Source organism: Corynebacterium sp. HMSC059E07, assembly GCF_001814395.1.
Taxonomy (GTDB): domain Bacteria; phylum Actinomycetota; class Actinomycetes; order Mycobacteriales; family Mycobacteriaceae; genus Corynebacterium; species Corynebacterium hesseae.
The window spans coordinates 1-57,671 of record NZ_KV816268.1 but is presented as its reverse complement, the minus strand read 5'-3'; the positions used below and the strand labels follow the sequence as shown (position 1 = coordinate 57,671).

The 57,671-nt window shown below is 60.3% G+C and carries 42 protein-coding genes and 1 tRNA gene; 23 read left to right on the top strand and 20 right to left on the bottom strand.

Annotation, left to right across the window (positions count from 1 at the left end):
• Positions 1-74: 74 nt before the first annotated feature.
• Together HMPREF2967_RS00270 and HMPREF2967_RS00265 are read right to left on the bottom strand one after the other, a co-directional pair.
• Positions 75-150, bottom strand: a tRNA-Thr gene (locus HMPREF2967_RS00270).
• A gap of 102 nt (positions 151-252) precedes the next feature.
• Positions 253-1,500, bottom strand: coding sequence for a DNA polymerase III subunit delta' (locus tag HMPREF2967_RS00265; protein ID WP_083309061.1), 1,248 nt, complete (start codon positions 1,498-1,500; stop codon positions 253-255).
• On the opposite strand from HMPREF2967_RS00265, the gene HMPREF2967_RS00260 reads away from it, so the two are divergent.
• Positions 1,499-3,031, top strand: coding sequence for an adenylate/guanylate cyclase domain-containing protein (locus tag HMPREF2967_RS00260; RefSeq protein WP_070511233.1), 1,533 nt, complete (start codon positions 1,499-1,501; stop codon positions 3,029-3,031). The two genes, HMPREF2967_RS00265 and HMPREF2967_RS00260, sit on opposite strands and share 2 nt — an antisense overlap.
• 32 nt (positions 3,032-3,063) lie before the next feature.
• Positions 3,064-4,437: a DUF418 domain-containing protein gene (locus HMPREF2967_RS00255; protein ID WP_046647867.1), complete on the top strand. Its 1,374-nt coding sequence runs from the start codon at positions 3,064-3,066 to the stop codon at positions 4,435-4,437.
• A gap of 551 nt (positions 4,438-4,988) precedes the next feature.
• Here the strand turns inward: HMPREF2967_RS00255 and topA are convergent.
• The gene (gene topA, locus HMPREF2967_RS00250; protein ID WP_070624608.1) at positions 4,989-7,919 is read right to left on the bottom strand and encodes a type I DNA topoisomerase; all 2,931 of its coding nucleotides are present in this window, start codon (positions 7,917-7,919) and stop codon (positions 4,989-4,991) included.
• A 201-nt stretch (positions 7,920-8,120) separates the two neighbouring features.
• On the opposite strand from topA, the gene HMPREF2967_RS00245 reads away from it, so the two are divergent.
• Positions 8,121-8,714, top strand: coding sequence for a DedA family protein (locus HMPREF2967_RS00245; protein ID WP_154761934.1), 594 nt, complete (start codon positions 8,121-8,123; stop codon positions 8,712-8,714).
• On the opposite strand, the gene HMPREF2967_RS00240 is transcribed toward HMPREF2967_RS00245, so the two are convergent.
• Positions 8,711-8,914 carry a cold-shock protein gene (locus HMPREF2967_RS00240; RefSeq protein ID WP_070516379.1) on the bottom strand — a complete coding sequence of 68 codons (204 nt, stop codon included), beginning with the start codon at positions 8,912-8,914 and terminating at the stop codon, positions 8,711-8,713. The two genes, HMPREF2967_RS00245 and HMPREF2967_RS00240, sit on opposite strands and share 4 nt — an antisense overlap.
• Positions 8,915-9,005: 91 nt before the next feature.
• Here HMPREF2967_RS00240 and HMPREF2967_RS00235 point away from each other — a divergent pair, with 91 nt between their 5' ends.
• Positions 9,006-11,378: a DEAD/DEAH box helicase gene (locus tag HMPREF2967_RS00235; RefSeq protein ID WP_070624609.1), complete on the top strand. Its 2,373-nt coding sequence runs from the start codon at positions 9,006-9,008 to the stop codon at positions 11,376-11,378.
• On the opposite strand, the gene HMPREF2967_RS00230 is transcribed toward HMPREF2967_RS00235, so the two are convergent.
• The 8 genes from HMPREF2967_RS00230 to HMPREF2967_RS12625 form a co-directional block, all read right to left on the bottom strand.
• The gene (locus tag HMPREF2967_RS00230) at positions 11,375-11,719 is read right to left on the bottom strand and encodes an Rv3654c family TadE-like protein (protein WP_070531754.1); all 345 of its coding nucleotides are present in this window, start codon (positions 11,717-11,719) and stop codon (positions 11,375-11,377) included. The genes HMPREF2967_RS00235 and HMPREF2967_RS00230 overlap by 4 nt on opposite strands.
• Positions 11,716-12,039, bottom strand: a complete 324-nt coding sequence (locus HMPREF2967_RS00225) for a hypothetical protein (protein ID WP_070624610.1) — start codon at positions 12,037-12,039, stop codon at positions 11,716-11,718. Before HMPREF2967_RS00225 ends, HMPREF2967_RS00230 begins: the two co-directional genes overlap by 4 nt.
• Positions 12,039-12,227, bottom strand: a complete 189-nt coding sequence (locus tag HMPREF2967_RS00220) for a DUF4244 domain-containing protein (protein ID WP_049157884.1) — start codon at positions 12,225-12,227, stop codon at positions 12,039-12,041. Before HMPREF2967_RS00220 ends, HMPREF2967_RS00225 begins: the two co-directional genes overlap by 1 nt.
• Before the next feature lie 79 nt (positions 12,228-12,306).
• Complete coding sequence (locus HMPREF2967_RS00215; protein WP_070624611.1) at positions 12,307-12,864, bottom strand: type II secretion system F family protein; 558 nt, start codon at positions 12,862-12,864, stop codon at positions 12,307-12,309.
• Entirely contained in the window at positions 12,864-13,613 is a 750-nt protein-coding gene (locus HMPREF2967_RS00210; protein ID WP_070624612.1) for a type II secretion system F family protein, read from the bottom strand. Before HMPREF2967_RS00210 ends, HMPREF2967_RS00215 begins: the two co-directional genes overlap by 1 nt.
• Positions 13,610-14,746, bottom strand: a complete 1,137-nt coding sequence (locus HMPREF2967_RS00205; RefSeq protein WP_070624613.1) for a TadA family conjugal transfer-associated ATPase — start codon at positions 14,744-14,746, stop codon at positions 13,610-13,612. Before HMPREF2967_RS00205 ends, HMPREF2967_RS00210 begins: the two co-directional genes overlap by 4 nt.
• A complete protein-coding gene (ssd, locus tag HMPREF2967_RS00200) occupies positions 14,743-15,759 on the bottom strand; it encodes a septum site-determining protein Ssd (protein ID WP_070524096.1) in 1,017 nt (338 codons plus the stop codon). The genes HMPREF2967_RS00205 and ssd overlap by 4 nt, the downstream gene beginning before the upstream one ends.
• 336 nt (positions 15,760-16,095) lie before the next feature.
• Positions 16,096-16,896 (bottom strand): DUF3800 domain-containing protein, encoded by an 801-nt coding sequence (locus HMPREF2967_RS12625; protein WP_141746438.1) that lies wholly within the window; start codon positions 16,894-16,896, stop codon positions 16,096-16,098.
• A 328-nt stretch (positions 16,897-17,224) separates the two neighbouring features.
• Here HMPREF2967_RS12625 and HMPREF2967_RS00190 point away from each other — a divergent pair, with 328 nt between their 5' ends.
• Complete coding sequence (locus HMPREF2967_RS00190) at positions 17,225-18,040, top strand: HAD family hydrolase (protein ID WP_070564068.1); 816 nt, start codon at positions 17,225-17,227, stop codon at positions 18,038-18,040.
• Here HMPREF2967_RS00190 and HMPREF2967_RS00185 read toward each other — a convergent pair.
• Complete coding sequence (locus tag HMPREF2967_RS00185) at positions 18,037-18,726, bottom strand: oxidoreductase (protein ID WP_070624741.1); 690 nt, start codon at positions 18,724-18,726, stop codon at positions 18,037-18,039. The two genes, HMPREF2967_RS00190 and HMPREF2967_RS00185, sit on opposite strands and share 4 nt — an antisense overlap.
• 104 nt (positions 18,727-18,830) lie before the next feature.
• On the opposite strand from HMPREF2967_RS00185, the gene HMPREF2967_RS00180 reads away from it, so the two are divergent.
• From HMPREF2967_RS00180 to HMPREF2967_RS00155, 6 genes are all read left to right on the top strand, one after another.
• Positions 18,831-19,325, top strand: a complete 495-nt coding sequence (locus HMPREF2967_RS00180; protein ID WP_070531763.1) for a phage holin family protein — start codon at positions 18,831-18,833, stop codon at positions 19,323-19,325.
• Between the two features lie 88 nt (positions 19,326-19,413).
• Positions 19,414-20,316, top strand: coding sequence for an alpha/beta fold hydrolase (locus HMPREF2967_RS00175; protein WP_070684487.1), 903 nt, complete (start codon positions 19,414-19,416; stop codon positions 20,314-20,316).
• A 221-nt stretch (positions 20,317-20,537) separates the two neighbouring features.
• Positions 20,538-22,133, top strand: a complete 1,596-nt coding sequence (locus tag HMPREF2967_RS00170; protein WP_070684486.1) for a peptide ABC transporter substrate-binding protein — start codon at positions 20,538-20,540, stop codon at positions 22,131-22,133.
• A 202-nt stretch (positions 22,134-22,335) separates the two neighbouring features.
• Positions 22,336-23,262: an ABC transporter permease gene (locus tag HMPREF2967_RS00165; RefSeq protein ID WP_070524085.1), complete on the top strand. Its 927-nt coding sequence runs from the start codon at positions 22,336-22,338 to the stop codon at positions 23,260-23,262.
• A complete protein-coding gene (locus tag HMPREF2967_RS00160; RefSeq protein WP_070684485.1) occupies positions 23,255-24,214 on the top strand; it encodes an ABC transporter permease in 960 nt (319 codons plus the stop codon). Before HMPREF2967_RS00165 ends, HMPREF2967_RS00160 begins: the two co-directional genes overlap by 8 nt.
• On the top strand, positions 24,214-25,923 hold the full coding sequence (locus HMPREF2967_RS00155) for a dipeptide ABC transporter ATP-binding protein (protein ID WP_070684484.1): 1,710 nt from the start codon (positions 24,214-24,216) through the stop codon (positions 25,921-25,923). Before HMPREF2967_RS00160 ends, HMPREF2967_RS00155 begins: the two co-directional genes overlap by 1 nt.
• Before the next feature lie 29 nt (positions 25,924-25,952).
• On the opposite strand, the gene HMPREF2967_RS00150 is transcribed toward HMPREF2967_RS00155, so the two are convergent.
• Positions 25,953-26,606 carry a hypothetical protein gene (locus HMPREF2967_RS00150; protein ID WP_369816007.1) on the bottom strand — a complete coding sequence of 218 codons (654 nt, stop codon included), beginning with the start codon at positions 26,604-26,606 and terminating at the stop codon, positions 25,953-25,955.
• A gap of 20 nt (positions 26,607-26,626) precedes the next feature.
• Positions 26,627-26,923: a hypothetical protein gene (locus HMPREF2967_RS13050; protein ID WP_144403092.1), complete on the bottom strand. Its 297-nt coding sequence runs from the start codon at positions 26,921-26,923 to the stop codon at positions 26,627-26,629.
• 838 nt (positions 26,924-27,761) lie between these two features.
• Here HMPREF2967_RS13050 and HMPREF2967_RS13325 point away from each other — a divergent pair.
• The 9 genes from HMPREF2967_RS13325 (at position 27,762) to HMPREF2967_RS00105 (ending at position 47,817) form a co-directional block, all read left to right on the top strand.
• On the top strand, positions 27,762-28,361 hold the full coding sequence (locus HMPREF2967_RS13325; RefSeq protein WP_232218841.1) for a hypothetical protein: 600 nt from the start codon (positions 27,762-27,764) through the stop codon (positions 28,359-28,361).
• A gap of 42 nt (positions 28,362-28,403) precedes the next feature.
• Entirely contained in the window at positions 28,404-29,549 is a 1,146-nt protein-coding gene (locus HMPREF2967_RS00140) for a Gfo/Idh/MocA family oxidoreductase (RefSeq protein ID WP_042528971.1), read from the top strand.
• Positions 29,531-35,065, top strand: coding sequence for a non-ribosomal peptide synthetase (locus HMPREF2967_RS00135; RefSeq protein WP_070684483.1), 5,535 nt, complete (start codon positions 29,531-29,533; stop codon positions 35,063-35,065). Before HMPREF2967_RS00140 ends, HMPREF2967_RS00135 begins: the two co-directional genes overlap by 19 nt.
• Positions 35,058-35,666 (top strand): VOC family protein, encoded by a 609-nt coding sequence (locus tag HMPREF2967_RS00130; RefSeq protein ID WP_014303369.1) that lies wholly within the window; start codon positions 35,058-35,060, stop codon positions 35,664-35,666. Before HMPREF2967_RS00135 ends, HMPREF2967_RS00130 begins: the two co-directional genes overlap by 8 nt.
• Entirely contained in the window at positions 35,663-37,294 is a 1,632-nt protein-coding gene (locus tag HMPREF2967_RS00125; protein WP_014303368.1) for an AMP-binding protein, read from the top strand. Before HMPREF2967_RS00130 ends, HMPREF2967_RS00125 begins: the two co-directional genes overlap by 4 nt.
• Positions 37,295-37,306: 12 nt before the next feature.
• Complete coding sequence (locus tag HMPREF2967_RS00120) at positions 37,307-44,878, top strand: non-ribosomal peptide synthetase (protein WP_070684482.1); 7,572 nt, start codon at positions 37,307-37,309, stop codon at positions 44,876-44,878.
• 91 nt (positions 44,879-44,969) lie between these two features.
• Entirely contained in the window at positions 44,970-45,596 is a 627-nt protein-coding gene (locus HMPREF2967_RS00115; protein ID WP_014307391.1) for an MptD family putative ECF transporter S component, read from the top strand.
• The gene (locus tag HMPREF2967_RS00110; RefSeq protein WP_070684481.1) at positions 45,596-46,342 is read left to right on the top strand and encodes an energy-coupling factor transporter transmembrane component T; all 747 of its coding nucleotides are present in this window, start codon (positions 45,596-45,598) and stop codon (positions 46,340-46,342) included. Before HMPREF2967_RS00115 ends, HMPREF2967_RS00110 begins: the two co-directional genes overlap by 1 nt.
• A gap of 14 nt (positions 46,343-46,356) precedes the next feature.
• Complete coding sequence (locus HMPREF2967_RS00105; protein ID WP_227917020.1) at positions 46,357-47,817, top strand: ABC transporter ATP-binding protein; 1,461 nt, start codon at positions 46,357-46,359, stop codon at positions 47,815-47,817.
• 3 nt (positions 47,818-47,820) lie between these two features.
• Here HMPREF2967_RS00105 and HMPREF2967_RS00100 read toward each other — a convergent pair whose 3' ends face one another.
• The 5 genes from HMPREF2967_RS00100 to HMPREF2967_RS00080 form a co-directional block, all read right to left on the bottom strand.
• Positions 47,821-49,545 carry an ABC transporter ATP-binding protein gene (locus HMPREF2967_RS00100; protein WP_070684480.1) on the bottom strand — a complete coding sequence of 575 codons (1,725 nt, stop codon included), beginning with the start codon at positions 49,543-49,545 and terminating at the stop codon, positions 47,821-47,823.
• Positions 49,545-51,311, bottom strand: a complete 1,767-nt coding sequence (locus HMPREF2967_RS00095; RefSeq protein WP_023018092.1) for an ABC transporter ATP-binding protein — start codon at positions 51,309-51,311, stop codon at positions 49,545-49,547. Before HMPREF2967_RS00095 ends, HMPREF2967_RS00100 begins: the two co-directional genes overlap by 1 nt.
• 27 nt (positions 51,312-51,338) lie before the next feature.
• On the bottom strand, positions 51,339-52,124 hold the full coding sequence (locus HMPREF2967_RS00090; RefSeq protein WP_023018093.1) for a thioesterase II family protein: 786 nt from the start codon (positions 52,122-52,124) through the stop codon (positions 51,339-51,341).
• Entirely contained in the window at positions 52,121-53,128 is a 1,008-nt protein-coding gene (locus HMPREF2967_RS00085) for a glycosyltransferase (protein ID WP_224784049.1), read from the bottom strand. Before HMPREF2967_RS00085 ends, HMPREF2967_RS00090 begins: the two co-directional genes overlap by 4 nt.
• A gap of 217 nt (positions 53,129-53,345) precedes the next feature.
• Positions 53,346-53,975, bottom strand: a complete 630-nt coding sequence (locus tag HMPREF2967_RS00080; RefSeq protein ID WP_014303359.1) for a sugar O-acetyltransferase — start codon at positions 53,973-53,975, stop codon at positions 53,346-53,348.
• A 436-nt stretch (positions 53,976-54,411) separates the two neighbouring features.
• Between HMPREF2967_RS00080 and HMPREF2967_RS00075 the strand changes: the two genes are divergently transcribed.
• The 3 genes from HMPREF2967_RS00075 to HMPREF2967_RS00065 are packed head-to-tail and all read left to right on the top strand — an operon-like array spanning position 54,412 to position 57,048.
• A complete protein-coding gene (locus HMPREF2967_RS00075) occupies positions 54,412-55,476 on the top strand; it encodes an ATP-binding cassette domain-containing protein (protein WP_014303358.1) in 1,065 nt (354 codons plus the stop codon).
• A complete protein-coding gene (locus HMPREF2967_RS00070; RefSeq protein WP_014303357.1) occupies positions 55,473-56,234 on the top strand; it encodes an ABC transporter permease in 762 nt (253 codons plus the stop codon). Before HMPREF2967_RS00075 ends, HMPREF2967_RS00070 begins: the two co-directional genes overlap by 4 nt.
• Positions 56,227-57,048, top strand: coding sequence for an ABC transporter permease (locus HMPREF2967_RS00065; protein WP_014303356.1), 822 nt, complete (start codon positions 56,227-56,229; stop codon positions 57,046-57,048). The genes HMPREF2967_RS00070 and HMPREF2967_RS00065 overlap by 8 nt, the downstream gene beginning before the upstream one ends.
• The last annotated feature ends 623 nt before the right edge of the window (positions 57,049-57,671 follow it).

Sequence of the window (57,671 nt, the reverse complement as noted above, 5' to 3'; positions counted from 1 at the left end):
GCAAGCGATTTTTCACACCCCCCTAAGCGATACTCGCTAACGCAAAAGGGTACTTATCAAATCCGACGTCTAAGTGGAGCCGCCTGCGAGAATCGAACTCGCGACCTTCTCATTACGAGTGAGATGCTCTACCGACTGAGCTAAGGCGGCACGATGCAGTGTGTATATGCACCGCCTGAGAGTTTAGCCTAGGCCTGGGCTGATAAAGAAATCGGGCTATCACCTGTAGTGTGCACGCAGCACACGTGCTGGTTAGCGCGCGCCACAGGCCAGGCGCAGGCGGCCCACCATGCCGTCGAAAGCCACCTGCGGGGTGACGTTCTGCGGCAGCTGCTCGCGGCAGGTGCGGATAGCGGACTGGGCGGCCAGCAAGCCATCTTCGCTCACGCGCTGGGCAAGTTCGCCCGCCAGGCCCGCGAAGTCCGGGTGGGTCATCTCCACCTCAGCGCCGACTTTCAGCATGAGCGCATCGCGGTAAATACCGGCGAGATCCACGAGGGCGATGTCGAGGCCGTCGGAGATGCGTCGTTTAGCGCGCTTCTTGTGGAGCTCCTCCAGATCCTTCAGGGCACTGCGGGCGTCGCGTTGCGCCTTGGTCGCGCCCTTGCCCTTGGCGCCGACGCCGAAGGATTGTTCAATCTTGGAGCGCTCCGCCTCCTCCGCCGCCGCGTGGGAGTCCTTGGCTTCCTTCTCAATGAACTTCAGCAGCGCCGTGACGGATTGAAAGGCCTGGGAGCCGTGGAAGACGTCTTCGGCCAGGTTGATGGCCATGGCGCGGCGCTTCTGCGCGGCGGGCTCGTTGACTAGGTGTCGCGCACGTCCCACGTGGCGCAGGGTGGTCACGGCGGCCAGGCGCGCGTCATCCTCGCTGGCGCCTTCGGCGACGAGCTGCTTGACGACGCCCTCCACACTCGGCGCCGGAATATAAAGGTGACGGCAGCGCGAGCGCAGCGTGACCGAGAAGTCCTCCGGGTCCTCCGAGGGCGCCACCATGATGATGACGGTGCGCTCCGGGGGCTCCTCCACGGTTTTGAGCAGCGCGTTGGCGGCCTCATTGCGCAGGCGGTCGGCCTTGTTGAAGATGACCACGCGCCACGGCGCCACGCTCGGCAGGCTGGCTGCGCGCCCGATGACGTCGCGGGCCTCGCCCACGGTGATGAACTGCTCCTGCGGGTCCACGTAGACCAAGTCGGTGTGCTCTTGATTGTCTAGGACGCTCTGGCAGGAGGGGCAGCGCCCGCAGCCGGGGTTGCCGTTCTCGTCGGCGGACGTGCACATGAGTGCCGCGGCGAAGCACTGCGCGGCCAGCGAACGGCCGGCACCCGGGGGCCCGGTAAATAGCCAGGAGTGGCTCATCGCTCGCGAGTCGCCCTCACCGCGAGCCGCGCGGGCAGCGCTGAGGATGGTGTGGGAGACGGAGGGGGCGTCGGCAAGCCTTTCGGCAACGCTGGAGGTGTTCACTCGCCCTAGCCTACTGGGATAACTAAAGTGTGTAACCATGAATAGACTGATGCGTGGCGCCCGCTGGTTATGGGGTACTCAATGGCCGATGTACGCCGCGCTCGTCCTTGGAGCCAACATCATCGGCGCCATCGCGATCATGACCTTCGTGGTCTTCTTTCTCCCCATGCCGGAGATCTCCGATTTCATCGCTCACACGCCCCACCTGTGGACCTACGGCACGCTGTTCGTAACCTTTGCGGTCATCATCGGCATAGCGGTAACACTTCGGCTGTTCAGACCGGTATTGGACTGGCAGCGCAGCCCCGATGACCATGACCCCAATATGGTGCGCAACCTGGTCCTGCGCATCCCGCTCTACCAGGCCGGTGTGGCCGCGGGGGTGTGGCTGCTGGGCATCATCTTGGCGGTGGTGCTGGCAGGCCAGCACTCGGCGCGGCTGGCCGTGGTAGTCGGTGTTTCTGCTGCATTGGCCGGCGGCCTCATCGTGCTGTTGACGTACCTGCAGGCGGAGCGCCTCGTACGCCCCGTGGCTGCGGAGGCCGTGGCCCGGCGTTTCGAGGATTCCACCTTGGAGCCGCCGATTAAATACCGGTTGCTTTCCACCTGGATGATGACCTCCGGCATCCCGCTCATCGGCATCGTGCTTGTCCTCATGGGCCAACAGGCGGGTCTGTTTAGCCCTGAGACCTCAGATATCATGCCGGCTATCGTTGCGCTGACCGTTACCGCGCTGGGCACCGGGCTCATGGGAACCATGTTCGCGATGATGAGCGTGGTCGATCCCATCATTGAGCTGCAAGACGCCATCAACCGCGTACGCCGCGGCGAGAGTGACGTCCAGGTGGACATCTACGACGGCTCCGAGCTCGGCGTGCTTCAGGCCGGATTCAACGAAATGATGCGCGGCCTGCGTGAGCGCCAACGCGTGCGCGATATTTTCGGCCGCTATGTCGGTGCCGAGGTGGCCCAGCGCGCCTTGGAGGAACGCCCGGAGCTGGGCGGCGAGGACCGCAAGGTGGCGGTGCTGTTTATCGACGTCATCGGCTCCACCACCTTCGCCGTCAACCACACCCCGGAAGAAGTGGTGGAGGAGCTCAACAAGTTCTTTGAGCACGTCGTTGAGGTGGTGCACCGGAACAAGGGCATCATCAACAAGTTCCAGGGTGATGCCGCCCTGGCCGTCTTCGGTGCCCCGCTGACGGTCTACGACGCGAACTCCATGGCTTTGCAGGCCGCCCGCGAGCTTCGCCAGGAACTGCGCGGGTTGCGGCTGCAGGCGGGCATCGGCGTGGCCGCGGGCCACGTGGTGGCCGGGCACATTGGTGGTGCGGACCGCTTCGAGTACACCGTCATTGGTGATGCCGTCAACGAGGCTGCCCGTCTCACCGAACTGGCCAAGGACACCCCGGGCCAGGTGCTCACCAACTCCGCCACGCTGCGCGGCGCCAACGAGGCAGAGCAAGCGCGCTGGACGCTGATGAAGTCTATTGAGCTGCGCGGGCGCCGCCGCATGACGCAGCTGGCGCGCCCGATTCGCCCGACCTTGGCGGAACGCGCTCTCGGATAAATAAGTTTTTGTGCTTCTGGTAGCTTGGGGCCATGCCTCATCAGCCCCACCAGCCCCATCCGCCACGCCAGTATTCGAGTCCTCGTCTTCTCGTCCCCGACGTCGCCCGCGGCATGGCCCTGCTGGGCATCGCGCTGGCTAATGTCTGCACCGCGTGGATTATGAACGACGGCGATGGCCCCGATGCCTATTTCGGCGGCGTCGATACCCTCGTTGACGAAGTCTATGTGGTCTTTTCCGCCATGTTCGTGCATGTGCGCGGCCTGCCGATGTTCTCCACGCTTCTCGGCTTTGGCGTGGGGCTTATCGCAATGAGCTTGTGGCGACGCGGCTTCCCACTGCGGCGCGCGCAGGCCGTGTTGGCAAAGCGCTATGGCTTTCTTGCTTTATTCGGTGCCCTGCACTGCCTCTTCCTCTTTTCCGGCGACATCATGCTGCTCTACGGCGCGATGGGCATGCTCATTGCGTTGCTGCTTACTTTAACCGACAAGCTCCTCATGCGCGTGGCCTACGGGTTCTGTGCGCTGCTGGTTGTGGCGGGTATCGGAATGGGCGTTGGGGCCGCGCTTGTCGATACGTCGGAGTTTGATCTCAGCGGCTTCACCGCCGCCGAATCCTACTGGGAGCTGCTGGGTGAGCAGGCCATCATGGTCGGCGCCCAAGCTTTTTCCGTTCCCCTGACGGGAGCCTTGGTCCTTCCGGTGATGCTCGTAGGTTTCGTGTGGGCGCGCCGCGGAACCTTGGCCGGGGGCCATCGGCGCGAGCTGTGGGCGTGGACCATTTTGGCCCTAGCCATCATCCTTTTCCTCGGCCTGCCCTGGGGCTTGTCGACGATTGGGGTGCTGGACCCAGCTCTAGCGGAACCCCTCAACGCGGCGAATAGCTGCATCGGCATGCTCACCGGGCCGGGCATCGTGGCGGGGGCAACACTCGCCCTAGAACCCCTGCAGCGCCGTGGTGCGCGCCCCTGGTTCCTGTGGCCGCTGATTGCGCTGGGCAAGCGTTCCATGACCGGCTACGTGCTGCAGTCCGTGTTCTTCCTGGCGCTGGTCTACCCCTTTACCCTCAACATTGGCCCGGAGCTCAGCGCCGCGGGCCAGGCAGCGCTAGCCACCGGCGTATGGCTAGCAACGCTCCTCATCGCCTGCGCGCTCGAGGCCGCGGGCAAGCCCGGGCCCTTCGAATGGGTACACCGACGCTTGTCCTATGGCAAGACGATGCGCCCGGAATTAGGCGCTGCGCCTAACCGCGGCCCTTCCGCGCCAGCCCATCCACCAGCAGCACCAGGCCTACCGTCTGTGCCGCCGACTGCGCCGCATCCAGAACCCGGCCACGCAGGCCCGCATCCTGGCGCTGTTCAGCCGGGTTCAGGACCGTCAGCGCCTCAGAGGCCAGAAGCAGGTTAGCACCGTGGCTCAGCCCCTGCGTAGATTCAGCAGCGCGCAGGGCTGGGTCACCAGCTAGCGCGGAGAGCGCAGCCGCCGGGATTCCGGCGATAGCCGTGGCGCGGCGCTCACTTCGGGTGCGGGCTAGCGCAAGGCCCGCGGCCCACGCGCCAGCGCGCAGGCCCCAACCCAGTGCATCATTGCGCGCACCGCGCAGCGCCCACGCGAAGGCAGCGTATTGCACGCTGACACACGTCACGCCGAACGTCGTTGGTGCGCCGCGCTTGGCGGCCTGGCCAAGCGAAGCGGCGACGAGCCCCACACGGGTCTCCGGTGCGCAGTCTGGGCGCAGGGCCAACAGCACGGGTACAGCGGCGGTAGTGACCGTGCCGAGCGCGCGCCAGTTAAACAGGCGTGACCAGACGGCAGTCTCCCCCGCGGCGAGCGCGCCGAGGGTGAAATGATCGCGGCCAGCAAAGGCCGGGCCCACCGCGCGCAGGAGAGCCTCGGTGCCTTCCTGGGTACGGTCCAGCATGTCGCGCGCGAAATTCTCCAGCGTGAGCATGGCCTATCTACTTCCTGCGCGATCCGGCCTTGACCACGTTCTTCGTGCCCGGCGAAGGCTTCTTCGTGGCCTTCTTGCTCGACTTCTTCGTAGCCTTCTTCGTCGATTTCTTGGTCGACTTCTTGGTGCTCTTCTTCGTCGACTTCTTCGCCCCACCGTTCGCGGCGTCCTTGGCGCGGCGCTCGGAGAGGAGCTCGTTCGCGCGGGCGTCGGTAAGCTGCTCCGGATCGTCACCACGGCGCAGCGAGGCATTCGTCGTGCCGTCAGTGACGTACGGGCCAAAGCGGCCGTCCTTGACCGTCATCGGCTTGCCGGAGACGTCGTTATCACCCAGCTGCTTAATCGGCGGCTGTGCGGCCGCACGTCCACGGCGCTTCGGCTCCGCGTAGATGCGGCGCGCCTCATCCAGCGTGATGGAGAAGATCTGCTCCTCCTTGGCCAAGGAACGCGAATCCTTACCCTTCTTCAGGTAGGGGCCATAGCGGCCGTTCTGCGCGGTGATGACCTCGCCGTCCGAGGGGTCCACGCCCACCTCGCGCGGCAGGCTCAGCAGCTTCAGCGCTTCCTCCAAAGTGACGCTGGACGGCTCCATCGAAGCAAAGAGCGAGGCCGTGCCCGGCTTCAGCTTCTCCTCAACGTACTCAGCAATGCGCTTTTCCTTCTGCTTCGCCGCGGTCTTGGTCTCCCAATTCTTGGCGCGCTTGCCCTCGGCCGCGCGCTGGGCGTCCTCCGCGGCGCGCTCCTCCTTGACGATCTCCTCGGCTTCGGCCTCGGCCTTCTCGCGCTCGTCGTCACGCACCTGCTCGGTCACGTACGGGCCGAAGCGACCCTCCTTGGCCACGATGGTGCGTCCGTTCTCCGGGTTCTGTCCCAGCTCGCGCCCGCCCTGCGGGGTGGCAAAGAGCTTCTCCGCCAAAGCCTCGTTGAGCTCATCCGGGGTGACCGTCTCCGAGAGGTTGGCGCGCTGGTACTCCACCGTGCCGTCCTCGTTGGTGCCCACGGCGCGCTCGATATACGGACCGTAGCGGCCCACGCGCACGAAGACATCGCGGCCTTCCGCGTCGGTGTACAGGCGCAGGGAGTTGACCTGGCGGGCATCGATGGCCTCCAGGTTGATGCCCACCAAGGACTTCAGGCCGCCGTGGCGAGCAATAGATGCGGCCTTGCGCTCGCCGGCCTCCGTGTTGCCGAAGTAGAAGTTATTCAGCCAATCCGTGCCGTTCTCCGAACCGGCGGCAATGGCATCGAGCTCATCCTCCATGGAGGAGGTGAAGTCATAATCCACCAGCTCAGTGAAGTTATTCTCCAACAGACCCACCACCGCGAAGGCAACCCACGAGGGCACCAGCGCGTTGCCGCGGGAGAGCACGTAGCCGCGGTCCTGGATGGTCTTGATGATGGAGGCGTACGTCGACGGACGCCCGATGCCCAAATCTTCCATCTTCTTGACCAAGCTGGCCTCGGTATAGCGCGCCGGCGGGTTGGTGGAGTGGCCGTCGGCAGTAACCGCAGCGGTCTTCAGCGTGTCGCCCTCATTGAGGTGCGGCAGACGGGACTCTCCCTTCGAGTCCTTCGCCGCCACGTCCTCGTAGGCCTTGAGGAAGCCCGGGAAGGTAATCGTGCGGCCGGTCGCGGAAAAGTCGGCGTCGTGGCCGCCGGCGTTGACCGCCGCGGTCACCTTCATCGAGGTTCCCTTGGCGTCGGCCATCTGGCAGGCCACGGTGCGCTTCCAAATCAGCTCATAAAGCTTGTACTCCTCGGCGTCGAGCTGCCCGGCCAGCTGGCCCGGGGTGGCAAAACGCTCACCGGCCGGGCGGATGGCCTCGTGGGCCTCCTGGGAGTTCTTCACCTTGCGGTCATAGGTACGCGGTCCGTCGGCCACGAACTCCGCGCCGAAGATGGAGGAGGCAGCCTCACGCGCAGCATCCAGGCCCTGCTTGGACAGGGAGGTCGAGTCGGTACGCATATAGGTGATGTGACCGTTCTCGTAGAGGCGCTGCGCAATGCGCATCGTGCGCTCCGAGGTGTAGTGCAGGCGCCGGCCGGCCTCCTGCTGCAGCGTCGACGTCATAAACGGCGCGGAAGGCTTGCGCGAATAAGGCTTGTGCTCGACACTAGCCACGGTCATGGTGGAGCCCTCCAGCGCGCTGGCCAGCTGCTCCGCCTGGGCCTGCTTGACGACGACCACCTCGTCGCTCTTCAGCTGACCCCTATCGTTGAAGTCGCGGCCCGCGGCCACGCGCTTGCCATCGAGGGCAATCAGGCGCGCATCGAAATCCGGCGTGGATTTCAGCGTTGCCGTGAGATCCCAGTACTCGGCGGGGATGAATGCCATGCGCTCGCGCTCGCGCTCGACGATGACGCGGGTAGCTACCGACTGCACGCGGCCAGCCGATAGGCGCGGCATGACCTTCTTCCACAGCACCGGGGAGACCTCGTAGCCGTAGAGGCGGTCCAGGATGCGGCGGGTTTCCTGGGCGTCGATGAGGTTTTCATCGAGTTCACGGGTGTTTTCCGCGGCCTCCAGGATGGCGGACTTGGTGATCTCGTTGAAGACCATTCGGCGCACCGGCACCTTGGGCTTGAGTACTTCCAGCAGGTGCCAGGCAATGGCCTCGCCCTCGCGGTCGGGGTCTGTTGCGAGGTAGAGCTGGTCGCACTGCTTCAGCTTGGCCTTGAGGTCAGCGACCTTCTTCTTCTTGTCCTGGCTGATGACGTACAGCGGGGTGAAGTTATCCTCCGGGTTAACACCGAGGCGCGCCCAGGATTCCTTCTTATATTTGGCGGGGACGTCGGCGGCGCCGCGGGGAAGGTCCCGGATGTGGCCGACGGAGGCCTCAACAATGTACTTATCGCCGAGGTAAGGCTGAATCTTCTTCGCCTTGGTTGCTGACTCGACGATGACCAGGGTCTTCCCCGGGCCGGTAGCTTCTGCCACTTCGACTTCATCCCTTCCGATGGCTAGTCCTCTGCTGGGCAATTGCCCCTAGAGTACACAGATAGAGGCTTACTCTAGTTATTCAGGCCAGTTCACGTCCACACAACCGGGGGTCTATACTGGCCGTCCGAGGATTCGCCTCACAGCACACAACTGGGAGACAGCGTGATTGCGTCTATTACTGCATGGTTCGAGGTCATCATGGCCACACAGTGGATTTATCCGCTGGTGGGTTCACTGATTTTCCTCGACTGCTTCTTCCCCGTTTTGCCTTCGGAGGTTCCCCTCAACATGGTGGGCGCCTGGTCTGGCTCCCAAGGTTTTCCCCATCTTCCCACCATGTTTTTCGTCGCCATGGTTGCCGCAATTTTGGGGGATAACTTGTGCTTCCTCCTGGGAACGCGGCTCATCGCCCTTATTAATAGAGCCCAAAAGGGAACGAAGGCTTATGACGCCTTAACGTGGGTCAAGCGTAATATTCGGCGCAGCGGCGGCGCGGCCATCATCATCGCGCGCTTCATCCCCTCGGCCCGCCTGTTTATGACGATTCTGCTGGGCTCCATGCGCTACCCCTGGCCGTTGTTTTTCTTCTTCGACACCTTCGGTGTTCTGTTGTGGGTGGCGCAGGCGCTAGCCATTGGCTACCTCGGCGGCGTGGCCTTCTCCGGCTCACCCGCGATAGCCATGCTCATTTCCATCATCGCCGCCGTCATCATCGGCTTCGGCCTGCAAAAGGGGCAGAATAAGCTGCTGGAATGGTGGGATACCCGGCGCGGCTACGCCGAATCCCCCTAAACCACCTCGACGTTGGTGGCCTGCTGACCTTTAGTGTCTTCCCCAATCTCAAAGGAGACGCGCTGGTTATCTTCGAGGGTACGGAAGCCGGTTCCTTGGATTTCGGTGTAGTGCACGAAGATGTCGCCGGAGCCGTCCTCCTGCTCAATGAAGCCGTAGCCTTTTTCGGCGTTGAAGAACTTGACGGTACCGTATGCCATGATGAGTTGTCCTTTGCGGAAATAAAGTAGTGCAAACTAGTGCACTAGTGTGCCACGTTTGGGCACCTACAGCAGATTAGTGGAGGCAAGCGTGAGTGAGAACCCTCTGGGTGAGGAGCTCGTCGAGCACCTTGTTGAGCGTTTCCCCGAGTCCGAGCTAACGCACTCCACCACCCTGCCCGCCCAGCCCGCGCGCTATGCCGAGTGGCCCGAGTGGGTCCTGCCGGAGTTGCGGGCGGCGTTGGAGGAACAAGGCGTCGCCAAGCTCTATGCCCACCAAGTCGCCGTGGCACAAGCCGCGTGGGAGGGGCGTGATGTGGTGGTCTCCACCGGCACGAGTTCCGGAAAGTCCCTGGGTTACCGTTTGCCCATTCTGTCCCGTCTGGCGCAGGACCCGACCGCGTGCGCGCTCTACATCACGCCGACGAAGGCGCTGGGTTCGGACCAGCTGCGCACGGTGCTCGAGCTCACGCAGGGCATCGCTGCGGTTCACGACGTCCACCCCGCCCCCTACGACGGTGATACCCCCACCGAAGCCCGTGCCGGTATCCGCGATCAGGCGCGGTTTATCTTCTCCAACCCAGACATGATTCATTCTTCTCTGCTGGGCGCACACCAGCGGTGGGCGCGGATGCTGCGGCACTTGAAGTTCATCGTGATTGATGAGGCGCACGCCTACCGCGGGGTTTTCGGGGCGAACGTGGCGCTCGTGGTGCGGCGTTTGCTGCGGCTGTGCGCACACTACGGTTCGCGGCCGGTGGTGATTGCGGCTTCGGCGACCATGCGGGATCCCGCCCGGCATGCCGCACGGCTGACGGGGCGCGAGTTTCTCCCTGTAACCGAGGATGGCGCGCCGACGGGCGCGCGGACGGTCGCGCTGTGGGAACCGGGCTTCATGGAAGGCATCGAAGGGCAGAACGGCGCCCCCGTGCGCCGCGCCGCCACAACGGAGGCGGCCTGGATGATGGCCGCGCTCGTGGCGCAGGGCGCTCGAACGTTGACCTTTGTGCGCTCGCGGCGCGCGGCAGAGACCACCGCGCTGCGGGCAGCAGAAGAGCTCTCCGGGAGGCTGGGCCGGCCGGATTTCGCGCGCCGGATTGCCGCCTACCGCGCGGGGTATTTGGCCGAAGACCGTCGCGCGCTGGAACAGGCGCTGGACGATGGCTCCTTGCTCGGCGTGGCCACCACCTCGGCTTTGGAGCTGGGCATCGACGTCGGCGGCCTCGATGCCGTGGTCACCGCCGGGTTCCCGGGTACCGTCGCTAGCTTCTGGCAGCAGGCTGGGCGCGCAGGCCGCCGCGGCCAGGGCTCGCTGGTGGTTTTGGTGGCCCGCGATGAACCGATGGACACCTACCTGGTTCACCACCCAGAGGCACTGTTGGGCCGACCGGTGGAGGCCAGCGTGTTCAACCCGGCTAACCCCTATATCCTGGCCGGGCACGTGTACTGCGCGGCGGTGGAGAAACCGTTGTCTGATGCCGACGTAGCTGCCTTCCGCGCCGAAGACGTGGTCCACGACCTAGCCCAGCAAGGCTTGCTGCGCCGGCGCCCGCAGGGTTGGTTCGCCGCTCCCCTGCCGGCTGGCTCAAGCGAGCTCACCCCGGAGACCGCGCACACAGCCGTCTCGCTGCGCGGCGGTTCGGGCGAGGAAGTCATGATTGTGGATTCCTCCGATGGCCGCCTGCTGGGCACCATCGATTCAGCCCGCGCGGTAAGCCAGGTGCATCCCGGCGCGGTGTACCTGCACCGTGGCGAGAGCTTCGTCATCGAGGAACTTCACCTCGGCGGAGGCGATGGTTCGGCGTCCGCCGAGCCGGGCGTGGCCCTCGCCGTGCCAAAGGCCCCGGACTACACCACGCAGCCGAAGTCCACGACGGATATCCGCATCTTGAGCGAGGCCGATGACCTGGTGAACTACGCCCCCGGCCTGTGGGTGGCCAGCCTGGAGGTTGAGGTGACCGATAAGGTCACCGGCTACCAGGTGCGGCTTCCCGATGGCTCCGTGGGCGAGGATATCCCCCTTGACCTGCCGGAGCAGCGCCTGGTGACCCGGGCGGTGGCCTACACCATCGATCCGCTGGCACTCGCAGCGATGGGAGTCACCGCCGGGCGCACCCCGGGCACCCTCCATGCGGCAGAGCACGCCGCCATTGGGTTGCTGCCGCTCATTGCCACCTGCGACCGCTGGGACATTGGTGGCGTGTCCACCGCGCAGCATGCCGATACGGGCTTGCCCACGGTCTTCGTCTACGACGGCCACCCCGGCGGTGCTGGCTTCGCCGAGGAAGGTTTCCGGCGCTTCCCTGAGTGGATCAAAGCCACCTTCGATGCCGTGCGCTCCTGCCCCTGCGAGTCCGGCTGCCCGTCGTGCGTGCAATCCCCCAAGTGCGGCAACGGCAACAACCCTCTGGACAAGGCAGGCGCTATAGCTCTCCTCGGCGCGCTGGTTACCATGACCTCTTAGACCGGACCAGCGCGGGCGATGGCGCTGCGCCCGCGCAGCCGGGCAGTGACCTCAACGTCGCGCCCATCGATGTCGCAGGAGCCGAGTTCCGCGCCGTTAAGCGCGGCAATCTCTGTGGCCTTCGTGCAGGCGTCCCTGCCCTTGGCCACCTCCCACGCACCGGCCACGGCGGCGAGGTCCGCCGCCACCTGTGCTTCGTGCCGCGCCACAACGAGCGAAGCAACCGCCGCGACTGCCAACAACAGAGACGCCACTGCAGCGATGATCCCGGCGGTGACGACGGTGGCATAGCCCTCCTCCCCCGCCAGGATCCGCGACCAGCTGCGCCGATGACGCCTCATGGCTGCGCCCCGTTGTTCCCACCCGCTGCCATCTCCGCGGGAAACACCGCCTGCGCGCGCATGGTCCCCAGCGGTGCCGGCACGGCGGCCTCAGCGGTCATAAGCCCGGAGCCTTCGCTCACGTTCACCGTCACTCCATCGCGCTGAAAGTCCACGCCGATGGCGACGGAGCGGGCTGCAGCGCCCGCGGCGTCAACGGCAGCGAGGTGGGCCGACAGCGTGGCGATGCCACCCACGATTCCCGCGGCAACGATGACGAGTGCGGACAGCGACAATGCTGCTTCGATGGTGACGGAGCCGGCGTCATCAAGCGCGCGCATTAGCCTGGGGTGTTGGACAGGGCGTCGGTGATGATGGAGGTAATGGCGCTGGTGACTTCGCCACCATTGACCACGGCATAGAGGACCGCAGCGAGAGCTGCCGCGGCCAAACTACCCATGGCATATTCTATCGTAGACATACCATCATCATTTCCTAATAGTGACTGGTAGTTTACCTTTTTCTGCATGATGTACCTAGCTTTCTTTTCCTGTGTTTGTGTCGGTTACGTGTACTGAGTTGGTGAGTGGTTAGTTGTATGTGCTGATTTAGAAGAGTTGCTGGCCCAAGCTGATGAGGACAGGTATCAACCCAAGGACCAGGAAGGCGGGAAGGAAGCACACTGCCAGCGGTGCTGCGATGAACACACCAGCGCGCTCCGCCCGCGCGGTAGCTTGTGCCGAGGCTTCGGCACGCAGCTGCGCCACCAACCGGTGGCACCCCGTAGCCATGGCCGCGCCCGATTCACCCGATAGCTGCGTAAGCCGCACCAGTTCTTCCAAATGCGGCTGACTGGCCAGCGCCGACCACGCGGTGCCCATGGGAACCCCCACCCCGATGAGAGCGGCCGCCTCCGACCACTGCGGTGAGGCTTCAGCGACAGCTAGCACAGCACTGCGCGTGGAGAGACCGGCCTCTAGGCACGCGGCGAAGAGCTCCAGGTCGCTGGCAGCATCGAGCGGACTATAGTCCGTTTCGGGACCATCGCGCGGCGTCTTCGGGCGCGGTGTGCGCGATCCCGACTGGGCTATTCGTCCAGACGGTGCAGCAGAGGTAACAGCGAAAGCCGCAGCCATGAATGCAGCGGAGATATACGTCAAGACCATCACTGCGCCGCCTTTCGCAGAATGAGACGCGACCAGGCAAATCCGGCGCAGACGAAGGCCACGCCGACGTCGAGAAGCACGCCCCCAAGGCCACCACCGAGCAAGAACCCCAAAGAATCCGCGCCCATCGCCCCTCCCATGAGGATGCCCGCCAGCGGCAGGCACGCCAGGATGACCGCGGTGGCCTGTGGCCCTTGCAAGGAGGCAGCGGTCTCACCGGCATGGCGGCGCGCGGTATCCAGCTGGCTTTGAGCCTGCTCGATGAGGTTCGCCAACGCCACGCCATGGCGCCCGGAGAGCGTGAGCAGCGCTGCATAGCGGGCAACCTCCGGTGCATTGAGAGCAACCGCAGGCGAACCTCCTTGCGCCGCGAGACCCGCCGCCGTACTCAACGCGGCGCGGAGATTCTCCGGGGTGGAGTCTGGAAGGGCGTCGGCGCCCCGGCGAAGCGCTCCCGCCGTTGTCGATCCCGCCCGCAGCTCGGCGGCAACAGAACCGAAGTAGGAGGCGAGCGCCTCCGAGCCACGGCGCTCACGCCGGGACGCCGCCAGGTCATTGGCAAACCACAGCGCACAGGCCACAATGCAGCCCACCGCCACCACAACAGTGGGCCTGCCGAAGAAGACACAGCACCCGACCCCGAGGAAGAGCGCCCCGGGTGCCAGCGAGCGAGGCTTCGGCGATTCCAGCCGCGTCACCGAAGCAGGCTGCGAGAGCAAACACGCCGCCGCGAGGAATAGCCACATCATGGTTCCACCCCCAGCCGCGAGCACAGCTGCGCAAACCCGGGAAGCGGGCCGTCTTCGGCCGTCCACACCAGCTGCGGTGTAACTGGGTTTCCCTCGAGCACGCCAAGGTGCGCTAGCCGACGCCCCTGCGGTGTGCGCTCCATCCCGAGGACCACATGTACCGCAGCCGCCAATTGCGAGTGCAGCGCCACGCGGTCGAGCCCGCCGAGAGCGGCGAGGGCCTCCATGCGGGCGGGCACTTCATCAACAGAGTTGGCGTGCACGGTGCCCGCACCACCATCGTGCCCGGTGTTGAGCGCGGCAAGCAGTTCCACGACCTCCGCGCCGCGGATTTCGCCGACGACGATGCGGTCCGGGCGCATGCGTAGCGCTTGGCGGAGAAGGAGCGACATGGAGATCTCGCCGCGCCCTTCCGCGTTGGCCCGGCGCGATACCAGGGTCACCACGTGCGGGTGATTCGGGGAAAGCTCCGGAGTGTCCTCGATGATGAGCAAGCGCTCGGTGGCGGGCACGCACCCCAGCAAGGCGGCGAGCAACGTCGTCTTGCCGGAGCCGGTTCCACCAGTGACCAGGAAGGATGCCCGCCGCTCAACCACGGCGCGCAGGACGTGCTCCAGGCTGGAATCAATGCTGCCATTAGCTATCAGTTCCTCCAGGCTGGTTTGCGCTTGGCGCAGCACGCGGAGGCTGATACAGGTTCCACTTGCCGAAGGAGGAGCAAGCAACGCGTGGAGGCGAATTCTCGTGCCATCGGGGCGGGTCAGGCGCCCATCGGCAAAAGGTTGCGCATCATCCAACCGCACGCCCGCCACCGCAGCCAGCCGGGTGGCCAGCTGGCGCACCTCGGCGTCGTCGGCGAAGCCAATATCGCGTGGCTGCAGGCCCTGCCCGCAATCAACGAAACAGGCATCAGGGCCATTGACAACGACATCGGTCAGCCCCGGCAGCGACAGGACCGGCTCCAGCAGTCCCAAGCCCACGGAATCGTGGCGCAGGCGCTGCAAAAGGTCGAGCACGTCGACATCACTGATGACACCGGCTTCCTGGCGAATGCGCCGTGCCAAGGCCGGTGCATCATGGGCCAGCTGTGGCTCGGAGGCCACGATGGTGCGCATCGTATCAATCAGGTTCATGCCACGACCTTCCACATCTGGCGCGCGACACGAGCTAGAGCTCGGGGCAACTGGCGCGGCAGCCCACTAGTTTCCACCGTGCGGGTCAGGCCACGGATCGTCGGCAACTCAGCGATGGGATCCGCGTGAGTCACCGTGGCAATATCGCTGGCATCCAGGCCCGCCCACTGGCGGTTGCGCACGACGACGGAGCACTCCTGCGGCCGGGCACGAAGCTCCGCCACCAGCTGCGCGCAGGCGGCGGCCGCCCGCACCTCTGCGGCAGTCAGCACCACCACGTGATCCGCCGCATCGGGGATATCCCACGGCGGGCAATCCACCACCACTGTTCCTGGATATAAACACGCAGCTTGCATGATGGCCGCGCGCCGGGCAGCACTCATCTGCACCGCCTCTGCGCTGGCGGACCTAGCAGCGGAAAGAACCGCGATGCCATCCGGGGTGGTAGGCAGAGCACGGACGAGGTCTGCTGCATCAACTGAACCGGTCCCCGCGGCAAGATCCGGCCACCGCGCGCCGGGCTTGTTCTCAATTCCGGTGAGCAAATCGAGACCACCGGAATAGGGGCTCGCATCAACGAGGAGATCCGCGCCCGCCTCGCGGGCCAGAGCCACCGCCACGGTCGAGGCACCCAAGCCCCCAGCGGAACCAGTCACCGCCAGTGTTAAACCGGTGGACACGGTGGTCTCCGGAGTGGCGTCTGCTGCCAGTGCGCCCAGGAGCTCTTTCGATTGGGCGGGCACGATAAAGGCGGCCGTCGCGCGGCAGCACAGCGCGGCCTCATAATCGATGGGCCCCGGATCCAAGGCCAGGAAGTACACCCGCGGATGCCCCGCCACGAGACGAGCCGTCAGCGAATCAGCCAAGACGGCGTCTGCCTTGGGCAAGTGCCGGGAGAAGTCCCGCGGGTCCTCCACGGTGCTCACTTCCGCAGTACTGGCGGCTGCTGCGGAGGCTGCCTCTGCTCGCAGCGTGGAATCCCCAACGGCGATAACTAGGTGAAACGTGCTCATGTCTGAAGCATGCGCGAGCGCACCAACCGCGCGCTAGAGCTTCCTAGTCACCTGTGGATAACTTCGCCTTTGTGGCGTCTTCCGCACCCATTTTGCTGACGCTTGAACAAAATTACCGGGGCTCACGTACAAAAACTCACAGGAAACCGTGCTTCCACGATCCTTAGAATCCGCCATTAAGAGTCAAAAGCAAATACCCCCGAGCCACGCTCGAGGGTATCGCAATAAGTGCGGTAAAGAATGGCTTGGTTAGCCATAAAACTCGGGTAGTAAGTCTGAGACTAGGCCCGAGGGGCGCTTGCTTTTAGCCTGCGGCTATGGCGTTCAGCGCCTCACCTAAGAGTATCGTTGGCGCTTCAATTCTGTCAATGACCTCTCATGGCTTGTCTCAATCTTCAAAAGTGGTGTACGGCAGTCACCAAAATGACTCTCGCCTAATGCGGCCGCAATGCCCTTCGAAAGCCGGGCCTTTGGCGAACGATCTTCCAAGAAAGCCTCCAACCCCACGTCTTCGATCTTTTTTCGCGCATGGAAAACCGAACTAGCAAGCAGATCTGCCACCTGTAGTGCCGGACAAGTCCGAGAATCCAGACTAACGGCCGTTGCAAACCGCTTATTTCCAAATCGATTGTTGAGAGAGTTCACTAGAGTGTCTCCGTAGGAAACCCCTACTGGGACATCAATGTGGTCGAGCATCACCACCCCAACTTCACGGCGAGTAACCAGACCCCGAAGCAGCCGATCTGTCGCGAACAAATGCCCCTGCCACTGTTCTCGACTACTCCACGGATCGAAATGCCTCTTGTCCAAAACAAAAGCTCCGAACGTGCACCCCGAGCTTATCGCTGTTCGAAAAACATCAAGCAAAATCGGCTCAGAGTGCTTAGTAACTTTCGAGAACTTAATCTCGTCAGCCTTTGTGAAGTTATTCCGCTCACGACATGCCTTAATCTCCCGCGAAAGGAAATCAGGATCCTTCGTGCGCACAGCCGCAACAACGAAATGCTTACCTAACGTGCCTTTACTTCCGGCTTCATCTACAAAGTAGACGGCACTTTCTGCAGCAAGCGGCAAACTCACCTGAGGAGGACCTGATCCCTTTTGGTGAGAAAATGAATTTGCTCGATAGCTTGTCACAGCTGAGAGTTTATCGCCGTGCTAGGACATCAAATATGTCTCAGCTCGATGGCCACAGACGAGCCCGGTATTTGAAAAAGGTGATGGCCCGCGCCTCGGGGGGGTGTGCGCGGGCCATCGGTAACCCGGCATCGGGGGGGTGCGCCGGGGCAGGCCGCACTGTATATCGGGGCCTTGCACCTGACATTATGACATGCGAAAGAAGAGATGACAACAGCGAACGACAAGATTCCTTGAGATTTCGGGCAATCTCTTTGCGTACTCCCGATTCTGCCTGCTAAGGGGCTACGATGAGCAGGGTAACTCGCACACAAACGGCAGGCCCTCGATGACCGGTACCCCTTTTCCCTCTCACGGCACCACTCGCGCAGCCGCGTTCTTCGACTTGGACAAGACGATTATTGCCACATCCTCGGCATATGCCTTCGGCCGCGAATTCATGCACAACGGTCTCATCACCCATGCCGAGGCGCTCCAGCTGTCTTTAGCCAAGGCCAGTTATATGCTCGCCGGCCACAGCAGCGAGCACATGGACACCACCCGTGATCAGCTCGCCGCCATGGCCGCCGGTTGGTCCGTTCAGGAGGTCCACGACATCGCGGTGGAGACCATGCACACAGTGGTCACCCCTGCCATTTATGCGGAGGCACGCGCGCTTATCGACGCCCACCGCACCGCCGACCACGAGGTGGTGATCATCTCGGCGTCGGCAAGCGTGCTGGTCGAACCCATCGCACAGGAACTGGGCATCGAGCACGTCGTGGCCACCGAGCTCGCCGAGAAGGACGGCCGGTTCACCGGGGAGATCCTGTTTTACTGCAAAGGCGCCGCAAAAGCTGAGGCACTGGCGCGCATTGCTCAGGAGCTCAACGTCGACCCCGACGCGTCCTTTGCCTACTCCGATTCCGCCACAGACATCCCGATGCTGGAGCAGGTTGGCCACCCCGTTGCCGTGAACCCGGACCGCCTGTTGAAGAAGCACGCCATCACCCACGACTGGGAAATCCGCACCTTTAAACACCCCGTTCCGCTCTTCACCGCCCCCAGCGCCCGCGAATTCGGTATCGGCTCGGCGGTCGTGGCCGGCATCGCAGCCTTAGTGGTCGGCGGGATTTTATTTGCACGGCAGCAGCTGCGCGATTAAGCCGCTTGCGCGATGCCGTCGGCTTCGCGGGCGCCGGCCTCCCAGGCGTCGAGAAGCAGCGTAATGAGCACCGCCGGGTCCTGATCGTAAGCGTCCAGTGCCGCGCGATAGTCCGCGCGATGACGGTTGAGGTAGGTCTCGGGCACGGCGAATCCCCGAGGATCGAAGCCCGTATGGATAGCGGCAGTGCGCGAGGCGACGAGCGCCACGGCGGTGCTGCGCGCACCGAACAGCGAGCGCGCAGCAATCTCCGCGTGCAGCACCACCGGCAACAAACGGTCGAAATCCACGCCGGCTCCGCGCGTGATGAGCTGTGCCAGCGCCTGCACCACCGCTGGGTCCTGATCGGGATGCCCCACGCCGCCCGCCGCAACATCAATGCTGGCCAAGACCTGCAGCGGGGCCCGTGCGAAGGTGCGCACCGTAGCCGCCTGTTTTTCGGGGGCAAGGAGGGAATAAGCGCTGACTGCGGGCGGGATACCGTCAGCCTCAAGCGGCGCTCCGTCAATCGCCGCGGCCGCCCGCGCACCGCGCAAGAGTGATTCGGAAGAGATAACGTCAAACTTGCGCAAGCCCGCGGGGCGGCGGTGCACGCGCGCAATCGCTGCGGCGGCAGAACCAGCTTTATCCTCCACCCCAGATAGGGCCATCAGCGGGGTCAGCGGGTCAGAATGCGGCATACCCATTACAATAACGCCGTACCCACTTTGCGGGCCGCACCACATGAACTCTGGAAAGTTCATTACTATGGCCGATATAGATTGCGACAAAACAGTAGGAGTTTTTAACCGTGAGCAACGACGGACTATTCACTGACGGGTCCAACAAGTTCGCCCCGAAGGTAGACGGCATTCCCTTGAGCGATGCAGATACCTCCCGCCGCGGCGAAGCATCCATCGGCCAGCTCGTATCCAACGCCACCGAACAGATGTCCCAGCTGGTTCGCTCCGAGGTCGAGTTGGCTAAGACCGAGCTCGCCGCCTCCGCAAAGAAGGGTGGCATCGGCGCGGGCATGTTCGGCGTTGCCGGTACCGTGGCGCTGTATAGCTCCTTCTTCTTTTTCTTCTTCCTGGCGGAGCTGCTGTCCAAGTGGCTCGACCGCTGGGCAGCCTTCCTGATCGTCTTCCTGCTCATGGTGGTCATCGCCGCCGTCGTGGCCTTTATCGGCTTCAAGCAGGTCAAGCAGGTCAAGGCCCCGGAGAAGACGATCGAGTCCACGAAGGAACTCAAGAAGCTGGTTCCAGGTAAGGCTGAAAAGTCCATCGAGCGTGGCCTCTACACCTAAAGCCTTAAGATCCTTTTAACTCTCCCGCCCCGAGCACATACGTTCGGGGCGGATTTCGTCTGTGTACCCTCCCATGAAAGGCCCGCCCATGAATCCCCTACCGCCCTCCGTAGTGGAGCTTGACGGCCCCTTTGAGCACGAGTTCCTGCACACGCGCGGCATCCGCCTCCACGCGGCCACCGCCGGCAACCCGGATGACCCGCTGGTGCTGTTGCTCCATGGTTCTTTCGGCGGGTGGTTCGACTTCCGGAATGTCATCGCCCCGCTTGCCGCCGCAGGCTTCCACGTCGCCGCCCTCGACATGCGCGGTTTTGGCATGTCCGATAAACCACCGCTCGAACCCGGCCAGGATATCCGCGTGGCGGTTGGTGATGTCAGCGGTGCCATCCGCGCATTAGGCCACGACGACGCCTACCTGGTGGGCGCGGATACCGGTGGTGCGGTGGCGTGGGCGCTGGCTACCGAGCGGCCCGAGCGGGTACGCGGGCTGGTATCTGTTTCGGCGGCACACCCAGCTGATCTCCGCCGCGCCATCGCCGCACGCCCCTGGGATTTCGGATGGGTGCTCCTGCGCGCGGCATTGTGCCGCCTGGGAAAGATTGGCGCCCCGAGCCTTCTGCTGAGAGAGTCCACGTACCTCCGGGAGATGGATCTCGACGCCCTCGGCTCCTTCAGCGGCGCCGAGCGGGAGGAGGCGCTGCGCCTGCGCGTGGCTTCCTCGCGCATCGGAAACGTCCGCCGCGGAATCATCTGGAATCACCGACTGCGCACCGCCGTCGTTCCGCTCAGTTGGCTCGAACTCACAGTTTCTTGCCCCACCCTGTTTATCCACGCAGATCAGATGCTCTGGCGGCCAGTTGCGCGGCGGGCGGCGCGGCGCTGCCGTGGGGGTTTCACCGCCACCACTATCCCCGGTTCCAAGAACCTGCCCTATCTTGAGAACCCGCATGGTTTTACTCAGACCATCATCCAATGGCTGCGAGATAGGTAACATTCACCGCCCCTCCGTGCCCCACCCCTCTCAGGGGGATGGGGCTTTTTAATTCGTTGACAAAACCGCAGGTTAAGAAAGAATACCTACCAATCTATAGCTTTTATCACAGGACATATTTTTCAATTCCTTGTATATGAGGCGCGCCACGCGGTAGCTTCATATCAAACCAACACCACAGGTTTTCTACATCTTTCGCACCACGGAGGTCTAAGACCCACATGACGCTCAAGAAGACGCTCGCTGCTCTCTCTGCCGCTACCCTGCCGCTCACCCTCGCGGCTTGTGGTGGCGACAACTCCGGTTCAGACTCTGCTTCCGGCTCCGGCGATGGCATCGTCACCGTCAACGGCTCTGAGCCGCAGAACCCGCTCATCCCGGCCAACACCAACGAGGTCGGCGGCGGACGCATCGTCGATTCCATCTACGCTGGCCTGGTCTACTACGACGGCGATGGCGAAGCCCAGAACGAGCTGGCTGAATCCATCGAGCCGAATGACGACAACACCGAGTTCACCGTCAAGCTCAAGGAGTCTAAGTTCTCCGACGGCTCCCCGGTCACCGCGAAGAACTTCGTGGACGCTTGGAACTACGCCGTAGCCAATGACCAGCTCAACGCTTCCTTCTTTGCCAACATCAAGGGCTTCGAGGAAGGCGTGAAGGAGATGGAAGGCCTCAAGGTCGTCGACGACCACACCTTCACCATCGCCCTGAACAGCCCTGAGCAGGACTTCCCGGCGCAGCTGGGTTACTCCGCGTTCTACCCGCTGCACGAGTCCGCGCTGGAGGACATGGACGCCTTCGGCCAGAACCCGATTGGTAACGGTCCGTACAAGCTGACCGAGTGGAACCACAACCAGGACGCCACCGTCGTCCCGAATGAGGAGTACAAGGGCGGCCAGACCCCGCAGAATGACGGCATCAAGTTCGTCTTCTACGCCGGTCAGGACGCAGCCTACGCCGACCTGCTGGCAGGCAACCTGGACGTCCTCGACGCCGTCCCGGACTCCGCTTTCGACGTCTACGAGGCCGACCTCGGCGACCGTGCCGTGAACCAGCCGACCGCCATCTTCCAGTCCTTCACCCTGGGCGAGAACCTCGAGCACTACTCCGGCGAGGAAGGCGTGCTGCGTCGCCAAGCCATCTCCTACGCCATCAACCGCGAGGAGATCACGGACACCATCTTCAAGGGCACCCGTACCCCGGCCAAGGACTTCACCTCCCCGGTTATGCCGGGCTACTCCGAGGACATCAAGGGCAACGAGGTCCTGAAGTATGACCCGGAGAAGGCCAAGAAGCTGTGGGCCGAAGCTGACAAGATCAACAAGTGGGATAACCCGACTTTGGAGATTGCCTACAACTCCGACGGCGGCCACAAGAGCTGGGTGGACGCGACCACCAACTCCATCAAGAACACCCTCGGCATCGAGGCAGTCGGCGCTCCGTACCCGGACTTCAAGTCCCTGCGTGATGAGGTGACCAACCGCACCATCAAGTCCGCCTTCCGCACCGGCTGGCAGGCAGACTACCCGAGCCAGGCTAACTTCCTTACCCCGCTGTACAAGACCGACGGCTCTTCTAACGACGGCGACTACAGCAACCCGGAGTTTGACAAGCTTCTCGACGAAGCCCTGACCTCCTCCTCCGAGGAAGAGGCCAACAAGAAGTACACCGAGGCCCAGGAAGTCCTGTTCAAGGATCTGCCGGCCATCCCGCTGTGGTACTCCAACGCCACCGGCGGCTACTCCGAGAACGTCGACAACGTCGTGTTCTCCTGGAAGTCCCAGCCGGTGTACTACAACATCACCAAGAAGTAACGCCACTTCCACTACTTCCCACGACCCCCGCAGCCACCGTGGAGCGGGGGTCGCCCCACGTTTTCACTCATAAGTGTGATTCGAAACGCTCTATAGATTTCTCACAGACTTGGATCACACACTAAAATCCTTATGAGCTACGTAGGCGCCTGCTAAGAAGGCGTCGACAAGCACCTGCCCACAACGAGTAAAGGACCACACTATGCTGCGCTATATCGGGCGCCGAGTGCTCCAGATGATCCCGGTGTTCTTCGGAGCCACCCTGCTCATCTATGCGCTCGTCTTCTTGATGCCCGGCGACCCCGTCGAAGCCCTTGGCGGTGACCGCGGCCTTACCGAGGCTGCCCGCGCCCGCATCGAGGCGGAATACAACCTAGACAAGCCGTTCATCATTCAGTATCTGCTCTACATCAAGGGCATCTTCATGCTGGACTTCGGCACGACCTTCTCCGGCGTACCCGTAACCCAAGTGATGGCCAACGCCTTCCCGGTCACGGTGAAGCTCACCGTCATGGCCATCATCTTCGAATCCGTCTTCGGCATCCTCTTCGGCGTCCTCGCCGGCATGCGCCGCGGTGGCTTCTTCGATTCCACCGTGTTGGTCATCTCCCTGCTCGTCATCGCAGTGCCGTCCTTCGTCATCGGCTTCGTCTTCCAGTACCTCGTGGGCATCAAGTGGGGTGTCCTGCCGGTCACCGTCGGCGCGAACGCCACCGTGAAGTCCCTCCTCATGCCGGCAATGGTGCTCGGCGCGCTCTCCTTGGCTTACGTCATTCGCCTCACCCGCCAGTCCGTGGCTGAGAACCTGCGCGCCGACTACGTGCGCACCGCACGCGCGAAGGGCCTGTCCAACGGCGCGGTGACCCTCCGCCACGTGCTGCGTAACTCGCTGATTCCCGTGGCCACCTTCATCGGTGCCGACATCGGCGCGCTCATGACCGGCGCCATCGTGACCGAAGGCATCTTCGGCATCAACGGCGTCGGCGGCACGATGTACCAGGCCATCCTGCGCGGTGAGCCAACCACGATTGTCTCCTTCACCACGGTGCTGGTGATCATCTACATCATCGCCAACCTGCTCGTTGACCTCCTGTACGCCGTACTTGATCCGAGGATCCGCTATGCCTAACTTCGAGAAAACTACCCCCTACCCGGGCCAAGAGCACTTCGTTTCCGCGACCGACGAGACGGGCCTCGGCGCCGTCGACGCCGTCAAGGACGAGTCCGCCCCGTCCTCCCAGTGGGGCGAGGCCTGGCGCTACCTGCGCCGCCGCCCACTGTTCTGGATCGCGGCCGTGATGATCCTCGTGGCCATCCTCCTAGCCATCGCACCGGGTCTTTTCACGAGCACCGACCCGCGCCTGTGCGAGCTGTCCAAGTCCCTCGCCCCCGCCGAGCCGGGCCACCCCTTCGGCTTCAACCGCCAGGGCTGCGACATTTACGCCCGCGTGATCTACGGTGCGCGCGCGTCGGTTGCCGTCGGCGTCCTGACCACCATCCTCGTCGTGGTGCTGGGCTCCTTGATCGGCGCCATCGCCGGCTTCTTCGGCGGCTGGATTGACTCCGTCCTGTCCCGCATCACCGACATCTTCTTCGCCATCCCGCTGGTGCTCGCCGCCATCGTGGTCATGCAGATGTTCAAGGAGCACCGCACCATCGTCACGGTGGTCTTGGTGCTCGGACTCTTCGGCTGGGTCTCCATCGCCCGCATCACGCGCGGCGCGGTGGTCTCCATCAAGAACGAGGAGTTCGTGCAATCCGCGCGCTCCATCGGCGCATCGAACTGGCACATCCTGTTCAGCCACATCCTGCCGAACGCTGCTGCCCCCATCATTTCCTACGCCACCGTGGCGCTGGGTACCTACATCGTCGCGGAAGCCACCTTGTCCTTCCTGGGCATCGGCCTGCCGCCGACGTTCGTGTCCTGGGGCGGAGACATTTCCGACGCGCAGGCTTCTCTGCGCGTTGCCCCGGCAGTCCTGTTCTACCCGGCGGGTGCTTTGGGCCTGACCGTGTTGAGCTTCATCATGATGGGTGACGTCGTCCGCGATGCACTCGATCCGAAGGCGAGGAAGCGTTAATGACTAAGCCACTTCTTGAAATGAAGGACGTCCATATCTCCTTCACCACCTCCACCGGTGTGGTTGAGGCAGTGCGTGGCGTCAACATGTCCATTTACCCGGGCCAGTCCGTGGCCATCGTGGGCGAGTCCGGTTCCGGTAAGTCCACCACGGCGATGTCCATCCTGGGCCTGCTACCGGGCACCGGCAAGGTCACCGGCGGCCAGATCCTCTTTGAGGGCGAGGACATCACTCACTACAACAACAAGCAATTCGAATCGCTGCGCGGCGACAAGATTGGCTTGGTCCCGCAGGATCCGATGTCCAACCTCAACCCGGTGTGGCGCATCGGCACGCAGGTTGAGGAATCCCTCAAAGCTAACAACGTCGTGGAAGGCTCCAAGCGCCACGAACGCGTGGTGGAGCTTCTGGAGGAAGCCGGGCTTCCCGACGCCGAACGCCGCGCCAAGCAGTACCCCCACGAGTTCTCCGGCGGTATGCGCCAGCGCGCACTCATCGCGATCGGCCTAGCCGCACGCCCGAAGTTGCTCATCGCCGACGAGCCCACCTCCGCCCTCGACGTGACGGTGCAGAAAACCATCCTGGATCACCTAGAGCACCTCACGGAGGAGCTGGGTAACGCGGTGCTCTTCATTACCCATGACCTCGGACTGGCGGCCGAGCGCGCGGAGCACCTCATCGTGATGCACCGCGGCCGCATCGTCGAGTCGGGCCCCTCGCGCGAGATCCTGCGCTCCCCGCAGCATCCGTACACGCGCCGGCTTGTCGACGCCGCCCCCTCCCTCGCCTCTTCCCGCATCCGCGCGGCCAAGAAAGCTGGTGTGAAGGCCAAGGAGCTGAAGTCAGGTGGGGCGATCGGCGCCGCCGTCAAGCAGGGCACCGCAACCGCGGACTCTGCTTCCGCGCAGGCTCCGGTGATTTCGGTCCGCAACCTCACCAAGGAATTCGATATCCGCGGCCAGCGCGGTGGAAAGAAGCTGCTCAAGGCTGTCGACGATGTCTCCTTCGACATCCGCCGCGGCACCACCCTGGCGTTGGTGGGCGAGTCCGGTTCCGGTAAGTCCACGGTGGCCAACATGGTATTGGGCTTGCTGGAGCCGACCTCCGGCACCATCGAGTTCGAAGGCCACGATACTTCGACGCTATCGAAGCAGGAACTGTTCAAGCTCCGCCGCAAGATGCAGGTGGTCTTCCAGAACCCCTATGGCTCGCTGGATCCGATGTATTCGATTTACAAGTGCATCGAGGAACCCATGGCGCTGCACAAGGTGGGCTCGCGCAAGGAGCGCGAGGCTCGCGTGGCCGAGCTTCTCGACATGGTCTCCATGCCCCGCTCCGCCATGCGCCGCTACCCCAACGAGCTTTCCGGCGGCCAGCGCCAGCGTATCGCCATTGCACGTGCGCTGGCGCTGCGCCCGGAGGTCATCGTCCTCGATGAGGCCGTCTCCGCCCTCGACGTGCTGGTGCAGAACCAGATCATCCAGCTCCTCGCGGAGCTGCAGTCAGAGCTCAGCCTGTCCTACCTCTTCATTACCCACGACCTCGCGGTGGTCCGCCAGACCGCCGACGACGTAGTGGTCATGAAGAAGGGACAGGCCGTCGAACAGGGCACCGCCGACGATATCTTCGAAAACGCCCAGCAGGAGTACACCCGCAACCTCATCAACTCGGTTCCGGGCATGCACCTAGAAATCGGTACCGGCCACTAGCTCACGCACCACCCACGCCGACTGACCCGTCAACCGTCCTCCGGTTGGCGGGTCTCGTTCTTTAAGAGCTTAAGAGTCCCGGTACACCCCGCAGCATGTTGTGGCACATTAACCGTGGTCAGGGATCCCCGAAATCCCCGCGTACCTTGTTGTGGTTTGTGGGTGGTGTTGTTTGAAGGATTGAGGTTTGCCCCACGCGATAGCCGCCAAGTGTTGATGGGTCCTTCAATGGGGTGGACGATGGTGGCATAGCCAATTTCGGCAAACTTGTGGGTGAGGAATTCCGCGCCTGTCATGCGCGCACCGTTGGTGAGGTTGAGTTCTATTTCGTCCCCGTCGCCGTTAATGATCTGGTCCAACTCATTCAATGTGATAATGACTTGGGTGCGCACTGCGGGTGTGGAACCAGTGCCTTCTTTGAAGAAGATGTCGTTGGCGGCTTGGAGTAGGTCGGTGGTGTTGGTGGATTCGAGTACTGCGCGCATGTTGGCAATCGTGGTCGCGTCATCGGTAATGGAGAGTGTGTTGGGGCCTTTGGCTCTGTAGGTGATGCGCACTCCTGGTTTGGCGGTTCTTTTAGCACGGAGTTCTTTCAGGCGCGTGGCGGCAACGTGTGGGATGCGGTGTGCGGGTGTGGCGGTGAGTGTGATTCTGAGGTTCCAGGCATCCAGGGTCTTTTTCACCTTGGATGTGTAGGTTTCAATCAGTGTGAGGGTGCCGAGGCTGTGGTGTTGGGCAAGCGCGGATGCACGGGCTGTGCGTTGTTCTGGCGTGGGGCAGCCATCGCATAGAACCATTCGGTGAACGATTGTGCGGGCTGCTCCCACCATTCGTTGTCGAGTGCGTCGTAGCGGCCGCACAAGACTCCGTCGGCGGTGCGCTGCAGGACGGCGTAGTCGTCGCCGTCGATGTACGCAATCGGAAAGAAGTCGCCCAACGTGGGGTACGTATCAAGGAAGTCCACCACCGCTGTCGCATCCTCTGTGGCGTAGAAAACCAAGAAAAACAGCCTCTACGAAACCCGGAGCTTGATACCTGCACAAGTTCATGGTCAGGGCCCTAGGTGGCTGGATGGACTGTGTGATAACGACCATCTTGCACCGTCTAGGGCCTCTTGCTATGCCACGACACCACCAAAACACCCCCTGCCTATCCTTTTGACCCGGCCCAACGACCCCTACCCCCAGCCAGGTAGCTATGTTGCTACGCACTCTAGATTGGGAAGAGCCGTTTTACCCTCTATCTATTGCAACTCATTGCCGCGCAGGGTAGCCTAACCTAAACAGGCCCTAGCTGGCGTTATGTGCTCGCTAAGAAAAGGACATTGAGTGGTTCGCACAGGAGAGACGGCAAGAGTGGGGGTTCTCGGTTCGCATGGCGAAGTAGGCCGCCAAGTAGCCACACTGTTGCGCGCTAGCGGACATATGGTGAACTGCGGGAATCGGTCTCACCACACATCAGATGAGCGCACCGCTATCGTTGACGCTCACGACGAGGAATCTGTCAACAAATTTTCCCGTGACCTTGATGTCGTCGTCAACTGCGCCGGACCGTCATGTCTTCTCAAGACCTCAGTAGCGTCGGCACTACCAGACTCAGTGGGCTATATAGACCCGTTCGGAGCCAACTCATTCGACAACTATCCCACCAACCGTCCGTGCGTGGTCAACGCCGGCGCTACCCCCGGTCTCAGCGGTCTATTACTACGCCACCTGGCGGGCCTAATCGACGACTGTCAATCGGTAACTCTCTACACTGGTGGACGCGACCGGGGCGGGCTGTCGGGTCTGGTCGATGTGGTGCTAAGTACCCACAACTCCTACGGACATCCTGGGAAGATGATTGTCGACGGCGACCTCGTGGCTTACCAACCTGGGAGCATCCACGCTGAAGATCTGGAACCTTTCCCAAGCGATGACGGACTCATAGCAAGCCCGTTCGTCACCAACGAGCTACGCAAGGTGGCCCAAGATTTCTCTATTCCGCGCCTCATAGGGGTCACGGCCATACCGGACCGGGACACCCAGCAGTTACTTTTACGTGCGCTCTCACAAACCGACATATCAGACCCAACCACGCTCATGAATTTGTGCGCAGACATAGCTGCAGCGAAGACCAAACTCGATGCCGGAAAGAACCACTGGTTTGCCATCCAAGCCACTGTCCACGGCACCCTACGGGGCCGCCCTGTTCGCGTCTCAGGCAGTGTCCACGCACCGGACTCCACCTTCATCACCGCTCTTTTTGTTGCGGAAGCGACAAAAAGCGTTATCCGCGACGAACTACTAACCGGGCCGAAATGGGGCTATGAGCTGCCGGCCCCTCAAACTGTCCTCTCGTCACTGGCCTCTTACAACGTCGACATTAAAATCGTCGGCCCTACAGCAACTACCGACGCACCTCAATGGAGTGATGACGACGATGCAGGCTTCATTTAAAAACCCCGGTATTTCGGCTCAGAACCTAGAAAGGCCCGTCGCATGAACACTGTACGCGTCGTCGTATGCGGCACAACATTTGGCCGTATATACATCAACGGGATAAAAAAGCTTGCGGATAAATTTTCGCTGGTAGCAATCCTATCTCAGGGCAGCGAACAGTCGCGCCGGCTGGCAGAGCAGCTAGGCGTACCTCTGTGTACCAAGATCGAAGATCTCCCCGCTTTTGATCTTGCCTGTGTGGTGGTCAGATCTAGCGTCGTTGGCGGTTCCGGCACGCAGCTCGCCCTAGAGTTTTTAAGCCGTGGCAAGCATGTAGTGATGGAGCACCCGATCCACAAGAAAGACTCTGTAGATTGCTACCGGATGGCAGCGAAAAATAACGTGCAGTTCAAGCTCAACACCTTCTACCGCTGGAATCCAACCATATCCCGGTACTTGGAAATCACAACAACACTAACCAGGCAGTTCAAAATCATCCACATAGACGCCGAATGTAGCATTCACTTTCTATTCTCAACGCTCGATATCATCGGAAGGATTACCGGCGGTTTTACCCCATGGAGCTTTGATGACGACACCCAAGTTACCGGAATATTCACTACGCTCACCGGTTCGATACGCAAAACCCCGCTCTGCTTGCGCGTGGTTAATCACAACGACCCAGAAAAGCCAGACGATTTCGCTCACGTGGGGCATCGAATAACTGTTTTCACGCACGCCGGAAATCTGGTGCTCACCGAGACTGACGGAACCATCATCTGGCACCCAAACACCCCAATCCCACGAGATCAAGCTGGCTTGCTAAGCACTGCTGCCGATGATCGTTTGAGCACTCTACAGTTGCATGAGAATCTCCTTATCGAGCCGTGCGTTACCCGTGTCGCCCTCTACGACCATACCTGGCCTGCAGGCATTGCGGAGTTTCTGAACGAAGTATATGACAAGTTGGCGTGCTCCAAGAACGAAGCGCAAGAAGCCGAATACCTCCTGGCATTGTGCGCAGTCTGGGCGCGCACCGGACAATTACTGGGTCCCACATGTACCGTCCAAGCAGCTATGCATGCCGAACCACTCAGTCTCGAGAGTCTGATGTGGCCGCTGGGGGAGTCTCATACCTCCCCCATTGAGCGAAACAACCCCAACCACCGGAACACAGGAGAGATAACATGGATGTCACAGCGCTGATTAACGACCTTGAATCCCGCGGTATAGCGCTATGGGTGAACGGCGATCGACTCAACTACCGTTCACCCAAGGGTTCCTTGCGCGAGGAAGACCTCGCGGCCTTAAGGTCAAATAAGGAAAAGGTTTTGGCATGGTTGCGTGAGCGGGAGGCCGTTCCGCATGATGAGCAAGCACGGTTCGCCCCCTTCCCCATGACCGATATTCAGCGCGCATACGCAACCGGTCAGAACGAAGGCTATGATCTGGGTGGCACCGGGTGCCACAGCTACGCCGAAATACGAACGGAACGCCTTGATCGCAGCCGCCTTGAACAGGCCTGGCACGAACTCATCCAGCGCCATGACATGCTCTCTGCAGTGGTCGTTCCACCGGATTCGCTGCAGGTGGTTAAATCTCGCAGTTTGCCGGTGCTACAAGCTGTAGACCTCGCGGGCCACAACCCAGATGTCCCGGACGCCGAGTATCTTCGTCACCGCGCAAAATTGGAAAACCGTAGCTACCCGTTGGGCACCTGGCCACTGCACGAATTCCAGCTTTTGCAATTTGACGAATGCAGCATCCTACAGTTTTCGGTGGACATGATCATCGCCGACTTTGTAAGCGTGAGGGTGATGGTCGAGGAACTTCTAACTCTCTACGCAGGTAACGTTCTACCGGAACTAGAGGACACCACGTTTCGGGATATAATCACCTCCCGTAACCACCACAGCCAGAGTGCCGCTGGCTTCGCTGCACGCACCAATGCAAAAAAGTACTGGTCCGAGATCATCCCCTCGTTGTCCGGCAAACCCTTACTGCCGACGCTGACCTCAGCCGATCGCACATCCGAAATGCCGGTGCGTTTCACCCGGCGTACCTGGCGATGCTCGCCAGCAGCATGGTCAAAGCTCACCGACGCAGCAAGCACTCACGGCGTCACTCCTTCGGCGACGCTACTTACCGCCTACGCCGATGTACTGCGCCGTTGGTCCTCCACAAGTGACTTTTGCGTCAATGTCACTTCGATGAACCGAGATTCTGCCATTGCCGGAATCAACCGTATTATCGGAGACTTTACCGAGATGACCCTACATGCTTGCCATCCGCACACTGGAACCTTTAGTGAGCGCGTGCACGCAACCCAGGAGCAGCTATCCGAAGAGCTATCACACGCTGCGTATTCCGGGGTTGACGTGTTGCGCGATATAGCCCGCACTACCGGGCAGCCCGCGGTAATCCCGGTAGTATTCACCAGCGCGTTGGGTGCAGACACACCGCACAACAATGGTCCGGCCTACAACCTTGTCTCCGGCGTAAGCCGAACGCCGCAGGTATGGATTGACTGTCAGGCATTCCAGGACGGAGGCTCTTGCAACGTCAACTGGGACGTGCGAGAGGACGTCTTTGAACCGGCGTTGATCGACGACATGTGGGAGTCATTTACCGACCTACTCGATCGCCTGGTCGACGACGGTTCGGCGTGGCAGGAAACTGATTCAGTCCACTTGCCCGATAAGACGATCGCCATCCGTAACCGCATTCACAAAACCCACGTACAGCAGACCACCCGATGCCTCCACGACGGGTTTTGGGATAACGTCCAGCAGCACCCACACCAGCCAGCGCTGGTGTGTGGCGGAAAAACCTACAGCTACCAACATCTGGCTGGCTACGTCGGGGCATTACAGCATGAGCTCTCTGATGTCGGTCCCGGAGATTACATTGCCATCGTCCTAGGTAACGGAGTATGGCAAATAGCTGCCGCTGTTGCCGTGGTATCAACTGGTGCAGCCTACGTGCCGATCGATCACGAGCAACCCGCAATCCGCCAACGTTCAATGATAGAAGCGTGTCGTCCTGCCAACGTCATCACTAATTCTCATTTCTCCGAAGAAAATACCGATATCTCCAACATCAACGTCGATACTCTCAGCCCGATACAGTACAGTGGCACCATAGCCTCACCGGTTTCCCCCACCGAAACCGCCTACATCATCTTCACCTCAGGCAGCACCGGAATTCCAAAAGGTGTTGTCGTTACGCACTCGGCTGCAATGAACACCATAGATAGCGTGAACAATCTCCTCGGCCGAAATAAAAGACGCACGGTATTGGGGGTATCGAAGTTATCCTTTGACTTATCCGTGTATGACATCTTCGGTACCTTCGCAAGCGGTGGCACTTTGGTCCTGCCGTTAGACGAGGAATCGCGAAACCCCAGCAAATGGATCGATTTCCTTGTTGATAACAACGTCGATACCTGGAACTCTGTTCCTGCACTGTTCCAAATGCTTGTGCGAGAGGTAGAGGTGACCCGTCACCCGAACATCCTCAGCCTAGACCTGGTTATGCTGTCCGGAGACAGGATCCCGGGCACTCTCCCAGCGCATGCTGCACCCCACTTCCCTAATGCTGAACTCATCAGCCTCGGCGGCGCCACGGAGGGCGGAATATGGTCGATTTTCCACCCGATGACCTGTCACACAAATGAAACTAGCATACCATATGGTACCGCGTTACCCAACCAAGGAATGTGGGTGCTCGACGAGGCCTGCAATGAGTGTCCGGACTGGGTGCGAGGGCAAATCCATATTTCCGGGGAAAGCCTAGCCACCGGTTACCTCAACGATCCAACCTCCACAGCAGAGAAATTTTTCTTTTCCGAAAAGCATGGCACACGTATGTACGCTACCGGGGATATAGGAAGCTACCGCCCAGACGGCGTAATCGAGTTTCACGGCCGTCGGGACAATCAACTAAAAATCAACGGCTATCGAGTGGAAACCGGCGAGATAGAAGGAGTCCTCGAATCCAACGACTTCGTCGAACGCGCTATAGTACTCGCCCAGGAAACCAGTGACCCAATTAAACTACATGCTTTCGTCACTGATGCACAGAGCGACAAAGATGAGCTCAAGGATGCTGGGCAAATCAGAAACTCGGAGCTCCGTACAATGCTTGAGCAGCGCTGGACACCTGCAGATACGAGCCTTGACACGGGAATATTTGCCACATGGATGCGGCTGGGAAACGAAGCCGCGATGGCTGCTTTGCTCGCGGCTTTCCAACAAGCCGGTGTTTTCCTCGTTGCAGGAAAACACCACACTCTTACGGAAATCACCGCGGCGATCCATCCCTCCGAAGAGTATCGCGAACTCATAACCCGTTGGCTCAATATTCTGACTGGAGAAGGCTTAGCCACTAAGGATGATGAGGGTTGGACTGTCAGCCAACAGACCCTGGACTTCTTCGTGTTCGGAGAGGCCTGGGATCAGTTCGGCAACATGGAAGCGGAAATCAATAACAGTAAGGAATTATTCAATTACCAACGGCACGCAGCTGAGGCGCTTCTTTCCCAGTTGCGCGGAGAGATCAGTCCCACCGAGGTGTTCTTCCCGGAGGGAGATACCCATAACGCCCGCACCATTTACGGCGAAAACCGCATTAGCAAGGCGATGAATGCTGCGGCCGCAGAGGCAGTGATCGGCATTGCCGAGCACCACGCTGATCATCCGGTAAGGATCCTCGAGGTCGGCGCTGGCATAGGTGCTACGACGGAAAAAATTGTTAGCCGACTCCCCGAGAACGTAATCGAATACCGCTTCACCGATATTTCGACATTCTTCCTACATAAAGCCCAAAAAATGTTCGCGCATTGTGGTGCCATGACCTATGGCCTGTTTGATATGAACTCAGACTGCACATCGCAAGATGTAGAGTTCGGCGGTTACGACATCATTTTGTGCGCCAACGTACTGCATAATTCAGTAAATATCGAGGAGTCATTCACCCGCTTAAAGCAGCTGCGCCGCCCCGGGGGCGTGATCGTCATAGTAGAGCCGATCACTGAACTTTACGTAGCCCTTATCTCGGTGTCCATCAAGATGAATCTGGTTGATTTCACGGACCACCGTGCGGAATCACACAAGGTGTTCATCGAGGACGCGCAGTGGGATCAGGTCTTCAGGGATACCCAGATGCACCGCATCGCGGAGTACCCAAACACTAGTGACCCGTTGCGCGAATGCGGGCAACGACTCATCATCGTTGGTGCCGATGACGACGATGTCCCCACGCTCAACAGTGAAGACATTCTGGGCTACCTGCGTGCTCACCTACCGGGTTACATGGTTCCGGCTTCCGTCAATGTACTACCGGAATTGCCGTTAACCTCAAATGGCAAGGTAGACCGCAAGGCCCTAGCGCAACTCTGCTTAGAACCGGTGGGAAGCCCCAACAACCGGATCGATCCTCCACGCAACGAAACGGAAGAGCAGATAGCGACTATCTGGCGCGATGTCCTCGACACCACGGAGGTTGGGCGCAATGATGACTTCTATGCGCTTGGGGGTGACTCACTGCTCATGGCCGAAACGGTAACCCGGCTCCGCCAAGAAATACCTGGCCTACAGCAGCACACGTGGGACGCCCTTATGCGTGGCGTACTCAAGGTGCCAACCATCGCAGGCATTTCCGCGCTAGCACAGGCTGCAGGAAGTAGCTGTCAACCCGAAGCATTAAAAGCCGTTAATTCTGCTAATCATACCTCCCCTGAACTGACTGCTCTGTCTACTGTAGCCAGTGGCTCTCCAACTGGGTCTTCAAATCTGCATGTATACCGATTGCCGAAGGACGCAACGTTCTGCCGCGTGATGATCCACGCTGGCACTGGCCGCCTGAAGGACTACGAGTTCTTGATGCCCGAACTGCTTCAACGCCAGCCAGAGATTGCCCACGTTGGTTTTACCGCTGGTGACGCAGATCGATTCCTGGACTACACAACCCGTACGCTGATCAGGGATCTGGCCCAGAGCTACGCCCAGGAACTTGATGAGTTGGATATGGAATCTTATCAGTTGGTCGGCTACTGCATTGGCGGTATGTTAGCGCTGGAGACCGCGAAGGCGCTCACCGAACTCGGCCGCGACGTGCGCCAGGTAACTTGCATCAGCACCCACCAGTGCCCGCACCGGGTCACTAATGAACTGCTGTGTGAGCTCGCCTATGGGTGCATTTTCAACGCTGACCTAAGTGCAATGGGGGCGAACTTCGACCTCAAAACCCTCGCAGCAGCCCTGGAGCACACCCTTGATGGCATCAACCGCAATATCAGTGACGAAGAACTGTGTACCCTTGAAGGCCCATACGCAGATATCGGGGAATTCTTCCAAAAGATGGCGGTGTTGAGTCCCAGGGCGCGCCGCAAACTCATCTACCGAAGCATCCGTGAATTCGACACAGACTCCGAGTCCACTCGCGGGATGATGGACATCCTATACGATGTCTTCCGGCATTCGTTACTCGGAACCATCGACTACGTCCCCGATGTCTATTTCGGTGATGTAGTCGTACTGCAGCCTACCGAAGGTGTAACTGGTTTTTACCCGAGCCTAGGCGGAGACATCGATTGGCCAGCGACCGTGCTCGGCAACCTGCAGATACATGCCGTGGCCGGTTCTCATGCCACCTGCCTGCTACAGGAGAACGTACCCTCACTACTTCCGTTCTTCACGGAGAGGGAACAACGAAATGGCTAATGTGGGACACATTATCTATAAAGCAGACGACCTAGAGAACTCAATTAATTACTTCCGTTCGCGCGGCTTTGACGTTGAACCAGGACAACAGAAAAACGCTGCAAGCGCGCTTATTTATTTCTGCGAGGGTCCCTACCTGGAGATACGAGAGCGAGCCGACGTACCACCGTTTTTCCGCCAACTTTTACACCTTACTGGCAATGGAAAATTCGTCGACTCCTATGACAGATTCGCCACCATGTCACAGGGGTACTCACGGGTGGTACTGGAGGCGCAGCGCAAGGAATTTGACCACATAAAGGAGATTTTTGATTCTCATCAAACCAAGAGCCTGACAATCCCGTTCTCCCGCAAGGATCCCGCTGGCAGACGGCTCGCCTGCTGGTGTCTGTCACCCGACGACTGGGCGATCCCGCTTTTCGTGACCCCCTTTGCCATTGATACCCATCGCAGCACCCCGCATCCTAACGGGATTACCCACATAACCGACATCGATTTTGCGGCCAGTGAGAAGACATTAAGCATTTGTAAGCACGTTGGTGTCGACGGCGGCCTCACCTGCCGTTCCGGCACAGGCACGATTGATTTGGAGTTTGCATGAGAGGGCGCGATATCGACCGCAACAGTGTGTTGAAGCATTACGAAGGCACCGGCCACCTGGCCCGAAAAAGCCTGTGCCAGGAACTGTTCGAATCATCCGAGATTTATTCGGACCATGTAGCTGTCATCGCTGACGACGCACACCTGACCTACGCACAACTCGAGCAATCACTTTGTGTGTTCACCGAGGAGCTACGAGAAAGCGGCCTCTCGCCAGGAGACCACGTGCTACTGCAACTGCCAAACACCGCAGCGTATGTGGTGACTCTGCTTGCGCTGATGCGCGTGGGTGCTATCCCAACCCTGCTGCTTCCCGCGCATAGAGAGGCCGAAGTTGCAGCGTTGTGTGAGTCTTTACACCCAGTTGCTTATATCGGTGGCCGCGACCATCTCGGTTTTGACACCGTAGCCATGGTAGAGGCTATGGGACCCGGCGAGCTCGGACTCAAAGAACTGTGGGCCGATAACGGACCCACGCACGACAAGGAGTCCTCGTACCGAGTTCTGCCAGGTCTCTTCACTGCCCCGATTTCTACCAAATGTTCTCCGCCTACTAAGTGGCCGGATCCACGCAGCGTTGCGCTGAATCTTTTGTCTGGCGGAACCACGAACATGCCAAAAATAATTCCCCGGGTACATGAGGCGTATGCATATAACACCCGTGCGGCGGCACAGTGCTGCGGCGTCGGGCCAGATACGGTATACTTGGCGGTTCTATCTACCTCTCATGATTTCGCCTTAGCTCAGCCCGGGATTCTGGGCACCTTGCTTTCGGGCGGCACTGTGGTTCTGTGCACCAGCGCAGCCTTCGATGAGGCGTTTCCGGCCATTGCGACCCACGGGGTCACGCTGACTGCACTAGTTCCTGCGGTAGCCCAGGTGTGGGTGGAGGCCGCAGAGTGGTTTCCCGCAGATTTCTCTTCCTTGGAGCGAATTATCATTGGCGCAGCGGCGCTTAACGACGGCTTAGGTGAGGCAATACAGGATCGTTTCGGTGTGCGTATCCACCAGGGTTATGGCATGGGTGAAGGCATCACTACGTTCACGCGTATTGATGACCCTCCAGCGGTGATTCTTGGCACGCAAGGTCGTCCCATCTCTGATGCTGACGAGTTGGTAATCGATGGCCCGGGAGGCGAGCCGGGAGAGATACTAGAAAAGGGCCCTTATACTTTCTTCGGCTACGAAGGAAACCGCGATACCCCGGACTGTTTCACCGAGGATGGTTTCTTCCGCACCGGTGACCGTGGCTACCTTACCGAGGACGGCAACCTGGTGCTGTGCGGGCGCGTGGTTGAACAGATCAATCGCCTGGGCGAAAACGTCTCCCCTTCTGAGGTCGAGACACTCTTGTCTGGAACTCCAGGCATTAGTGCTGCAGCCGTCTTCCCAATGCCAGATAGAGCACTGGGAGAGCGCACCGTTGCAGCCATCGTCGCCCAACCAGGCGTTAACCGCTCCGCCATTCTGGATGATTTCCTCACCCGAGGCGTAGCCCGATACAAGGTGCCGGACCAGGTGATCACTGTCGACGAAATTCCACTGATCAACATAGGCAAGGTCGACAAGAAAAAGCTGCGTGCTCTCGCGGCAGCGCAATTTACTGACCGTGAATCCGAACAAAGCTGAGAGGACAAGACCATGATCAAAGAGGAACAAATTCGCGAAGAACTCCTCGCCTCGCTCCACCAGATCCTCGGCGAAGATGCCGAAATCGGCATCGACGACAACCTGCTCTCCCACGGCCTGGAGTCACTTCCAACAGTCCGTCTGCTCGCTGATTGGATGAAACAGGGACACCGCGTCTCCTTTGGAGATTTCATGCGCGCCCCAACGGTAAGGCAGTGGGCGAAGATGCTTGTAGAATCCACACCAAACCACAGCACTGACGCCATTGAGTCCCCCAAAGATGGGTTTGCCGCTCCCATCGACGATTCCGTACCCTTTGACCTCACAGATGTCCAATACGCCTATTGGATTGGCCGCAATTCCTCGCAGCAACTGGGCGGGGTGGGCACCCACGGCTACGTAGAGGTCGAATCCCGCAGTATCAATATCGACCGATTGCAACAAAGCTGGCTGACGCTGCTACGTTCCCACCCGATGTTGCGCGCCTGCTACACCGAAGATGGCAAGCAATATGTGCTGCCAGAGCCGCCCCACCCCACCATCCTCGTTCATGACCTCACCAAGATGGACGAGTCCACGCGCGAAGAAGCTCTGCTATCCACGCGCGAACGCCTTTCGCACCGACTGTTGGACATAGCTACCGGCCATGTGGTATCTTTAGAAGTCAGCCTCCTCCCTCAGGATGTAGCAGTTATTCACTTCGATATCGACCTGCTTGTGTGCGATGTGCAGAGTTTCCAAATTATCTTGCACGACCTCGCCCACCATTACGCCACCGGTGAAGCCCCCGACGCCGACCCGTCGTGGAGTTTCGCTCGCTACCTCGCTGGACACGCTCGCGAAGGCGTCGCCGATATCGACCGTGACCAGGCATACTGGCGCAATCGCCTCTCCGAGTTGCCGGGTGCCCCAACCTTGCCGATGAGCCACGGCACCAACGAGGAACAAGCACACCGGTTTGTACGCCGCAGTCGATCATTCGATTCGGCAACTTGGTCGCGCTTGCGTGAGGTGTGTGAACACCACGCTACTACCCCAGCAATGGTGTTGCTGACCGCCTACGCCCGCACCATCGGCCAATGGAGCGAGAATAAAAAATTCCTCATGGCCGTACCTCTGTTCAACCGCGGTTCAGACACAGCGATAAAGAATGTCGTCGCAGACTTTACCGCCCTGACACTCACCAGTATCGATCAGTCCACACGCCGCACTTTCAGCGAGGACCTCAAGGATATACAGGCCTCTTTCTATGAGGATTCGTCACATTCACAGTATTCGGCGGTGCGGGTGCTGCGAGACCTACGTGCTTCCAGAGGTGAGCAAGTTTTGGCTCCCGTGGTGTTCTCCTGCAACCTGGGAGACCCACTGGTTGGCCAAGAGTTTATAGATACCTTCGGAGAGATTAGCTACATGATCTCCCAGACCCCCCAGGTGTGGATTGACCTCCAAGTCTTCACCACCGTCAACGGCTTCCTAATCGTCTGCGACGCAGTTGAACAGTTGTTCCCCGAGAAGATGCTGGACGATCTCTTCGCCACCCTAGTGATGGAGATTGACAAGGCAATCACCGACGATCTCTCGCATTCAGACCCGGTAGAGAGCCCAGGAGCGCAGGCCCGTCGAGCGTCACGTGCCGAAGTTGCCTCTTGGCGGCTGCCTGACACCACCCTTGTCGATGAGGTGATTGCCGCTGCACGGTGCCACCCCCAGGCCACGGCCATTCGCAGTGCAAGCGGCGACGTTATTACCTACCAAGATTTGGAAGAGCAAGCCACCACCATCGCCTCTGCTTTGGTGAATTCCGGGGTTGGGCGAGGCGCTTTGATTGCAGTGATGGTGGAGCGTGGTCCTCGCCAGATTATTGGTGCGCTAGCCGCGATGATGGCGGGCGGAGCATATGTACCGGTGAGTCTACAGCAACCGGAATCTCGTATTGCCGCTCTCTTGGGGGCAAGCCAAGTAACGCATCTGATTACTGACCGACCCGATAAGGTTCTGAGCGAAACTGCAGTTCAGGTAGTAGATTTCACGAGCGCTACCGGCACAGCCAATCTTCCGCAGCTGCATCCACAAGACCCGGCCTATGTAATCTACACCTCTGGGACCACTGGAACACCAAAAGGAGTCGAGATTTGCCACGGTGCTGCATGGAACACCATTAGCGAGATCAACCGTCGCCTGGGCGTTGGTCCGACAGACCGCCTACTAAGCGTATCTTCCTTTGATTTCGATCTCTCGGTGTACGACGCCTTCGGGCTCCTTTCTGCTGGCGGCGAACTGGTAACCATCCCAGATGATGCGCGCCGCGACGCCAAGAAGTGGGTATCGCTGGTGGATAGTTTAGGCATAACTATCTGGAATTCGGTGCCTACTTTGTTTGAGATGCTTTTATCTGCGGCTGATCGGACACCGGGCAAGCTCAGCAGCATACGCCATGTTCTGCTATCTGGCGACTGGATTGATACCAGCCTGCCTGAGCGCATGCGCACGGTTACCCCGCAGGCACACCTATTAGCTATGGGCGGTGCGACGGAGGCATCTATCTGGTCCAATGGTCTCGACCTCGATGTAGTGTCACCCGAGTGGACCTCAATTCCCTATGGTCGGCCGCTTGCCAAACAGATGTACCGGGTGGTGTCCAGCAATGGCCAGGACTGTCCCGATTATTCTGTGGGGGAGCTGTGGATTGGCGGCCTGGGCGTAGCTACACAATATGTCGGCGACCCCGGACTCACCGAAACTAAGTTCGTAATCTCGGAGGACTCACGTTGGTACCGCACAGGCGATATGGGCCGGTTCTGGGCCGATGGGACGATCGAGTTTTTAGGCCGCTCGGATAACCAAGTCAAAGTTCGTGGCCACCGCATCGAACTCGGCGAGATCGAGTCCGCGTGTGAAGCGTTGCTGCCAATAGAGCGTGCCGTGTGTATCACGCACCAAGGTGCATCATCGTCACCATCTTTGGTTACGTTTGCTCAGTTCACACCGTCACATGTTGCCCGAACTACTCCGGAGCAGTTTGCGACGTCATTGCGCGCCAAAGTCAACGACGTGCTGACCGAGGGCGACATCCGCACGTCCGTCGAGCACGATGAGCATTTACAGACCGCATATGCCTTCTCAGTGATGCGACGCTGGGAGGAGCAACTCACCGGCGTGGGGACCCCAAACCACCTCCGCGAACACCGTAATCGCTGGCAGACATGGCTAGGCAAAGCAGATGAACACCCGGCTACCGCAGACTTGCTTCTAGACGACGAGTCGTTCGGCGCGTTAGAGCGTTTTGTCACCCCCTTCGAGCAAGCCTTCGTAATGGCGGAGAAGCAGCGCAGTATCGCTGAGTTCATCCAAAGCCCAGATTCGATGTCGGTGGAGCAATTCCTCGCAACCCGTCCGTTGGGTCGGTTGGTTCACCGGGTCCTCGGCGCGGTTGTGCGTGAATGCAGTACCCACTCAACCAGCGAGCTCAAGATTCTTGAGATCGGGTCACGCCGGCCCGAGGCCTCTGCGGACTACGCGGCTATCGCGGGGACGAGCGCATACGTGCTCGCTGATCCCTATCGTCATCACCTCGAACATGCCGGACAACGTGTTGGTAACACCTTCACGTACCGCCAGCTCGGAGTCACTAGCACGCCCCAACCGACTCCTGGGGAGGCAGTGACGAAGGCGGACTTGGTGCTGTGCAACCAGACGCTGCACCAGAGCGAGGACATCGAGAAAACGCTCTGTGAGGCCTGGGGCCTCAGCGCCCCTGGAGCAACGATGGTGGTGGTAGAGCCCACTGCCCCCTCCCCGATGTCCGATATCACCGCCGCATTTATTGCCAACAATACCACGGACGCTCGGGCCGAAACCGGTACAGTACTACTCAGCGCCCGCAGCTGGAAAGAAATCCTGCAGCGCACTGGGTGGAAACCTGTAGAGCATGTAGAGATCACTAAAACGACGGCGCTTATCATCGCCGAACGCGCTAGTTCCAACGAATCGGTCACACTATGCGATTCTGACTATGCCAAGGCTACAAACCTACTGGCCACCCGCCTTCCGGAGTACATGCTACCGAAACGCATCCTGGAGCTAGCGAAGTTTCCACTCACCAGCAACGGCAAGATTGACCGCAAAGCGCTCACAGCATTAGTGCCGGAATACTTCGACAACGAGCCCGCTGTCACCGAACTTCCGCACACCGCCACCGAGAAACGGCTCATCGATATCTGGGATGAGCTGCTGCACACCAGCTCCAACGTGAACTCAGACTACTTTCGCTTGGGTGGTGATTCTCTCACAGCAACACGCCTGCGCCGTACCATCGAACAGTGTTTTGGCGTGGAATTTCCGTTAGAGAATATCTTTGACGTTCCGTTGCTGCGCGACATGGCCGCCCGAATTGACCAGATAGCCGAAGTCCCCCACCAGCAATCGGATCTTCCCAAGATTGTTCACGGGTCTGAACAGTACGCTCCGTTCCCGCTGACTGAGGTGCAGCAGTCCTATCTCATCGGCAGCTCTGGAGCCATCGAACTCGGCGACGTTTCCAGCCACTGTTACTTTGAAATGTCCACTGCCTGCCTAGACCCGGAGCGAGTGGAAGACGCGTTCAATGCCCTGATTAAACGCCATCCCATGCTGCGCACCGTCGTGTGTGAGGACGGATTGAGTCAGCGTGTGTTGCCCGAAGTACCACGCTACCGCATTGCCCTCATTCGCTCCGGCAACGCCGACAATGAGGATACTCTCGATGAAATCCGAGAGGAAATGTCCCGCCAGAAGTTTGATCCCACTCAGTGGCCATGCTTTGACGTGCGCTACGTAGCCGAGCCCGACGCGGGTCGACTGCTTTTAAGTTTCGATAACTTGTTTATCGACGGCTGGAGCATGTTCCACATTTTCCGTGAGTGGAAGCAGGCCTACGACCACGGCGTAGACAGTCTCGATCCGGCAATCCCCTATTCATTTAAAGACTATGTCGAAGCCACGATTGAACTGTCACACAGCGACATCCATAAGCGTGACCAAGCCTATTGGGAATCGGCAGTGGATACTATTTATCCTGCACCGCAGTTGCCGGTGACCGACACAAACGGCGCTAATACCTCGCAGTTTTGCCGCCACCACGCCCTGGTGGACGCTGCGAAGTGGCGCCGGATTAAGCAACGGGTACGTGAGGAGGGGATGACCGAAGCCGTATTCCTAGCCGAGGTATACGCCGAAGTCCTAGCGAGGTACAGCGATGAGCCGCGACTTAGCATCAACCTGACCCGGTTCGACCGCACTCGGTTCGCCCCCGAGGTTGACCACATAGTTGGCGACTTCACCAGCCTATCTATTCTCAGCGTGGATACCCAGTGTGCACCATCGTTCCGGGACCGCGCTGCAGCGCTACACAGGCGCATGTTCAGCAATCTCGATCACGGCAGTGTCTCCGGCGTGTCGGTGCAGCGAATGCTTACTAAGCAACGCGGTGCTCGGGTAACCATGCCGGTGGTCTTCACGTGTGGCCTGGGCGTCGTGGAGCACCCCGAGTCAGATCAGAGTCCTTACCTGGGCGTAATCGATCATGGCCTATCGCAGACGCCACAGGTATGGATGGACCTCCAGGTCTATGAACACGATGGTGGCCTGATGCTGAATATGGACGCGGTCGAGGCGATCTTCCCCGACGACATGGTGGCGGAGCTTTTCACCAGCCTTACAGCCACTCTCTCGCACCTCGCAGAGTCCCCTGAACTCTGGAACGCGCCCACCAGTACCATAGCTCCGACGACCAACGCGCCCACCGCAGATCGAATCAACGACACAGACCGGGAACTCCCCGGAGCGGATAAGAGCCTACTGGGGCTGTATCAGAAGGGACTTGCCGAGCATGGTGACAACCTCGCGGTGATAGACGCCACCACGCAATGGACATACGAGCAACTCAATGAGCAGTCGGATAAGTGGGCCCAGCTTATTGCTGCAACTGACCCGGCGCCTGGTGATCTCGTTGGCATCATGATGGAAAAGTCCGCACAACAGATCGCAGCGGTACTAGGCGCAATGAAGGCCGGATGCGCCTACTTGCCGCTGAGCGTGGACCAACCGGTGGGGCGTAACACTTCCATCATCAACGATGCGGGTGCATCCATTGTTGCGATGGACCATCCGGACGATGATTTCGCTGCGTTAGCCGAGCACTGCACAGTCATCACTCTGGCCGATGTCGCCCGGCATCGGCCAGGTGACCAGGCCTTAAGCGAATCGAGTCCGACACCCAGCTCGCTTGCGTACGTCATCTACACGTCTGGTACGACGGGCACTCCCAAAGGAGTAGCCATCACCCACGAGTCGGCGGTCAATACGATTGTCGATGTCAACGAACGCCTCGGGGTGACTCCGACCGACCGGATATTGGGGATTTCAGAGCTAAACTTCGATCTATCGGTATACGACATCTTCGGGATGTTCGCGCGGGGTGCTACCTTGGTGTTGCCATCTCCAGCAGACAAACGTGATCCGCAGTGCTGGGCAGATGCCGTAACTACGCACTCGGTGACGCTGTGGAACTCTGTGCCAGCACTTTTTTCGATGTACGTGGAACACCTCCGCGAACGGAGCCTCATTGGTTCCTCCGTACGGTCGGCACTACTCAGCGGAGATTGGATACCTGTAAATATCGCTTACCAGGTCAGCACCCTCTTCCGGGACTGCACAGTTTTCGCTGCTGGGGGTGCTACCGAGGCATCGATATGGTCAAACTGGTACGAGGTAGGCGTCGATGATGCCTCGCGTACCAGCATTCCCTATGGAACGCCGCTGGCAAATCAGCGAATGTACATCCTCGATGAGGCCCTGAACCCCCGACCCACGCATGTGCCGGGAGACCTTTACATTGCCGGACGTGGCCTGGCCATGGGGTACTGGAAGGACCCAGAGAAGACCGCAGCATCATTCATCACCCACCCCCGCACCGGCGAACGAATGTACCGCACGGGCGACAAGGCCCTCTACAATCACCTTGGTCACATCATCTTCCTGGGGCGCGAGGACGGTCAGGTTAAGGTCAACGGCTACCGCATCGAACTCGGTGAGATCGAGTCAACAGCACGAAAATTCAACGAACTCCGCGATTGCGTCGCTGTCAACGACCATGGCATTGTTCTCTACGTTGTTACGCATGAGGGCTTTAACATGGCAGCACTCAATAACCACCTCGCCGAGTCTCTCCCTGCCTATATGCGTCCACGCGTGATATCACGCATTGATGGGCTACCACGGTCTTGGAACGGCAAGATTGATCGCAAGAGTTTAGAAGGAAAAACCTTTGAACAACCACAAACAAGGGAACGCTCTCGTAATCACCGAGATTCGGGTATCATTACCATCTTGCAAGAACTCCTCGGGCCCAAGGAGATCAGCATCGACGATGACTTCTTCACCATCGGTGCCGACTCGCTCACGGCCGTGCGGCTTACTAACTCGATTCGTCGAGAAATGTCAGTAGAGATCTCCATACGTGACGTATTCAACCATCCAACGGTCCGAGAATTGTCCGACCTGATCGCCGACATCGTCGGCAGCGACGTAGAAGAAGGCGAAATTTAGAGTTCATGCCACACCTGTTTCACTCACCTGACAAGCCACTTGCCCCCAACCCAGTGCTACGCACAAGCAGCCTAATCTGAAAGGAAACATCATGCCCAGTACTCCCCACACCACCCCGAAAGATGCAAAAGCAGGACGGCTGAACATCACCGACCTGATGAACATCGGCATCTTCTTCGTCATCAACTTGGTAGCCGGCGTGGTCATCGCCTTCATCGGCATCACCCCCATCACCTACGTGATGATCACCAGCGTTCAGGCCCTCATCCTGGGCATCCCGATGATGCTGTTCTTGGCCAAGGTGCACAAGCCCGGCATGGTCTTCATATTCCTTCTTCTCAGCGGCCTCGCCAGCCTGCTGCTTGGTTTAGGCATATGGCCACTGCTGCTCAGCTTGGTCATGGCCGTGTTTGCCGAGTTAATTTTGCGCGCCGGCAAGTATACGAGCGCAATACACAGTGTGATCGCCTATGCCTTTATAGCAGTGTCACCCACCGCATCATATATTCCGCTTTTCTTCACCACTCGGCGCTACATAGAGAGCAGCGGCATGCAGACCAAATATGGTGCTAGTTTCGCGGATGGCCTCACCTCTATTGGCCAGATGACTTGGCTATTCCTCATCATTGTGATAGTAACCTTCGTCTGCGGGATCCTCGGCGGGATCCTCGGCCGGCGCATCTTCACCAAGCACTTCCAGCGAGCAGGAATCGCCTGATGTCGCCCACTTTGCCCGGATCAGGCACGCACACAGCGGGACTCCATCTGGACCCACGCACCACGGTGCTGGTCATCCTCGTGGTGTCCTCGGTGCTCATCTCACCGGCCGGGTCCAGTGGGGCGCTGGGCAGCATCGCCCGGTGGATGCTCATTGCCGTTCCCGGGGCACTTTTCCTCGCCTCCGGCATGGTGGCCGCTGCACTGCGATACGCACTCACCTTCGCGGTGCTCGCCGGCTTTCCTGCGGTGGTGGTACAGGCCCTGCCCGAGCGCCACATCATCGTGGACGTGTGCGCTACGTGGTTCGCAGGGCTTTCGCTCATCCTCCCTGGCATCACGTGCTGCTGGTACCTACTACGCACCGTCTCGGCCAGCGAATTCATGGCCGCGATGCAGCGCATGCGGAGCCCCGACGCCCTGACCATCCCCACGTCCATCATGTTCCGGTTCTTCCCGACGATTCTCGAGGAATACCGCGATATCCGCACCGCCATGCAGATGCGTGGCATCTCGGGCCTGCGCAACCCGATCGCTATGCTCGAATACCGCTTTGTGCCACTGTTGGCGTCCGTTGTGAGCATCGGCAACGAGCTGGCTATGTCTGCAGTGACCCGCGGATTGGGCTCGCCTCGCCGACGAACCACGCTGTGCGAGATAGGCTTCCGCGTAGGCGACGCAATAGTCATAAGCGTGCTCGTCGTGTCCCTGATCCTACTACTGGTAAATATAGTGATGCTGCCGTGATAAAGCTGCACGATGTGTCACTATCCTATGGTCAAAACACAGCGGAGCCGGTGCTGCACCACGTAAATCTCACCGTGGCGAAGGGCGAACTAGTTCTAGTGTGTGGCGAATCAGGCTGCGGTAAGTCCAGCCTGCTACGCCTGATAAACGGCGTGGCGCACACGTTCTGCGACGCCCAGATTTCGGGGGAGGTGCTGCTGGACGACGAAGACATCACTCATGCCCACCCACACGACATCGCCGAACGCGTAGGCTCAGTGTTCCAAAACCCCAAGTCGCAATTTTTCACGCTGGAAGTAGCCAGCGAACTCGCCTTTGGCTGCGAAAACCTCGGCGTGGCGCCCAACGAGATTCGACAGCGTATTGGGGAACTTTCCGCAGATTTCGGCATGGTTCATCTCCTCGACCGGCACCTGTTCACACTTTCCGGCGGCCAGAAACAAAAAATAGCATGCGCTTCAGTGGCCGCGATGCACCCACAGGTACTACTACTAGACGAACCATCATCAAATCTCGACCTCGCCGCCGTCGATGAGCTGCGCCGCATCGTCGCGCAGTGGAAGACACAGGGCCGCACCGTCCTGATCGCTGAGCATCGGCTTTCCTACCTAGTTGACATCGTGGACCGAGTGCTGGTTATGCAGGACGGGCAGATCGCTCATGATCTCAGCGGCTCGGAGTTTCGCACCCTAGACAAGGCCGAACTGTACCGCATGGGCTTGCGCTCAGCGCAGCAGGTCCCCGAGGTGACCCGCGAGCCACGCCCTTCAAGTGGCACGATGGTGCTCAAAAAGCTACAGTTCACCTACCCCAAGGCTACAGAGCCATCCCTGAGCATCAGCCACACGGAGTTGCCGCAAGGACAAGTCATCGGCGTGGTAGGACGCAACGGGGCCGGAAAATCTACCTTTGTGCGCGTTCTGACTGGCCTGGAATCTAAGGCCACCGGCGTGGTGGACATCAATAACCGCTCGCTCTCGGGTCCCCGGCAGCGCCTGCGCCAGTCCTATTTAGTAATGCAGGACGTAAACCACCAGCTTTTCGGGGAGAGCGTGGAGTCCGACGTAATCATCGGCACCAGTGGACCGGATGGGAAAAACGAAGCGCGCCTTACCGAGGTGCTTGGTGCACTTGATCTCGCGGACAAGCGGGCCCGGCACCCGATGTCGCTTTCGGGCGGCGAACGCCAGCGCGTGGCCATCGCCTCAGCAGTCCTAAGTGAGCGCGAGGTAATCGTCTTCGATGAACCCACCAGCGGGCTGGACCTGTGCCGCATGCACCGGGTGGCCCACCTGCTAGACGCCCTAGCCCGGCAGGGCAAGACCGTTTTGGTAGTAACCCATGACATGGAGCTGGTGGCGCGGTGCTGCGATCTTCTCCTGCGCGTGGAAAAAGGCCGCCTTACCGCCTGCGAACCGTGCGATGATCTCGCACTGGCGCGCACGGTGCGGTATCTACGCGGCCGCGACAGCTAGTCCCTACAGCTTCCAGCTGGTGGCGTCGCTCTTTTCACCCCAGAAGCTGCGGTAGCGTGGGGAACTCTCCATGAGTTCCTCGTGGTTGCCGATAGACTCCACGGTGCCGGAGGGACTCATCATCACAATCTGGTCCGCGTCGCGGATGGTGTGCAGCCGGTGCGCAATGACGACGATGGTGCGCTCGGCAGAAAGCGTTTTCATACCGCGCATCACAAGGTGCTCATTCTGCACGTCTAGAGAGCTAGTCGCCTCATCAAGCAGCACGATCCGCGCGTCCTTCAGTAGCGCACGAGCGATGGAGACACGCTGACGCTCACCACCGGAGAGATTCTGCCCGCCCTCGCTAATCAGGGTGTCAAACCCCTGCGGCAGCTGCCGGGCAATCTCGGTGACACCGGCCAACTCCGCTGCGCGGAGCACCTCCTCCCGCGTTGCATTGTGGCAGCCCAGGCGGATGTTTTCATACAGTGTGTCCTCGAAGAGGTACACGTATTGGAACACCATAGCCAGCGAATCCAACACCGCCCGGGAGCCAAGATCGCGAATATCCACACCACCGATACGGATGGTCCCCTGGTCAACGTCATAGAAGCGTGCCGCAAGTTTTAGCAAGGTGCTCTTGCCGCAGCCGCTGGGACCCACCAACGCAGTAGTAGTTCCGGGCGCCACGCGGAAACTCACGTCGCGGACCACTGGGGTGTTGGGTTCGTAGCCAAAGCCCACCCCATCGAACTCGATGCCATAGTCGCGTGGCGCCGCCGGAACCGCAGGCTCCGGCAACACCCGCGCATCGAGGATCTTTTGGATCTCATCTAAGGTATTGCGCGCGGATTCCAAGCCCTCGCCGTAGGGTATGCCCGACATAGCAACGCGAGCCAGGATGAACACCAACACAATGACGCCAATGTAGGTGCCTGCTTCTAGCCAGTGGTTGAGAAGTAGCACGGTGGCCAGGGCATCAATGACCACGGTACCGACCATGATGATTAAAGCCAGGCGACCCATGATCATCTCACCTGTCTTCTGGGTGTGCTGCTGGGCGCTAAGCTGCTCTCGAATCGAGGCGCGCACGGCGCGCTCCCCCAGCGAATCCGGCCCAGCCATGCGCAGCACCGGCTGCACCTGGGCGAACTCCAGCACCTCCGCGGCGCCGTGCTCGTTGCGCTCGCCCTTCTGGCGCTCTGCCACGCGGTACTGCCGCATTAGGCGGTTATAGGCGAACCATACCACGGCAGCCACTGCAACGGTAACCAGCCCCAGCCGCCAGTCCACGGCGATGAGAAACACGCAAGCCAAACCGGCCGAGGCAGCACCGTGCAGCATGGGCCGCAGCATCATTGCCGGCGCGTTAGCGGCAAACAGCGCACCGCTGGTGGCTACAACACCGATCTGGCCGGCGCGATCTTCTTCAAAATAGCCCAGGGGTAGCTGTGCCGTGCGATCGGCGATAAGCCGGTGGATGCGCAGCACGTAATCATGCCCCAGGTCCTGGGCAATAACCTCAGTGGGCCAGTCTGCGGCGGCGTAGACGAGGACGGAGATAATGATCCAGGGCAACCATGCTGCGGCCTGCGCGGGATCTTCGGTAAACAGCGTGTCCAAAAACAGTGCAATGAGGATAAGGCCAATGGCCAACGCCACCGCGGAAATCCCAATTAGCGTAAGGACCAGCACCAGACGGCGACGATCAGCCGGACTGCCCAGTGAATAGAGCGTGCGGATCATTATTTTTCCTCCCCTTGGATGCCCGCCTGCGCGGTTTGGTAGCGTGCCCACATCGTGGCGTAGCCCTTGCCTGCCGCCACTAACTCTTCGTGAGTGCCTGCTTCGGTGACCTCACCGTTTTCCAGCATGAGGATCCGGTCAGCGCCGGTGATCGTGTGGAGCCGGTGTGCGATAACTACTAGCGTGCGCCCGGCCACCAGCTCGGTAATGGCCCGCTGGATCGCGGCCTCGGAGTCCGGATCCGCAAAAGCGGTGGCCTCATCCAACACGAGGATCGGCGCGTCGAGCAAGATGGACCGGGCAATAGCCAGCCGCTGCTGCTCGCCACCGGAAAGCTGCGCGTCCTCTCCCACCACCGAGTCGTAGCCGCGCGGCAGATGGGTAATGCGCTCATGAATCTGGGCGGCGCGGGCGGCGCGAACCACGTCTGCGTCGGTGGCCTCCGGGTGAGCGAGGCGAATGTTATCCCGCACGCTCATCCGCATAAGGTAAGGGTCCTGGAAGACGAACCCTACCCTACGGTAGAGCTGGTCAGATCGGAGATCAGTACTAGGGACGCCACCAATGCGCACCGACCCCTCCGTGGGGTCTAATAGCCGGGGGATGAGCGCGGCTAACGTGGACTTCCCCGAGCCGGAAGGTCCCACCACCGCAGTGATGCTGCCGGCGGTAAGTTTTTGGTTAATGCCGGAAAGCACCGGGGTGTCCGGCACGTAGGAGAAGCTTAAATCTTTCAACTCAATTCCGGCGTTTGCAGGCTCCCTGCCGCCAGCAGCGGGCGGCAATACCGGGATGTTGAAGAACTCGGTGAGATCCGCCGCGGCAGCCTTCGCCTCCGAAAACATGATGTTAGTGCGCGAAAGCATAAGCAGAGGCGCGGCGATGTTGTTGATGAACAAAAACGCTGCCAGCACATCGGCCACTGGTACGCCCGCAGACGTGATGAGCCACGGGCTGGCCGCGGCTACCACCAGCAGGCCAAACCCGGTGGAGGTGAAGATCTTCATCAAAGCGGTGGGGTGTACGGTGGCGTGCAACCACTCGCGATAGAACCCACCAAAACTCCGGGAACGACTAAGGAAAATGCTCTCGTCGTAGCCTTCCGGAACAAACACCTTGATAACCGGGATGCCGCGCACCAACTCTACGACGGCGGCGTCTAGCTGCTTCTGGCTGGACTTAAATTTCTCCGCCTTTTCTTGAAACTCGCGCATCATAAACGGCATGGTGGCCACTGCCAACAGCAGTGGTACCAGGCCCAGCAGGCCTATCCGCCAGTCCACCACGAACATGTATCCCAGGCTCAATAGCGGTACGAGTACACCGGCCGAATAATCGTGCGGCGCGTGGGCGATGAGCTGGTGGATCTTGGTGACGTCGTCTTCGATGTAGGTTTTCACAGTCCCCGAAGGTGTCCGCGTAAACCAAGACAGCGGGAGCCTACCCAGCTTGGTAATCTGCTGCTGGCGTAAGTGCTCGCCCAAAAGGCCGTCGGCCTGGTGGCTTACCTGGAGGCTCTTCACGGTTGCCTGTCCATGTAGGACGGTGGCCACCATGAGCGCCGCGACTAGCAGCCACAGCTTTGACGCATCTATCGGCTCTCCCTGGAAGGACAGCATTACGGTGCGCACCAGCTCAACCAGCACGATTACCGGCACCAGCGACAAAAACGCCGCCAGCACCGCCAATAGCAGCGACACCGTGATCTGCCGGTGGGCAGGTTGAGATATTTGCCTAAATGTAATGGGTGGTTTTTGTTCGGTCATCGGGGCCTCTTTACTTAACAGTCACAATCACGCATTGTTCCGCGCTAACCAGGCAGTGTTCCCAGTAATTCCCGCTAGAAAACCGGCAAGCAGGTCGAGGAACTCGGTTCCAGTATCGAGCGGGAAGAAATGCCCACCCGGCAGGACCTTCAGTTCAAAACTACCGCTGGTAAAATTTTCCCACCGGGAAAGCATCTCTGGGCTGACAGCTGGGTCGCTATCCCCCGCCAATGCCAGCACAGGAGAGCGAAGCACCGTGGTTGCATGGTGAAAGCCCTCGTGTAACACATAATCGCGACGAATGTCAGCGAGCAGCAGCTTCATCACATCATCATTGGCAAGGATCTCAGGTGGTGTGCCACCTACCTTCTCAAACTCCCTGCGCAGCGCACCGAACCCCATTGACGAGTGGTATTCCCCAGGCACGGTTTCTCCGGGCGCCTGCCGTGCGGCCACCACCACGGCTTCCGGTATAGTGGGCCGATGCATCTGCTGCAGGCAGGCAGCAACCTGGTAGGCCAGCGCTGCCCCCATGGAGTGGCCGTACAACGCAATCGGCGCGCCCGCCGCCAGATCCACTATCTCGGTTGCGCACATATCGGCGAGCTTGTCAAAGTCGCTTACCCATTTCTCTCGGCGACGGGTTGCCTTTCCGGGAAGCTCCACCGGCACCACGTCAATGCTTGGGTTGACCCCCACCCATCCACGATAGACGGAAGCGCTGCCTCCTGCGTGATGGAAGCAAAACAAGAGGGTTCCAGTGCGATGTCCGGCCACAAACGGAAAGACTCCCTCGCAGCTGATTTCTGTCATTTTTCGCCTTTCGCTAGGTCGGACTGATTAAGCACGATTTCTACTGCTGCGACGGTACCCGGGTCTGTGGCAAGCAACTCGGGCATCCTGCGGGCTGCGGAGTCGTATGCTCCACTTACCAAATCGGCAATTCCGGCGGCCAGGGACTGGGCACTCAGTTCGCCTCGCTGGGCGTCAATATAGTTCGGCCCGGCACCGTTTCGACAAACTGCGTTGGCATGGAAGTGTTGGTCACCACCGAATGCAACCGCAAGGCACGGCTTGCCGGCGCGCAGGATCGCCCCGGTGGTGCCCAGTGAGCCGTGGCAGATGCCTGCACGGCACCACGGAAGCACAGTCGCGAACGGGACCCGGGCGACGGTGAGGATTCCTTCTCTCACACCAGGCTCATGATCGGGATCGACGATTATCGCCCGCAGACCATGCTCGATGCACGCGTCTCGAGTCCATCGTTGAAGGTCATAAACGCGATCTGAGACCATACTCCCAAAGCTTGCCAGAACCGGGGCCGAGCCGGCAGCCACAAACTCCTCGACTGCTGGGTCTAGGGCGAGTTCACTGTGGTGCGGGTCAAGCCACTCGCCAGTGACGTGAATGTGGTTTTTCCATTCCGGCGCCGGCGGACTCAACGCGGGACTGAATTGGTAGATCGTGGTTGGTGGAGAGGAGAGCGCTCGCTGACGCAGCCCCAACCTACGGCGCCATGCCGCTATCACTGGGCGCATCGCCCAAGCCATCAGAGTATTGGACATCCAGTGGGTGACCAGAGCTCCGACAGAGCCGTCCAGTTTTCGCGGATCCACGAGGCTGTAACGGAGGCAGGGTTCGGTAGGGAAAACCTGCACCCGAACGCTGGGGACTCCGCGTGCAGCCCCTAACAACCGAGCAACTTCACTGAATTGGGTGTACATGACCACGTCAACGCCATCCATGGCATGCTCTAACACATCGAAAACGTGGGCGTCAGATATCATCTCACGGATACCTAAGACAGTGTCCATCATGCCTTTACTATCGCCCAAAAGGCGCTTCATTAACGCCCGGTAATCACCGGGTAACTCGATGTAGTCCACCCCGTTTGCACGAAAACTCCCGCCGAATTCGCTAAACCCAGCCAAAACAAACTGGTGGCCACGATCTCGAAGTGCGACACCAAGGTGCGCAAATGGCAGCATATCACCCTCAGAACCCAGGACGACCGCGAGAACTTTCACAGCCGTCTCAATCCGTAATCCAACTAGGCCACTCAGGAACCCAAGACTCCCCCATGAGCTTATCTTCCGGGCCAATATCACGAATGACTCGGCACGGATTACCGGCTGCGAGTACCATGGGCGGAATATCTCTTGTCACAACACTGCCAGCACCAATTACTGCACCATGCCCAATCGTGACACCCGCAGTTACCGTGCAATTGCCACCAAGCCACACATGGTCTTGTATGGTGATCGCACCCCCGGTACACACCATGTATTGCCGCTCTACGGGGTCTAAGGCGTGATTGCCAGCAAAGAAGGAACACCATGGACCAACCATGACCTCATTGCCAAATGTCACCGGGGCCATATCAAGTACCGTCGTTCCTCGATTGAAGGTCACGCCATCTCCGACCTTGATTTTCGAGCCATATTGGACATGAAATGGCAGGAAAACCATTAAGCGCTCCCCCAGTTCACCAAGCAGGTCTGCCATCACTGCCTGCTTCTCCGCTGTTTGAAGTGGACGAAGCTGGTTGAGATCGTGACACTTCTCCGCCGCCTCCATCATCTCGTAATAGAGATCCGGGTCCTCAATAGGGCGGAAGGGCTGACCGCAGAGAATCTTATCTTCGATTTGCTCTCGAGAATCCATGGATACTCCTTTGTGCTTGAGAGGCGCGAGCCACAATACGAATTACGGTCAGCCACGCGGTTTGACCCTGACTAGTCGGAATACCCAGATTCTTAGCTCACACTTGGTAGCTTACAGGCCTTCGACTTAATTGTCAAGCATGCCATGCCTAATTATTGTCAAGCATGCCATGCCTAATTATGGTATGCTCAACTTTGCAGCAACCTGCAGCGTCGCCGCCGATCAGCCGACCTGTGCAGCCCTCTCCTGCGGGGCGCTGTGCACGACCCGGTGCCGCTAGACATACATCATTTTCTAAGGATTAGTTGGCACTACCCCAGGCGCTTGCTCCGTGGACCACAATCCATCGTTCGCGGGCAATAATCGGTTTTCCTTCTGCGGTAGGAGAATCGGTGCGCCGTCTAATAGACCGTTGACGTATATCCAGGGATGAATCATGAAAGAAAACCCCACCACGGCAACCGCTAGCGGTGACCCCAGCGCCACCGCAGTCCCCTCAACCAGCGCCCACGCAAAAGGCCGCGACCTGGTGCTTGATGTCCAAGATCTGCGATGTAGCCTGGGAAAAGTCAAGAAGCGAACGGAAATCCTGCGCGGTGTGACCCTCGCCATTCCGCGCGGGGGCATCCTCGCCGTCCTAGGCGCCAATGGTGCCGGCAAGACAACCTTGGTCAATGTCCTTTCCACGCTGCTGCCCGCCACGGGCGGAACCGCCATCATCGATGGCCACAACTTAGCCACGGATCCTTCCAAGGTGCGCGCTTCCATCGCGCTGACCGGGCAATACGCCGCAGTGGATGAGGAGCTTACCGGCAAGGAAAACCTCATCTTCTTTGGCCGCCTGGCAGGGCTTAAAGCTAGCGATGCGAAGGCCCGCGCCGCGGAACTTCTTGAGCGCTTCGATCTGGTTGGCGCCGCCGACCGCCTGGTTTCGGCATACTCGGGCGGCATGCGCCGGCGGTTAGATATCGCCGCCTCCCTCACTGTCCCGCCCGCGCTGCTGTTCCTCGACGAGCCGACCACGGGCCTCGACCCCGCCGCGCGCAGCTCCGTGTGGGATACCGTCCGCGGGCTGGCGGCCGACGGCACCTCGATCCTGCTTACTACCCAATACCTGGAAGAAGCTGACCAGCTCGCAGACCGCGTCGCCGTGCTCGCCGGAGGCAAGGTGCTCGACGAAGGCACCCCCGCCGAGCTCAAGGACCGCTATGGCACCACGGTGTGCCTCATCACGATGTCTAGCCCGGACGATGCCGCACGCCTCACCCACACCTTGCAAGAACACCGCATCGACTGCCGCCAAGAGGACACCGTATTGCGCGTCGATGCGCCCGATGGCCACCGCACCCTAGTCCGGGCGCTGGCCTTGTGGGATGGCGACGACACCTCGGTCGCGGACGTCTCCTTGGTTCCGCCCTCCTTGGACGATGTCTACTTCGCTATCGCCGGGTCCGGCGACATCGCGCAGCAGGCTCCCCACACCGGTGGAGGCTCCCAGTGAACGCGCTCGGAGCAGTCGCTGCCTCGTGGCACCGCAATGTCCTGCGCACCGTCCGCAACAAGGCCGTAATGGTTTCCGCCGTGGCAATACCCAGCCTGTTCATGGTCATCTTTTACGCCACCTTCGCCAAGGCTTCGACGGAACTCGGCATCGATTACGCCGCCTTCCTCCTGCCCGCCGGCGTTATTCAGGCGATTGTGTTCGCCGCCGGGGGCTCCTCCTTGGCGATTACGCGTGACGCCGAAAACGGCATCCACGACCGCATCCGCGCCACCGGGACGCCCGCCTGGGCCACGGTCGTCGGCCGGCTGCTGGCAGATCTCACCCGCGCCGCGTGGTCGTGCAGCATCGTCGTCCTCACCACGATCCTGCTCGGTGCCCGCTACGCTGCCGGACCGGGTCGTATTATCCTTACCATCGCCCTTTTCGCCGCCCTCACCATCATCCTCTCCGCGTTTATCGATGGCTCCTGCCTGTTGGCCCCCAAGCCCACCTCGGCGTCCTTGCTCTTCCAAAACCTCGTGCTGGTCATGGTGATGTTCTCCACCGCATTCGTGCCTGCGGATGCGCTGCCCGGCGGCATTGGCCCCATCATCCGGCACGTACCGCTATCTCCCATCTTGGACACCGCCCGCAACCTACTAGGTGGCGCTGCCCTGGGGGCGCGCGGAGTCGAAGCACTGTGCTGGCTCATCGCCATGACCGTCGTTGGCGTATGGGGCTTTATCACCGCTTTCCAGGGGAGGAAACATGACTAACCACACCACCGCCACCGTGTCGCACGACACCACCTGGCTGTCCACTGTCGCCACGCATTTTGGAAGGCACCTGCGCGCCGCCCGCCGCGATAGCGCGGTAATTACCAATACCGTGGCTGGTCCCGTTTTGATGTTCCTGGTCATGCGGTGGCTGTTTGGCGACCTCATGGCGGCCTCGCAAGGCTCTGCCACGCTCGACGCGTTACCGCTTACCATCGCGCTCATCCTTTCCAGCGAACTGATGAATGGCACCTCCGCCGCCGCGCAGATAATTAAGGAACGCCAACGCGGTATCACCACCCGCATCGCGACCACGCGCTACGGCACCAGCCCGGAGATCTTCGGCCGCTGGTGTTTCGATTCCTTACGCAGCCTTATCTCCGGCTGCGCGGTGCTGCTGGCTTCCGTGGCTTCTGGCCTGCGTATTCACACGCTGGCCGGGTTTGGCTGGGTGCTGTTAGTCATCATCTTCGGCGCGGTGGTGGCCGCCTCGCTATCGGCCATGGTGGGCGCGATGTGCGCCACCCCGGAGGCCGCCATTGGCCCGGCCCCCATCATCATGGCGGCCATGGCACTTAACGGCGGCCTCGTGCCCGTGGAGCAATTCGCTGGTGTGGTTCAACCCATCGCCCGGTGGAATCCGCTTACCTTCGCCGCCCGCGCCGGCGCCGCCATCGACGGCACGCCAAGCGCCGAAATCCTTGCCACCGGCCAGCCCGGCACCGCAGTCTGGGCTTTCGTGGCCTGGATGGTAGCACTCACCGTAGTGCTGCTAGCCGCCGCAGCTGCGTTCCGCCGCCCCACCATGTCGTAAATAGCGCCGGTTAGCGCGACAGTGCTACTTGTCGCGCGGCGGCGTCCCCAGCGGCGCGGTAGCGCTACTTGCCGCGCAGGGCGCGCCGCCGCGATAAAGAGCTGCGAATCTTTACCCGCGGCCGCGCTAAGGCGGGTAGTGTCGCCGCCGGTTACCGGCAACCAGGCGGCCTCGCCCGGGGCTAGCTCCAGGTCGTTTACCGTGACCACACCAGAAGTAGCCAGGGCGATGGCCGGTCCGGGAAGCTGCGTGGAAACCGTGGTGCCGGCGGGCAAATCGTAGCGGGTCACCGCAAACTCCTGCACCGGCAGCGGGTACTCTACTACCGTCGCGGTGTTGGGCGCGGCATCGGCAACAGCGGCGCTCTCCGCGCCTGCACCATCGCCCAGGGAGGTGTTCCTATATAGTTTGTCAATTCCGTGGGTGAGTTTGTTGGGGGGTGTGAAGGGTTTCTGCTTTTCCTTGTGGATGTTGTTTTCGGGCACGGTGAGGAGCCGATTGGGCTTGCTGCTCAATCGGCTTGGATGGGGGCTGTTGGTTCTAAGCTGCTGTGGCCTGTTGGACTGTGGAGATGTCTCGGTAGAGCTCGCGGACCTGACCCCCGGAAAGTAGACACGTCGGGG

What these genes read in the sequence shown, in the direction of transcription:
- HMPREF2967_RS00080 (WP_014303359.1), bottom strand. Translation starts at nt 53,975, where the DNA reads ATGGATTCTCGAGAGCAAATCGAAGATAAGATTCTCTGCGGTCAGCCC.
- HMPREF2967_RS00260 (WP_070511233.1), top strand. Translation starts at nt 1,499, where the DNA reads ATGAATAGACTGATGCGTGGCGCCCGCTGGTTATGGGGTACTCAATGG.
- HMPREF2967_RS13325 (WP_232218841.1), top strand. Translation starts at nt 27,762, where the DNA reads ATGATTGTCGACGGCGACCTCGTGGCTTACCAACCTGGGAGCATCCAC.
- HMPREF2967_RS00205 (WP_070624613.1), bottom strand. Translation starts at nt 14,746, where the DNA reads ATGAACCTGATTGATACGATGCGCACCATCGTGGCCTCCGAGCCACAG.
- HMPREF2967_RS00230 (WP_070531754.1), bottom strand. Translation starts at nt 11,719, where the DNA reads ATGAGGCGTCATCGGCGCAGCTGGTCGCGGATCCTGGCGGGGGAGGAG.
- HMPREF2967_RS00140 (WP_042528971.1), top strand. Translation starts at nt 28,404, where the DNA reads ATGAACACTGTACGCGTCGTCGTATGCGGCACAACATTTGGCCGTATA.
- HMPREF2967_RS00160 (WP_070684485.1), top strand. Translation starts at nt 23,255, where the DNA reads ATGCCTAACTTCGAGAAAACTACCCCCTACCCGGGCCAAGAGCACTTC.
- HMPREF2967_RS00090 (WP_023018093.1), bottom strand. Translation starts at nt 52,124, where the DNA reads ATGACAGAAATCAGCTGCGAGGGAGTCTTTCCGTTTGTGGCCGGACAT.
- HMPREF2967_RS00190 (WP_070564068.1), top strand. Translation starts at nt 17,225, where the DNA reads ATGACCGGTACCCCTTTTCCCTCTCACGGCACCACTCGCGCAGCCGCG.
- HMPREF2967_RS00120 (WP_070684482.1), top strand. Translation starts at nt 37,307, where the DNA reads ATGATCAAAGAGGAACAAATTCGCGAAGAACTCCTCGCCTCGCTCCAC.
- HMPREF2967_RS00110 (WP_070684481.1), top strand. Translation starts at nt 45,596, where the DNA reads ATGTCGCCCACTTTGCCCGGATCAGGCACGCACACAGCGGGACTCCAT.
- HMPREF2967_RS00245 (WP_154761934.1), top strand. Translation starts at nt 8,121, where the DNA reads ATGGCCACACAGTGGATTTATCCGCTGGTGGGTTCACTGATTTTCCTC.
- HMPREF2967_RS00170 (WP_070684486.1), top strand. Translation starts at nt 20,538, where the DNA reads ATGACGCTCAAGAAGACGCTCGCTGCTCTCTCTGCCGCTACCCTGCCG.
- HMPREF2967_RS00075 (WP_014303358.1), top strand. Translation starts at nt 54,412, where the DNA reads ATGAAAGAAAACCCCACCACGGCAACCGCTAGCGGTGACCCCAGCGCC.
- ssd (WP_070524096.1), bottom strand. Translation starts at nt 15,759, where the DNA reads ATGAGCACGTTTCACCTAGTTATCGCCGTTGGGGATTCCACGCTGCGA.
- HMPREF2967_RS00240 (WP_070516379.1), bottom strand. Translation starts at nt 8,914, where the DNA reads ATGGCATACGGTACCGTCAAGTTCTTCAACGCCGAAAAAGGCTACGGC.
- HMPREF2967_RS00210 (WP_070624612.1), bottom strand. Translation starts at nt 13,613, where the DNA reads ATGATGTGGCTATTCCTCGCGGCGGCGTGTTTGCTCTCGCAGCCTGCT.
- HMPREF2967_RS00165 (WP_070524085.1), top strand. Translation starts at nt 22,336, where the DNA reads ATGCTGCGCTATATCGGGCGCCGAGTGCTCCAGATGATCCCGGTGTTC.
- HMPREF2967_RS00175 (WP_070684487.1), top strand. Translation starts at nt 19,414, where the DNA reads ATGAATCCCCTACCGCCCTCCGTAGTGGAGCTTGACGGCCCCTTTGAG.
- HMPREF2967_RS00100 (WP_070684480.1), bottom strand. Translation starts at nt 49,545, where the DNA reads ATGATCCGCACGCTCTATTCACTGGGCAGTCCGGCTGATCGTCGCCGT.
- HMPREF2967_RS00065 (WP_014303356.1), top strand. Translation starts at nt 56,227, where the DNA reads ATGACTAACCACACCACCGCCACCGTGTCGCACGACACCACCTGGCTG.
- HMPREF2967_RS00225 (WP_070624610.1), bottom strand. Translation starts at nt 12,039, where the DNA reads ATGCGCGCGCTTGATGACGCCGGCTCCGTCACCATCGAAGCAGCATTG.
- HMPREF2967_RS00185 (WP_070624741.1), bottom strand. Translation starts at nt 18,726, where the DNA reads ATGGGTATGCCGCATTCTGACCCGCTGACCCCGCTGATGGCCCTATCT.
- HMPREF2967_RS00135 (WP_070684483.1), top strand. Translation starts at nt 29,531, where the DNA reads ATGGATGTCACAGCGCTGATTAACGACCTTGAATCCCGCGGTATAGCG.
- HMPREF2967_RS00155 (WP_070684484.1), top strand. Translation starts at nt 24,214, where the DNA reads ATGACTAAGCCACTTCTTGAAATGAAGGACGTCCATATCTCCTTCACC.
- HMPREF2967_RS00265 (WP_083309061.1), bottom strand. Translation starts at nt 1,500, where the DNA reads ATGGTTACACACTTTAGTTATCCCAGTAGGCTAGGGCGAGTGAACACC.
- HMPREF2967_RS00095 (WP_023018092.1), bottom strand. Translation starts at nt 51,311, where the DNA reads ATGACCGAACAAAAACCACCCATTACATTTAGGCAAATATCTCAACCT.
- HMPREF2967_RS00220 (WP_049157884.1), bottom strand. Translation starts at nt 12,227, where the DNA reads ATGCAGAAAAAGGTAAACTACCAGTCACTATTAGGAAATGATGATGGT.
- HMPREF2967_RS00130 (WP_014303369.1), top strand. Translation starts at nt 35,058, where the DNA reads ATGGCTAATGTGGGACACATTATCTATAAAGCAGACGACCTAGAGAAC.
- HMPREF2967_RS00115 (WP_014307391.1), top strand. Translation starts at nt 44,970, where the DNA reads ATGCCCAGTACTCCCCACACCACCCCGAAAGATGCAAAAGCAGGACGG.
- HMPREF2967_RS00255 (WP_046647867.1), top strand. Translation starts at nt 3,064, where the DNA reads ATGCCTCATCAGCCCCACCAGCCCCATCCGCCACGCCAGTATTCGAGT.
- HMPREF2967_RS00215 (WP_070624611.1), bottom strand. Translation starts at nt 12,864, where the DNA reads ATGGTCTTGACGTATATCTCCGCTGCATTCATGGCTGCGGCTTTCGCT.
- HMPREF2967_RS00125 (WP_014303368.1), top strand. Translation starts at nt 35,663, where the DNA reads ATGAGAGGGCGCGATATCGACCGCAACAGTGTGTTGAAGCATTACGAA.
- HMPREF2967_RS00085 (WP_224784049.1), bottom strand. Translation starts at nt 53,128, where the DNA reads ATGATGGACACTGTCTTAGGTATCCGTGAGATGATATCTGACGCCCAC.